Raw genomic sequence first — 51059 nt, forward strand, 5'->3', positions numbered from 1 at the left:
TCCTGTGCCGATAATCCCGAGCGTTTTGCCGCTGACGCCGACGTGGTGGCGTTGTGTCAGTTCCTGCCCGAGCGCTATACCGACCTGACTACTGGCCGGCCCGGGCAGGAACTGACACAACGCCACCACGTCGGCGTAGCTGCGTTCGCTTAGCCAATGTCGGCGCGTGACAAATTCAGCGCGGAAGTAGCCAAGGTGCGCGATAGGACCACCGAACGAGGTCAACCCCAAACGCAGGAAGATCAGGAATACCGTCCAGGCACGGTCACGCGCGTCCGCCTCGATTTCGCTTCCAGTCGAAAACATCCTCTACTCCTCCGAGGGATACCGCAAGAACTATAATCGAAACTCGATATCGAATTTCGATTATAGCAAGCAGCTTGTGGGCGTAGGGCGATCGTCAATGTGAGCTATACCCTAGCCTGATGTCAGGGCAGCCCTGTCAGAAACGTCCAGAATCCGTCTAAGCGCTAGCCTGAGCGAGTGGAAAATGCAATTTCGAACGATCCGGCGTGCGCAAAGTCCAGTTAAGAGCATCCTTGACCAGGTAAGAGAGCTTGGCTCTCCTACCTTTCAGTTTCCGATTGATGCGCTCAGAATCAGCCTCCGGAATATCCGTCGTTCAACGTCTTCAGGAACGCGATGATGTCTTTGATATCGTTTTGTGTCATCGCCGGCCGGTCACCGAACTTGCGATCAAAGGGCGCGTCCTTGTCGTCGATATTCGCGTGGAACTTTGGAGGAAGATCGTCGTACTTCTGTACCTTCCCATCCGGCCCCTTGGGATAGAACTTTGCGGGGTTGGTGTTGCGTTCGTTATAAAACGCCATGACATCATTCAACGAGCTATAGATGCCGTTGTGAAAGAATGCGTGACGCGTCGCGGAATTGCGGAGAGTCGGAGTCAGAAACATACCGCAATACTGCGTTTGGTCTTTCAAATCATCGCGGAATGGACCACACACACCCATGTCAAAGAAAGCAGGGTTGTGATTCACAACGAGCTTCAAATTGCGCGGCACGCCCAGCGCTTCATATTGATAATCGGTGAACATGGGCGGCAATCCGTCAGCACCTGGCTTTGACAGGTGGCATCCGGCACAGTTTGCCTTGTCTGGATCGTTGAATAATCGCAGACCATGAAGCTCAGCCCGGCTCAGACGTGCTTTTCCCTCCAGCCACAAGTCGTACTTGCTTGAGTATGGATGAAAAGACTGGTCTTCGACTTGATATCGCGCTACTGCAAACATCGCCTCCGAAACCGCGAGCTGTTTGTTTTTAAAGATGTTTGGACCGAAGAGCTTTACGAAGTCATCATTGTAGGATGTCTTCTGAAGCTTCTCGAGCACGTCGTCCATGGTGCCGTTGGCCATCTCAACGGCATTGAGCAGTGGGCCGGACGCTTGGGCCTGAAGCGTATCCACACGGCCATCCAAGAAAAGACCGCCTTGCGGCACCATTGCAGGGGCTGCGGGGGCCGTGCCAGCATTTTTCTGAGCTCGTTGCGTTCCCGCTGCCTGGCTAGCGAGTTGAGCCAAGTCCGGTGGGGCGTCTGCGTCGCCCGCATCAGGACCAATGCTGAAATTTGGCTGGCGATACAGATACATCAAAGACGGTGGCGGCCTGTAGCCCTCTAGCGTCAGATGAGCACCACCCAGTTGTACCGACCGATCGTTCGACGGGCCATAGGCATTTTGTGGGCTATGGCAAGATGCACACGACTGTTTTCCCGATGCCGATAGCGTCTCATCGAAAAAGATTTTTTGTCCAAGCAAAGCGACCGCACTTAGCTTGACCGTCGGGGGCCGCTGCAGTGCTATGGGTTCAGGATTGGCGCCAGTTATAGATTCAACGACGTTTCCGATATAGGCAGGAAACTGGGCCGGATACATCAGTGCCCAAACGCCAATCACAAATAAGGCAGCTACAAGCACGGCGATGCATCGCATCGCCAGTTTTAATGACGATCGGCCTCGCTCGTTATCGGTAGGTACGTTCGTCGGCGTGGCAGCAGGTTTCAACATAAACGATGAGTGAACCGCAAAAAGATAAAAGTTGCCACCGCGCGGACGGTGGCAACTTTAGGGATGGTGGATCGCTACTGGGAGATGCTCCAAGTAGCAGCGCAACGACTAGATTGTCGGTACAGAAGCCACAGCCGACCCAAGGTTCGGATCGAGGAACAGCGTCGGATTGTTACCCTTGCCATTGAAATCGAACATCGAATTGATGGTGCCAGCGCTTGCATCAAACGACCCACCACCGATTCGCGTGCCGTTCAGCCAGTTGTCTTCGATAAACCGAACAACAGAAGCCTGACTGATCGGTGTGTGATCAACATAATTGACCTTAGCCCAGGGCGAAATCACGAGGAACGGAATCCGTGTTCCGGGACCGCAACGCCCATTCACTGCTGCGCCGTTCACACCAAGCGGCGTCGGACCAGTACCGCATTTTCCCGCGCCGTTTAATTGGTCGGCTTGTGCATCGAACGACGACGAGGTCGGGTTCGCGTACGCATGGTCATACCAGCCATCCGAATCGTCCCAAGCAACAATCACAGCGGTGCTGTTCCAGTCCGGTTGTTGCTGAAGGAAGTTGACGACCTTGGACGTGAAGGCTTGCTCATCCAAGGGATCGGAGTACCCTGCGTGTCCATCCTGAAACGCCGGCGCTTTGATGAAGCTGACCGAAGGATAGTTACCAGCCTTGACTGCTGCGAAGAAGTCATCTGTGTCGTATTGATGATTCGCCGGTTCAGCCGTTTTGCCATCAGCTTCCAGAGATAGCCCGATGACAGCGGTGGAACTCGGCCGCAGATGTTGCGGATTTGCTGTCGACGCATAGTACTGGAACCAGTTGTGATGCGGGATGTAGTCGGCCGTAGCCTGACCAACCGCCGGCGCTACCGTGCTTCGCTTACATCCGGTGGTTCCGTTGCTGTTGACAGTTGCAAGGTTGAAACCGCCCATGAACCCGCCCCAGGAGATGGTTTTGGCATTCAGCAGGTCACCGATGTTCTTTCCGGACATCATTGCTTGGTCGGTGGTGCTGGAGCACAGATCGGCACCTGGATCGACGTCGTTGATCATCGAGAAACCGCCTTGACCGTCGGCTACGTAGTAAGACCCCGATGCGGTAGTCAAGTTAAACGCCGGCTTGCTCGTCTTCACGATCTGCATACCGTTGTTTTGTCCCGAGATCACTTCCAACGCGCCAGGCGTAGAAGGTCCGAACGTGTCGGTATAGGCGTTGTCGCTCATCGCGAACTTCTGTGCATAGTTCCAGAGCGCTGTGACCGTGTTACCGTCGAAATACCCCATCACCTGCCCGGCAGTACCGAATGCGCCAGCACCACCACTCGAGCCCTTACCCGTAAATTTAGGGAATAGGTCGGCCGCACCGTTGTTGTAAGCCTGTTGCTCGGCGGTGTATGCGTGGTTTTGATCCGCCGTTGCCGCCTGCGTACGATCCAATCTAAACGGGTTCGAGGCTGCTGCTCCGTTTGCTTTGTTCGTGAAGTTAGGATTTGCGGTCAGCAGCGAGCCAGAGAGGCCATTCACAGTGGGTGTTCCAGCAGCGGGCGTGAACGCGGGCTCGCCGGCTGGGTTTGCTGCATTCGGGTATGTTGCAAAATAGTGGTCGAACGAAACGTTTTCGTTGTATATAACCACGACGTGCTTGATCGGGGTAGCCGTTGCGAGACGATTCTGAATCGATTGCGACGAATTGTTGCTGTCGCTACCGCCGCCGCATGCGTACAAGCCAAAGGCGAGGGCTGCAGCGCCAGCGCAGGCTGTTAATGATCGACGAAACATGGTGAAACTCCAGATGTCATGCGCTATTAGTATCGAGCTGCTCAGTTCGAGCGGATCGGTGTTGTGGTTCTCAAAGCCACGCGGATTTGACCACCATGACGTGAACGCCTGAAGTCGGTTCTCTTTCGCAACCATTACGCGCAATAACATCTAGTAAGAAACCGGAAGATTTGGCCGATGAGGCTGAGAACTGGAACGAGACGATAGGCGAAGTTCAAAGTTTTGAGCGGTAGGGTTCGCTGTGGCGTAACCTGCGAGGCTCAACTAGCGTTGCGCAGTCTCTGCATAAAGCTAGTGCTCTTGAAAACCAAAATGCCCGAAAACGTACTGTTGATAGAAAATGAGCCGTCGATCGCCGGGTCAATGTGGCGAAACTTAACCGAGTTGGGACTTTCCGTTTCCGTCGCTGAGAGCGCGGAACGCGCCCGCGAGATGATCTCGGCCGTGCTTCCTGACCTTATCTTGCTCAACTGGACGCTGCCTGGAGAGCCGGCCGGTAGCTTCGCTACCCAATTGCGTGCGAACGCCAGTACGCAACACGTTCCGCTTATTATGGTTGGCGCTTACGAGGAAAGACGTCGAAACATCATTAACGCGCGAATCACACCGGACGCGCATATTCCGAGGCCACTTGATCGCGATGATCTGGTCGCGCGAGTCAGAGCAGTCTTGCGCCTAAGGCAGTTCCCCCGACTTATTGACGAGCCGGTCATGATCGATGGGTTGCGCGTAGATCCGGCCACGCGTAGGGTGACCCATGAGCAGGATTCAGTTCAAACGCAGCTGGCTGTAGGACCAACCGAATTTCGGATTTTGTATTTCCTCATGACCAATCCTGGCCGCGTATTCGATCGGGCCCAGATAATGGCGGCCATATGGAATGATCCGCAAACGAGAAAAGAAAGGTCGATCGATGGCTACGTCAAGAGGCTGCGCACTGCGCTGGCACCGCAACACTACGACCAGCAAATCGAAGCAGTGAGAGGTTTCGGATATAGATTTTCGGTCAATCAGTCGCTCGACACTTGAGGGATGAGCGTTGTTTTTGATTGAAGCGCACCCAAAACGACGATCAGGTTTAGCAACGATATCTGATCGCCTCGCCACGCACACTGTCCCGAATATATATCGTCGCTGCGAACTGTTCGGTCAGAGAGAATTGAGAAAACCTAGAAGGTCATCTCCAGCCGCAAACCGCCTGTTCGTCCCGACAACGAAATTCGCCTTTGTCAGTGCTTCCTCCTTCATTGTCAGCGTCGCGTGGATGTAAATCTGGGTAGTTTGCACGGACTCGTGGCCGAGCCAAAGCGCGATTACAGAGCTGTCAACGCCAGCCTGCAGAAGATCCATGGCCGTCGAATGCCGAAGAGAGTGCATTGTCACCCGCTTCTTCAGCAACGTTTCGCAACTCTTGCCAGCGTCCCTTGTGGATTTCATGACGATCCCGCGCACGCCATGTACCGTCAGCCGTGTTCCTTTGATACTGGGAAATAAAACGGCATTCTCACCGTCCTCTGGCAGCTCCTTGCACCATTCGGATAACAACAGGCTTGTCGATTTGAGAACAGGAACACTGCGATGCTTTCTTCCTTTTCCCGTAACTTCCACATGCGACCCCGCCATCGATACTGCTATATCTTGTCGGCGCAAAGATGTCATTTCAGACAGACGAAGTCCAGTTTGAAGGGCCAAAAGCAAAAATAGATAGTTGCGACGGCCGTACCATGTCCTTCGGTCTGCTGTTTCAAGGATGGCTTCTTGCTCACGGCGCGTTAAATAACAAACCTCAGTTCTGACAAGCCTCTTGCTAGGGATAGCAAGTATTTGCTCGAATTGTTGAAGGCACTCTGGAACCTGATAAGAAGCGTATTTCACAAAAGAGTGTATTGTCGTGAGCCGCAAGTTTCGGCTACGAACGGACAGCTCGCGCGATTTCTCAAGATCGTCTAAGAACTGAAAAACAGTAGTTGCGGTGATGTCGGAGAAACGGATCTTAGAGGGCGTTCGGCCAGTCAGCGATACGAGAAATCGCACGTATTGTCTAAGTCCGTCCCTATACGCGGCTACGGTATTTGGGCTTGCGCCACGATCGCCCATAAGCCGTCGTACAAAGAACTGTTGCAGGATTGCTGGAAATTCCGGAGCTTTCATGGTCATGCTGCCCCCCACGCCCGCTCTGCTTTGTCCAGGCTGACCCGCATCAGTTCAGGGCAAAGGCTGAGGTACCAGTATGTATGCTCGTATCCAACATGCCCGAGGTAGGTTGCAAGAAGGGGCAAGCAAATCATCGGATCTCGGCCGCTGTCATACCAGCGCACCAAGGCATCGACAGCAAAAGTATGTCGAAGGTCGTGAATTCTTGGCCCAGTTTTAGCGCCGACACCGCGGATACCGATGCTTCGTGAGAGCTTATAAAACGTTACGTGAATGTCCTTATCCGACAGTCGGCCACCGCAACTTGTTGGAAAGAGAAACGGTGGCTGCTGGCGCCCTGCAAAAGCTTCGGCGTGTAAGGCTAGGTATTCACGCAGTACGTCCGCAGTTGACCCGGATATTGGAAGGATGCGCGGCTTACCAAACTTTCCAAATCGCACCGTCAAAAGCTTTTGCTGTATGTTGATATCGTTCAATCGAAGACTCATCGCTTCGCTCAATCGCATTCCTGTCACGTATATCAGTCCGAACAGGCAGTAATAAGACCATCTGCGGAGGACGCCGGTTCGCGGGTGAACCGGCATCTCGAGCGTTGCTTTGAGTAACAGCTGGATTTCAACATGGCGATAGATGTATGGGCGAGGACGTTGCCACCTGAATGGAATGAGATCGGGGCTTGGCACCTCCGTCCGACTGTCGAATGCGGACAGATACTTTGCAAACTGACGCGCGTAAGAAAGCCGTAGACACTGACCTACTCTTCCGTTGGCAGACAATGCCCATTCCAGAGCGTCTTGACACGTGATGAAATCCTTAGAGTGCGAGGCAAGCACTTGGACAAATTTGGGGAGCGCGCGTCTCTGCTGAAGCAACGAATAACCTAAATTGCGCCGCAGCTCGAAGTAATCCTCTAGAGAGGTCTTAAGTGAGGACATGGTGTTCGGTCGGCCAGGGGACTGCAAGTTCTCTCAACGACAAGAAATCTACTTTTGCGTAGATGTGCGTTGCACCCGTCGACTGATGGCCGAGAATGTGGCCGATGTCGGCCAAGCTTGATCCGCGCTTCAGCATTTCCATTGCGAGTCCATGTCTAAATTGGTGAGCGCCATAGCCCGCCGAGCACGCCCTCGTGCCTGTCAGGGCCTTGCGTACAATATCGCCGATAGCGGCAGCACCATGTAGACCAAAGTGAGGTCCTGCTATCCGGAGAAAGACGGTTCTTGTAGTGGTCACTGGCCGGCTGTGAACAAGGTAGTCAGCAATAGCTTCCCCTACATCAGCAACCAAGGGCAATCGTGCGCTCGGACTCTTCCTCCGGCGGATCAGGATGCTTCCGCTGTGCCAGTCAATATCGTCAAGCTCAAGTGCTGAAACCTCACCTGCCCGCAAACCGAGACGCCACAAAAGCAACAAAATCGCGAAGTCGCGCTTGCCGTTTGCCGTCGTGCGATCCACATGATTGATTACCTCCTCCGCTACGTCGTAGGCTAATGCCTTAGGCAGGGATGACTGAGACCAATGCGCGGCTACCGGAACAGACACAGAAAAATTTATATCGGTCTTGCCAGTTGCTCGCAGATAATTACAGAATGAGCGGAGAGAGTTCGTCATCATTTTGCATTGGGACGATGATGAGCTTTTGGCTTCCATCTGATAAAATTTAACCACGTCGGCGCCGCAAATTGTATTCATATCCGGCGCTGCATCTTTAAATTTCCAACGCATGAAATCACCGCCAGTGCGTAAGTATTGGCGGATAGTTGACTCACTGAGTCCGCGCCGCTCTTGCATGTAGTGGTTCCACTCCGCGAGCTGCGCCTGCAATGGCGACATAACAAGTGCTGGCATGAACGGCCGATCGAGGAGATGTAATTCCCTGAGAAATTCAACCAGGTGTTGTATCGCCAGGTGTTCGATTGGCCAGACAGCGTGGTATCGCTTTCTCGACCGCATGTATAAATTTACGATCGTATTGTCGACGCATTCGATGCCAAGACCATGGCCGCCGAGCCATTCGCTAAAACGAGCGATAACCGATACATGCGCGTTGACTGATATAGGAGCATATCCACGCTTGAGCGCCCAATCGACGTAGTCAATGAGCAAATCGCTTAACGGTCCGACCACTTCCGGCGGGATCTTAACTGCACGGTACACCCTGAAAGGCATCGTAGCCTCCCAAACAACGCGATATACGTTTCAGTTTATGTCGCCTACTTACGAAGCATAGGGAGGGAAAATACTGATCGCCCCCGTTTGCAGCGACATAATTTGCGTGCCAACCTAATACATCGAGTCCTGGCGCCAAGAGCTGGCAAAACCCATGATGTTGCACGACAGGCAGATCGACCTTCGGGTGGGGAAAGCTTTCGATGCAAACATCCCAGAGAAGTCGCTGGATGATGTGCAACGGCGCCTTGCGATGCTGGGCCAGCACGGTCGGTTCGATGAGTTGGGTGCCGGTGGTCTATCCGTTTCTCTGCACGGTGATGTCGACCTGCTCATTGCGTTATATGGCGAAGGCGGCCCATTCAGCTTATGGCGTGTGCTTACCGTCGGCGATTGCGGATCGGTGCCGGTTACGGCTCCTGTCCCGCGGTTGCTGCCGGCCGCTCAGGTCATGCGCCAGATGCCAGATGTCAGGTGTCATGCGATTGATGATGAAAACCGGGTGGTGTCGTTCGACGGAAAACCTTGGCATCACGCTGGCTGGCAATACAACGCTGTCGGGTCATTCATTACCGACCTCGCGTATGACCTCGATATGGCTCATCCCGGCTTCGCCAAGCGCGCCATCCCAGAATATCGGGACATGCTGCGCAAGGCTTCACCGCTGCCGCGCGACACTGCGCTAACCATTTCGCGTGCGCCTGTGGGTGTGAGCAAGTGGGCGGTGGCATCGGCAGATGAGCTTGCTCAAGGCATCGGCATCGTTGCATCGGGTCAAGATGCTCCGCAGGAGTACCGCTGTCTGTTCGGCGAACTCCTTCCAGATACCGAGGCCAATTTGCTCTATAAATTAGGGCATCTTGAACGCTCGCAGGTCACGTGGGATGTTCCCTTGGACCAATCGACCAACGAGCCGCTGCGTGAGGCGTGCAACGAACAGTATTCCCTCTCGCTGTTTTAACTCTTTCGACAAACCGCTCCCATTTGGAGCGGTTTTTTTTCGTCAGTGGCGCGCAACACCGTCCTTTATGAGGGGCCGATATCAGTTCGTGAGCGTCTCGAGTAGCCGCATAAGGTGCGTGGTCGCATGTCCCTTCTGGCAGTACGCGTCGATCTCTTCGTTGACCAGGCGTTGGCGAACATCTTTTTCGTCCAGGGCGGTGAACGCAATGATCACAGTTTCGACTGTCCGGGCATCCGCGCGTATCGCTAATGCCGCCTGTAATCCATTGCAGTCAGGCATAGATATGTCCATCACGATGATTTGCGGCAACCATTCGCTCGCGACGATGATCGCTTCGCGCCCACCGAGGGCAATACGGCAGTCGGCGTTGTGAAAAGACATCATGGCCGCGAGCGCTTCTACGCCATTGCGGTTGTCGTCCACGAGGAGAATGCGTATTTTTTGCCCGTCAGGATGGGCGCGCCTGGCAGTCCAGGTATGAGCGAACCGGTTCATAAGATACTGCATGTGCGACCCCGCAGAAATTACCCATAACGTTGGCCTCGCCGCCTTTCGTGCAGACGCGATGCTTATCAAACTTGTAGCAACGAGAGGGCCTAAAGACCGTCCCAGGCTCAAAACGCGAAAGACGTTTGCGTCAGAGGTGCGGGGACACACACAGATACAACGGAAGGGCGACGCAAAGTGCTTGGATGAGCGGTTGGCGACACGGGTCGTGCCGCAAGCAACTCGTCGTAACGTGCGATGACAGCTTCAGGACTCGTGTGCTCGACAGCGAACCTCAGTATCCCAGCGACTCGCCGGCGCACGCTTGCGAGGAGAGTGGCTTCAGCCGTTGTGGGGCGCGCCGTCGGCCATCCGGCCGAAAACAGCAGGTGCGAGGGAAGCTCAGCTTCGATCGCTTGACGCCGCTCTGCTGCCGCCTTGGCACGAACGACGGCCTTTGCGAGCGAATCAGATAACAGGTCGGGGGCAACGTCGGCGAGCCACCGTTGCCCTTGAAAAGCGAAGCTTGAGGTGGCCTCTAGTTCCACCATGGCGCGATAGATGTCGTGGTTGTCCGCACAGCCGGCCGCGGCGCGTAGATCATCAAGCGAACTCATGATGCAGTACGCGCATGAGACTCGCGAGGCAATCGTACTTGATATATGCCTCGTGAAGCGCGAGCTTGGCATCAGCGATCTCGGCGAATACATCCTCAATCGTCCAGTCGATGATCGCGTTCCACGTAATGCCTTGCAGACCTCGACGTGTGAGCGCAGCCGCTGCAGCGGCCGGAGGCATCTTGCTTCGAGCCGTGCTTTCTTGGCGGCGCACCCCGGTAACGTTCACGATGTTATGCGCAGGGTAGCGTTTTTTTAGCGCGCTAAAAATTACACTGAATTTTAATTCGCTCGTGCAGAAACGCATGCTGGGCGTGCTCCACGGCAAGATCAGCTTCACACACGACAGACTGCGATAACGCTCGACGTTGTTCTCCCAGCGTTTTTGCCATCGAGCAAGCATGTCTCCCGCTTGCCGACGAACGGTGAGCAGCTCCCATCCGAGTTTTGCCGCGAGGCGCTCGCACGCCGGTCCACTATCTTTCCATTCCACGCGTCCCAAGTCCGCATGGATGAGCACGCGGGGTCCGGTATGTCCGATTCGATCGAGGTGTGCTGCAACTGCCAACGCGCACGCTACGCTGTCCTTCCCGCCGCTTACTGAAACCGCGACTGCTGAGTTTGACGCGAGCAAGATATTGACCTCGTCAGAGGTGCTGACGTGTCGCTGCGAGTTTTTCCGCAACGAAGGGGCGATATGAAGGCGGCTTACATCGATGAGCTCATACATAGCGAAGATGGGATTGAGGGTGACAATCAATCTTCGCAGTTGAGCCGAGAAGTCAAGCTGCGGACGTCAGTTGAATTGTGGCTGTCTGCTCCTGACCCCTCAGGCTGCGATGAGCGCAGGTGAGGTTGTTTGTGCGAGACCTTCGGAACGGGCCGCCAGCGCATGTGCTTCAAACGCGCGCGCAAGCGCGGCCACCCGATTTTGCTGGGAAGCTAACAACATGTACTTGTCCCCCAGCTCGGAGGCGCGAGTGACCCAATAGGACGCATCAAGGCATCCGGATTGGGCGAGTGCGTCAAGGTGAAGCGCGGCATTGAGAACGGCTTCGAGATGGCGGATTTCTCTATCTGCCAAATGAGCGCTCTGCTTTTTATTGATCGTGACGGTGTTCGCAACTTGAAAAGCTCGCCCCATTTCCATCCTCTCAGCGTTTTATTGTGACCGCAGAACAAGGCAAATAGCATGCCGAATTCGAGGGTAAATACCTAAATTAGCATTCAAAATAGGGTTTAGCCAACATTTTGCCCAATTTTTGTCCAATTTTAACGTTTGCGGATTTATACTATTTTTTCTCTTAGGCTCAGCAGGCCGCCCCTCGGCCAAACTGGGCGCTTAAGCCGACGTGTAAAAACGTCGGTTTTTTTTCGATCTGACTTGCGTTGGATCAAAAGGCATAGCGATTTCGCGACCTTTACGCGCGCTGTGCGACGTGCGCCCCGTTAAAGTAGCTTCATTCCCCGCGCTTCTAGCGCATCGACACAAGACGCTCGGCATGCTGGGCTCTTGCATTTCCTCTCTCTCAGTCTGGTCCTCCTCGGTCCAGTCTTTATGGCGGCCACACTGTTGGTCGCCTTTTTTTCTTCCCAATGGGAGCTTCTCCCATCTCGGGACAGCTCCCTTTATTTATTGGAGTTGTTCTCATGATCTCAACTGCAAAACATGCTCTCGACAGCCTTCGCTGGTACGCCAGACAGGACGCCGAAGCGTGGAAGATGTTGATTTTTCTATCCACCGTCTTACTCGTTGCTGCCGGTATCGCGTCGGTTAGCACCTAAGTCGCTGCGTTTGCTGTCGTTGTAAAAATCCGCTTCATGCCGGCAAAACGTCGGCCAATACATTCATACCCCAACGGGAGCCACCTCCCAACGGGGCGGCTCCCTCATTTCCAAGGAGCTTCAACCATGTCTGCAAACGCAACTACTCCGATCCTCAAGGTTTCGTCGTTGAACGGTTTCACCGCCGGTATACGTGTTTCTGGGCAGGATGTAGAAGCCAGTCCACCGCAGCTTCACGGCGGAACGATAAGTTCGGTGTGGAGCGATGGCTCGGCAATCGTTAAGTGGGATCCGGGCTTTTCTCTAGTAGCAGAAGGACATCTCGTTCAAAACGGGCGCGTCAATCTGCATCATCTCCAACGGATGTCGTAGTCGAGATTCCCGTTGTAGCGGCATGCCCTTCAAGGGACGGCGTACTTTCCCAAATTGTTTTCTTCCGCTAGGCGACCATCCCTAGCGGATGGTTGCGTTTCTTTCCCTGAGGCAACCATGTTGAAACTTCTGTTTTCGTCCCTTTTTCTTTGCATCTTGACCGGCTGCGCATCGGCTGATTTCGGCTCGCCCAATACCTATCAGCGTTACGACGTGCAGCGTATTGGCCAGATGGAACAGGCAACGGTCATCCGCGTGCGGCCGATCACCATCGAAAGCAACTCCGACTCGTCGGGTTTGTCGTCGATCGTGAGTTCGGTCGCAGGTGCATTCCTCGGCTCCCAGGTGATCGGGAACGGACGCGGCCGCTATATCTCAGGTGCACTGTCAGGTTCGGCTACGGGCGTCATTGCCCAGCGCGTGAGCTCGATGATGTCGCGTCACAGCGGTCTCGAAGTGTTTCTGCTTCGCGCCAACGGCCAAACCGTTGTTGTGAGTCAGGTCGATGACCAACAGTTCGCCCCGGGCGAGCATGTCTATTTGATTAACAGCGGCTCCGGTTATCGGATCACGCATTAATCCAGCGCGTCTTCTCTTCACTCAATCCCTGTCTTAGGAACTCAAGATGAACACTTACGAACTTGCTGGACACGGTTGCACAACGGGTTGGGACGCAAAGACCAACGACGTGAATGGCGAGAATATGTACAGGATGCGCCCGATCGAGGTTGCCGCACAGGCCGCAAATGTGACGGAATTCCGGGCGATCATGCTTGATCCAGCATTTCAACCGAATGGCGCACGTGTTCGCTATTTCGCGGACGTCGGGCGTCTCTCGACTGACATGGATGCAGAGGCGCGGTATGCGCGCTTGCGTCCCGAACTGAAGCTGTACGAAGAACGTTTTTCCCAAGTAGCTTAGTCAACGGCGGCGTCATTCGACGCCGCTTCAATTCCTTCCCTTGCGGGCAGTTCCCGCAAGGGACCTGCCTCGCTTTTTTTTGTGAGGTAGCGCATGAAATTCCCCCGTTTGTTTTATTCGGACCGTACAGCAGCGAGCGCTGGAACGACCGCGGCTCTCCAACGGCACGCCGCGCGAGTCCTGCGGCGGGTTGCGCACGATTTGCACTTGCGCAGCCATGAAATTGTTGTCCAGTCCGGCCGCCGTACTCGGTCTGGTCGCGTTTCGCTTCGCACAGAGACGTTGTTTCTCGATGTGCTCGACAAGCCGTGCAAGCAGGGCGTCGCTTTTTCATTCCGCACGCGCCGGGACCGAAAGGACCTGACAGGTGGAGGCGAAAACTACGTTGCGCTCGAGCAGCTTGAAACGAGCACGGGTTATCAAGCGTTTCTTGACGGTCTACGGCTGGCCGGCGGGATCAACACATCGTCGGGAGCCCGTAAATGAAGCTCGCAACGGTGAAGGTTGAATACACCTGCGGATTGACCCTCACAGACCGGGTTGCGCTGGACGATACGACTGGAGAAATGCTTTTGCCGCCTAGACTTGTCGCGGTAATGGCGAAAATGGAAGCGTCGGAATGCTCACCGGCGTTCAGTGTGCGGCACGAAGCCTATATATTGCCCGTGCACGGTGGACCTAACGGTACTTACAAGGCTCAAATGCCTGTAAACGCTCCGTTTGGATTTCGCCGGTTTCTTCATCCGATTGCATTGCCGACGAAAGACCAGCGTCAGCAGAATGGTCGATTTATGCAGACGCTTTCGGCAGCCTCTATCGTCGGCGCGGTCGGCTATGCTCATTCCGCGGTGCGGTGGGATTTACCAACGTTGCTGAATACGGCCTCGCTTGCCCTCCTTGGAGTAGTATTGTGGTACGCAGGTCTTTTAGCCATGAAAGGAGATTAACGTGGGTGCGACGATTTTCACATTTGTGCTTGGCGTGTCCATTGCTGCTTTCTTAGCGTGGTCAAACCATAATGGGCAGAAGCATGATCGCGAACGCGATTGGCATTGAGTAATTAATGTAGCGGGGCGAAAGCCACGCAAAAGAACGAAGCCGCATCCCCTGACGGGATGCGGTTTTTTTTGTGTGCGCGCCGGATGGCGGGCAATCCAATTGACGCGCTTCGGCGCGTTTTTTTCGTTTACGGAGAAATCACGATGCAACTCGGACAAGCTGTTTTTGGACAGAAAGATCTCGCGGCGCGGGCAGTTGCAGCCAGCGCCGACGCGATCGCAGTGGTCCCAAGCGCAAAAATCGATACGGACGGTAAGACGGTCAATCAAGTATACGGCGCGCTTTGGGCATGTCTCTCTCGCACCGAACTGGAGCCGGAATGGCTCTCGTTGGCAAACACCCGAGACCATCCCGACGAATATGCATACGGTGCGCGGCACGCCAGGATGTGGCCGTCACAGTTCATGTTCGACCGGCTTTCGGTGTCTGTTTGTATCGGCAACTCGGAGGGCTGGATCATTCACGTGGACTGGGTGACGCGGCCTGAGGCCGAGGATTTCGAGCGCCGCTACGCGATGATGCCCTTGCTTCGCGCAAAGGTGTTTAACCGCAACCAGGCGTGGGATTTGGCACGACTCATCGCCCAGAAACTCGACGTCGCTTAATTACCCTTCGCAGTTCTTCTTCCTTGCGCCGACTGGCGCTTCACCCTGACGGGCATCGACCCGGCTGGGGACGATTGCCCGTTTTTTTATGAGGCAATCATGTTTCATCTTTCGACCACCAAGTTCTCCCGCTCCGTTGCGACGTTGCTTGAAGTACTCCAACTGTTTCACAGCGACTCCCACTTCCGGGGCATCGAAGCTGCCGACGTTAGTCTGAGTCATGCCGGGCATCCCATGTGCGTGACGAAGTTCGACAGCAAACTGACTGTGCGCATGTCGGGATCGATGCCTGATTTGTTCCTAGCCATGCTTGACGAGATCGACGGCGCGTATTTTCGTCCGAATGGTAAGCGCCTCGAGCCGTGGCAGATTCGCCGCGCACATTGGCAATTGCTGTTTTCCGCGTTCGAATTGTCTACGCGTCCCTTGTACCTGTTCACCTCTGAGCAGGTTATCGCCTTCGCCAACAATGGGTCGGCAAGCCTGTTTCAGCTCTGTGAGGCAGAAGCGCGCGCCCGGTTTGGATTCGGCGCGGGCGGTCCTGCGATCTCATTTGGTTCAGGACAGGTCAACGGGCGACACGAGGTGCATCTCGCCTATGCGCTTGCCGCTGGTGCTTCGGTTCCGGAGGCGGTGCTTGACGACTATGCAGCGCTTGCCGAGCCGTTCGGCAATGACATTCGATGGGCAAGGACGCTCCTTACCGTGCCGGAATTGCGCGGCGTTATGCCGGTCTCCAAGCTTCGAGTGCTTATCAGCGTGATGACGCACTCGCGGCAGTCGATATCATCAACGAATGCGGCAGTGCTGGCCATGGTCGCACGGTTGCTCCCCAATGAGCCAACCCACGCGGAGGTCGATGACCTGCTTTGTCGCCACGGTCTGCTGGACGCGCGTGCGCTACCGGAGACTTACTTCGAGCCGGTGGTTATTGGCTCGCCGGTTTCGCCGTTTGCAACCGTCCTTCGGCGCGTCATGGCCGATGAGCGGAAGGCTTCGACGCTTGAGCGCCTGGAGAAGAAGCGGGCAGCGCGTGAAATCAGCCAGCGCGAATACGACTTGCATCGACATCTTGCGGCGCTGGATCACGGCCGCACCACGTTCGAGTTTGCCAATCGCATGGCGCTCGCCATTCAGAACGCCGATCTGCACCTGTTGATCGATGTCTTGGACCGTCCCGACGATGCGAATCGCTGGACGAAAAAGGCAGTCCGTGAGTTCTACGGGGTAAAGCTCAACGGAGTGACCGCCAAGGCCCGCCGGCGAGCAATTTTCGCCCTCGCAGGTTTGGACGAAGCTCAGCAACTGGAATGGGAGCAACGCGCTGCCGCAAATCGGAAAGCCGAAGCGGTTGCGCGTGACGCCGAACGTGCAAAAGAACGGGCGCAGTCCGCGCGATACCGATACGGTCATAAAGTGATTACCGGCGCTCAACACGTCGAGCAATCGATCGCAAGCGGCTTTAGCATGATCACGAGCAATCGATATGGAGCAAGTCTGCGCTATAGCTTGGTCGCCCCTGCTCACGACAGTGCCGAAAGCAGGACACTTCGCGCGTCTGACGGCACGCTTGCGTATGCGCAGTATCTTCTTTCGCAAGGCCAACAGGCTGAGCACTCAACGCAATCCTCTTGACCCCACACCCGGCGCTTGCGTCGGGTTTTTTTTGCTCTTTCGAAGTCAGCATCCAACGAAAGCGGGTATGAAAACGCGACGTTTCGAAGCGTTTGCGGCGCCCGGTGTGCCTACACTTCATCCATCAACCGCGTCCTAGACGCATCGACCATCCGCGCCACGCTCACGCGTTGGCCGGCTTCATCTACCCCACAGGGACCACGTCCCTTTGGGCGATGGCTTTGTGGGGTTTTTCTTTTTCAGGGAAAGCCACCATGCAAGTCACGTCCTCGCTACTGTTCGAACTGCTCTCGCTGTATGTCCCCAAGCGCCTTCCTGTGCTGATCACTGGGCGCCCGGGCATCGGCAAAAGCGACATTGTGGAACAGGTCGCGCAAGCCACCGACCACGAACTGCTTATCAGTCACCCGGTTGTTGAAGATCCGACGGATTCAAAGGGTCTGCCGTTTCCATCTCGCGATGGTCAGACGGCTCAGTTTCTGCCCTTCGGAGATCTCGAGCGCGCCTTGTCCGCAAGACGCCCGTTGATCTGGTTTCTCGATGACCTGGGGCAAGCCTCACCGGCTGTTCAGGCGGCCAAGATGCAACTCCTGCTTGCCAGACGCATTGGTGAGCACGTGTTGCCGTCCAACGTCACCTTTCTCGCTGCAACCAACCGCCGTACCGACAACGCCGGCGTGACGGGGATTCTTGATCCCGTCATATCCCGCTTTGCAACGGTTGTCGAGCTTACGCCGACGATTGATGACTGGACGGCTTGGGCGGTCAGGTCAGGGATTGCGCCTGCGCTGATCGCATTCCTGCGGTTTCGTCCCGATCTGCTCTCGGTTCAAAAAACCAATCGAGACATCGAAAATACGCCGAGCCCGCGCAGTTGGGGTTTCGTCGCGAAGACGATAGACGTGGTGCCGAAGGCGCTCGAATTGATCTCTCACGCGGGTTCGGTGGGTGAGGGCGCGGCGTCGGAGTTCGTCGCCTTTCTGCAGATCTTCCGCGAGCTTCCATCGCCGGATGCGATTCTGCTCAATCCAGACGGGGCACCAATTCCCGAGAACGCCGCTGCGCTGTATGCGACGGCTGCCGCTCTGGCCGCGTATGCGACGGAGGCGAATTTTGATCGCGTGATGGTCTACGTCGATCGAATGATCGCCGGCGGTCTTCGCGAATACAGCGCCTTGCTGGTCCGCGATGCACTGCGTCGTACGCCGACCATCGCCAACTCCTATGCGTTCATCAACGCGCAGGGTGGCGAGGTCGGCAAGATTATCCGCGGCGAATAATCAGGGCAATCAAGCTCTGTAATTCGGTCGTCGCAGCTTCCCCATTTCTCCTTTTGCTTCCGAGGCACGGCGCGCTGCACTGGCGCGTTCGCCTCGATTCTCGTTGTTCCTTTCTCGCTTCACCCAAACCCATTTTTATATCTGGAGTTTTATATGAACACGTCTATTCAATCGAAAGTCATGCTGTGCTCGGTCACGATTTCCACGTGGGTCGCTCGCCGCTTCGACGGCAAGGTCACCGAGGAAGTCGAGAAGTCGCACCAGGCCAAAGGGATCGGCCGCTTTAACAAGCGCCTGCTGCCCGAGTACGCGCCGAGTTTCGCCGAAGTCCTGACGCTGGCAAGCCGCATCAGATCGTATTTCTACGACCACACGTTGAAGTACGACCAGTTGGGCGTGCGGCTCTTGCCGACGATGGTCTACATGGAATTTGCCGAGAAGATGCGTTCGTTGAAAGACGAATTCGACTTGGCGGTATCCATCTTCCAAACCGACTACCTGGACCTGAAAGAGCGTGCGCGCATCGAACTCAATGGGCTGTTCAACGAGGCGGACTATCCGACCCTTGCTGAGCTGAACACAAAGTTCGGCGTCAAGATGGCCGTGCTGCCTTTTCCCGATGCCAGCCAGTTCGGTGTTGAGTTGCCGGATGACGTGCTGACCACGCTTAAAACAGAGCTGGATCAACACGTTCTTGCCTCGATCTCCACGGCGAACGATGACCTGGTTGGCCGTCTGTACGAAGCGGTATCGCAGATGGCATCGCGCCTGTATGCGAGCGGCAATGTGCGTTTGGACGTGGCCAACAACGTGCGCGAGCTGTGCGCGCTCTTGCCCAAGCTCAACTTCTCGAACGATCCGAAGCTCACACACATCCTCGAGCAGGCCAAGACGCATCTGGCTGTGCACACGGGATCGGATCTGAAAGAATCGTCGGTCCTGCGTTCTCAGGTGGCCAGTAAGGCGCACGAGATCGAAGGATTGATGGCGGCGTTTATGGGTATGTCACCGTCGGCGCCGATTCCGGAAGTCGAGCACTCTTCAGCCATGCAGTTGCGCCTTGTGGCCTGATGGGAGAGACGACATGCAATCGATCATCGCAAAACGCATCGTTGCGACGTTTCACCCGCAGGCATGGGTCAACAACCATGCAGTTGACGTGGATGCTCAAGGCGAATGCCAGTTCGACGTGACCGAATATGTTTCGGCCCTCGGCGAAGAGAAGGCTTCAGCGATAAAAGATTACTCCGACTCGTCGGACGACCTTGTGTCGTTTGCACAGGCTCCAGAATGGGCTAAAAACTGGCCCGGTCCGTTCTTCGTAACGGTGGAGCAATCGATTGACGAGTACTTCAAGTTCGCTGACGTCGCGTGGGATTGGCTATGAGCATCGATCCTCGCATAACAAAACAACGCACTGAGCTTGTGCTTTCGCAGCCGTTTTTCGGGGCGCTGGTGCTGCGGTTGACGGTGGTCGAGGATCGTACCTGCGAGACGTTCTGGGTGGATGGGGAATCCTTGGGCTACAACCCGGATTACCTTGCTACCTTGAACGACCTCGAAGTCCGAGGCGTTCTCGCGCACGAAGTTCTCCACGTGGCCAACGGCCATTGCTGGCGGATGGATGCGCGCGACCCCGGGCGCTGGAACGATGCCGCGGACTACGCCATTAATCCGATCGTGATCGACGCCGGCATGGTGTTGCCAAAGGGCGTTTGTCTGGATGCGCGCTATACGGGCAAGTCGGCCGAGGAGATCTATGGCCAGCTAACCGAGGAAGCGCGCAAGGAGGCGAAGCGAGCGCAAAGCAATGCCGACAGCAAGCGTCTGCCGTCTATGTCGGGCAAGCCGGAACGTCAGGATCAAGGGAACGATCGTGATAAACCGGCGAATCCGGCTCAAGCTGCAGAACCACACGGGGCGGCAAGCAGTGGTGAGCCTAAGCCTGCGTCCTTCGGTGAAGTCCGCCCATATCAGGGCAAAGACAAACCAACGAAGGAAGCGGAGTGGAAGGTTGCCGTCATTCAAGCCGCGAAAGCGGCGCAGATGTACGGCAAGCTTCCAGGTTCACTTCAGGCGATGGTTTCTGAAGCCGTGCGACCGGTGGTCGATTGGCGGGCTGTGTTGCAACGCTTTGCTCAACAGGCAACGCCAAGCGACTACAGCTTTGCCATGCCCAACCGCCGGTATCTGCATCTTGGGTTTTATTTGCCCTCGCTGCATACGCCGGCGGTCGCCGATGCGGTGTTCGTACGGGATTCCAGTGGCTCGGTCACGGCTGAGACGCAGGCGCAGTTCAATGCGGAGATCCTGTCGACGTTTTATTCGTTGCAACCGGCGCGCTTGATCGTGATGGATTGCGATACGCGCGTCACGCAGGTCCAGATTTTTGAGCGAGGCGACTCGCCTGAGATCAAACCGGTGCGGGGCGGCGGTGGAACGGCTTTCATTGAGCCATTTGAAAAGGTGCTGACCGAAGGAATCAACCCGGCGTTTCTGGTCTACCTGACAGATATGGAGGGGCGGTTTCCGACGCAGGTGCCGTATTTTCCGGTGCTTTGGGCGTCGACCACGCCGCTTTCACGGGCGAGGAAAGCGCCGTTCGGAGAAACGATGGAAGTAATTTGTTGAACCGGCGCAAGCTGGTCATTTGTGTTTAAGACAAAACCCGGCTGCGTGCCGGGTTTTGTCGTTTACGCACCCCCTAAGCACGCTTCCTCTGCGGCAGCGGCTCAGGCTCGCCCGCTTTCAGTCTTTCTAGACGTGCGCTCGCGTTCGCCAGCACGCCGAAGGGTGCGCTATAGAGTTGCACGTCATGCATCGCAAGCACTGCGGCGATGGACATAGAACTGTCCGCGTCGACACGCCAGCGACCGGCGTCCCGTCCCTCGCAAAAAGCACTATTCAGCGCAGCTTCCGCGTCGAGCCACGTTGCGCGCGCGATTTGCCCATATCCCGCTTCGGCGACGAAAGAAGTAAGAATGAGCACCTCGGTGAGCGACTGGACGCCGGCGAGCCAGCCACGAGCGTCTATAAGCGCCTGTAGTGCGCAATGCGCGTGTAGCGACAAGAGGTCGGCTTCTCGTTTGGGTAGCGGAACAAGTGAAAGTTTCGCGAGGCGAGCGCGTGTTGCTTGCGGGCTGCGATTGAAGGGAAGGGTACGGGCCATCGATAGGAAAAAAGGGTTGTGTCCACCGGTTAACGAACGGCGAGCGTTTATTCTGAAGGGGCGCGGTTCAGGCGCGAATTCTCGAACTGTTCGATCACGTGAACCGCTGCGCGACATTGGTCGGCACTGAGCTGATGGATGTTGCACGCTTTTTCGTCGATCTGCAGGGCACTCGCGAGCCATCGGTAGCCTTTGGCGCGAGCCTCGAAGATTGATGATGCATCGCGCCGTGCTTTAGCTGCGGCCATTGGCTCGAGCGCTGCATGCAATTTGGCCTTCAATTCCCGAAGTTCACCATTTGCAAGCCGCCCGAGCGGCACGTTTCGGGTGCTGCGTGAATAAATTCCTATCCACGCTTGGCAAGGCTCACACAACCAGAGTGCCCCGTGATCCTCGCGGTATGGATAGGCGATATCGCCGGCGTGGGCTAGTACCGCGGCCGCGCCGCAGTAGTCGCAACGAGGTTGGGGAAGCGGTTGAACAGGGCGGGCAACACGCATGACAGGTCCATGACTTTGGGCGTCCTTATACGGAGTACAAGGGCTTTGAATGACCGAGTTCGAGGATGTAACGGCATTCGAACCAGAATCGCTGGATTTTAGTCTATTCGCGGAAGAGAAATAGCCGACCATACGGGTAGATCCAAGCACCTAGCTGAATAGAAAGCGCTGTGGAAGCTGGAAAGAGGGGTCTTTTTGCGTGTCTTTCTGAAGGTGCCCTTATACGCCGTATAACCCCCCTCTTCATTTTCCCTTGTTGAGCACTTTTCGACCGGCACATCGCTTCGCCAGACGTATTGTCCTTTTTCATGCGCGCATGTTTAGGCTCGGCGTCGATCCGCGGAAAGCCGCTCGATTTCGCTCGTCTTTCGATGACTCTTCGCATGTGCGGCACTGAACAATAGTCGGATGTTAGATCGCCGCAAAAGGCACGCATGTCCGACTTTGCCGACACCCACTTACTCAAACTGCGCCCGCTCGAATCCGAAGCGGTGAACATGTTTTTCGAAGCGCTTTCGCCCCTGCGAGAGCAGCTCGACGCGCCCGACCTAGCCGAAATCATGGTCAATGACGTGCACAACGTCTGGGTCGAGCACCGCGGCGTCATGTCGAAGGTCAATGTCGATCTTCGCCCGGCACATCTGGAAGCCGCAATTCATTCGCTGGCATCCTCGGTAGACAAATCGGCACGCGCAGGGAGCGACAAAGGCATCATCAATGCCGGCCACAAAAACCTGCGCATTGCCGCAGTGATGAACCCGACGGCCATCGACGGCCACGCACTAAGTATCCGCAAACACCGCGAATCAAAGCTCTCGCTGTCCGACTACGTTGCGATGGGCGCTTTCGCGGCCGCCAATGCCCGGCCGGAAATCGCGGAAGCGATCGTCTTCGATGACGGCATCGAGAACGAAGCATTGATGCGCGCGCTGGTCTCGCTGGTCCAGTCACGGAAGAATGTGCTTGTCGCTGGGGGCACGTCGGCGGGAAAAACGACCTTTTTGAACGCGATGATCGAGGCAATTCCAGCTGATCAGCGCGTGATCACCATCGAAGACACGATGGAACTGAAGGTACATGTTCCCAACCGGGTGCGTCTGCTCTCGAACGCAGATACCAACGTCACCACTCAGTTGCTCGTGGCGCTCTGCCTGCGCTTTCGACCCGACCGCATCATCGTCGGCGAAGTACGGGGCGGCGAAGCGTACGACCTGCTCCAAGCGCTGAACACTGGCCACGACGGGGGTCTTGCATCTATCCATTCGAATAACGCTCGCACGGCACTCAGCCGCCTCGAGAGCCTCGCCATGCTCGGAATTCCGCCGGGCTCCCGCTGGGAGCTAGAAGACATGCGCAAGAACATCGCTGATTGCTTTAACTACGTGGTGCATTTCAAACGCACGGGCGAAATGCGCCACGTCTCCGAAATCCTCGAAATCCGGGGCTTTCGCAATAACGACTACGACCTCAAACGCGTTTTTTAATCGGGAGCATCACATGAAACACAAGTTTTTCAGTTCCGCCGCTGCAGTCGCACGAAAGTTCAAGCCTGGCAAGCCACTCCTTGTAGGCGCTGCCTTGAGCCTGGTTTCGGCCGCTGCCATGGCTGCTGGCGACTTCTCGTCGCTGACGGGTCTCACCGACATCATCTGCACGATCAGTAATTTGATCAGCGGACCGTACTTGTACGGCATCGGCATCGTGCTGATCACGATCGGTGGTGTGGCAGTGGCGAATTCCGAAAGCAACATCGCCAAGACCTTCTCCGTGGTGCTGGTGGGCCTCGGTATCGCATCGGTTGCCGTGCCGATCATGCGCGACCACTTCCACCTTGCCCAAGTCTGCTGATATGCGCCAGCACAAGGTCAGCCGTGGTTTATCGCTGCCGCGCCAGATGGGTGGGGCCGATCGCGGCCTTGCCATTTTCAATGGCACCCTGACGGCGCTCCTGTGCTACACGAGTTGGAGCGTTTCCTTTCTGGTGGTGGGCGTACTAGTGCACATTTTCCTGCGCTGGAAAAGCTCGACCGACCCATGGTGGCGCATCGTCATGCTCGTCTACAACCGCTATCCGGACGTCTACGAGCCGGGGCCCAATGCCAAGTTCAGCGCGCGTTTTAAGCGCCCCTACGGCTTCGATCAGGACCTCTCATGCTGAAATCCATGTTCACCAAGCGGTCGGTGCAGGAGATCGCGCCATGGATGACCATGATCACGCCAGAGATCGTGCTGGATAAGGACGGGTCGCTGCTGACCGTGTTCGAGTTCGAGGGGATCGATGCCGACACGCCAAACCCGGGGGACATCACCGCCGCGCGCGAAAACCTCGACCACGCGTGCCGCAACTTCGACCACCGGATCACGGCATGGTGGCGGATGTCGCATCGTCGGGTGAAGGGGGAAATGTCGGGCGAATTCGCGTCCAAAGCGGACGCTCGTATCGACGCCATCAACCGCGCGAACATAGGCAGCGGCAGGTACTTCCGCAATTCACACTCGCTCGCGCTCGCGTTCACGCCGGAAACGGGCATATCCCGGATCTTCGACAAGGTCGGCTATCACATGACCGTGGGCGGTAAGAATCTGGCGGTGGCCATGTTCGAGGCCGCGAAAGACCTGGTGCTCGCGCGTAGCGCCTTCGTTTTCGACCTGACGAAAATCCAGAACGAGATCAAGCGCTTTGAAGCTGTGATCGACGGCTTTGCTGGCGGCGTCACGCGGCTCAAGATGAAGCGCCTGCAACTGCAGAATGCGCTGTCGTTCCTGCACCAGCGCGCCAATCCGAGCACGCCGAAGCGCCGCGTGCGATATCCGGTCACGATGCTCGACACGCATCTTACGGAAACGGAGATCACGATCGGCGCGTCCGAACTCATGTTTGAGTCGGCCCACGGCAAGGTCTACGCGCGCATCATCGGCGTAAAGGAATGGATGGGCTTTCAGGAAGCCGCGCTCGACGTGCTGGCGCAAGTCGACGCGGAACTGGACGTGTGCGTCATGTTCCGCTTTCTGGATACGTCGCGCGCGAGCGCCTACATCAAAAAGATTCGCGGTTTCTACAAGGTCGCCGCTTTCAACCCGATCGCAATCTTGAAGCAGTGGGCAACGAAAGAAGAGCAAAAGAACGACGAAGGCCGCGAGATGCTCGCGAAGGAAGCGGGCGAGGCGCTGGCCAAACTCGACGCAGAAGGGCAGCAGTACGGGTTCGCGAATATTTCGGTGGTCGTCTACGGAAGCACGCCCGAGGAGTGCGAAGACGCGACGCGCCAAGTTGTGGGCGTAATTGGCAACGCAGGTTTCGGTGTGATTCAGGAACGTACAAACCTGTTTGCCGCGTGGAGCGCGACCTTGCCCGGTCGATGGGACCAGCAGAAACGCTTGCAATTCGTCGAAACGCCGGCGGTTTCCGATATCGCGCCACTCACGAGCGTGGGCGAGGGCTCGACAGTCAACGAGTGGCTAACGCAGCAATCGGGCACGAAAACCGGCCCCCTCACTTGCCTGCCCACGCGGCATCGCACGTTGCAACACGTAGACCTGCATCACCCGGGCGGCAAGGCGCACGGACTTATTGTGGGACCGATCGGAGCGGGTAAGTCGGTCATTCTTAACTATTTCATGTCGCAGACCGGGCGCCACAACGCGCGTCGGATTCGCTTTGACAAGGATCGATCTACCCGCATCCCGACGCTTCTTGGTGGCGGCCGATTCATTGATGCCACTGGCCGATTTGAAGCTGCAACGTCGGTCAATCCCTTGTCGCTCCTCTCCGATCCGAAACATTGGCCGTATGTGGCCGAGTGGGTGAAGCTTGTCATCGAGGGCGAAGATTTTACGTGCACGCCAACGCAGGAAACGGAGATCTTCGAGCGCATCAAGACGCTGGCCGAAGCGTACTCGCCCGACAAGTGGCGCCTCTCAGGCTTGATCACCCTTTTGCCCGCTGAATTGCGCGAACGGCTACAGGTGTGGACAGAGGGCCAGAAAAACGGCCGTTTTTTCGATCATGTCGAGGACGGCTTTGCGCTGTCTGACGATCTCTCCATCGAGATGGGGGATTTGTTCCAGAACTATCCCGTGGCGGCCGCGCTCTTCATGGATTACGCCTTTTATCGTATCGCTCAGATCCTAGACGGCAAACGCTACACCGTCATCGAGATCGAGGAGGCAGGCTTCTTCTTTACTTATCCGAAGTTCTACGCCCGTCTGGAAATCTGGGCGGTCACGATTCGTAAGCTCAACGCGGCACTACTCATGGCAACACAGTCTCTCGGACAACTGGCACGAGTCGCCAACTTCGAGATTCTGAAAGAAAACATCCCCAACCTGATCTACCTGCCCAATAGCGACGCGCTCAACAACAAGGGCTTGTACCGCGATGTCTTCGGGCTGACGGATCACCAGATTCAGATGATCGCGAATGCGGTCCCCAACCGGGACTACCTGTGGGTCACGGCGACCCAGACGCGGATGCTGCAGGCAACGTTCTCGAAAGAATCGCTCGCGTATCTGCGCTCGGACGGCCGGGCACAGGCCATTTTGGACAAGCACGTCAACTCTGGTGTGGATAACTGGCAGGACGCGTACGTGCGTGATGTGCTCGCAAACGCTTAAAACCATCAACGAAAGGACAATTGATCATGTTGAAGAAAACGGTTGGTAGGCTCGCTGCAATTTGCGTGATGACGTTGCTACCGTTAAGTGCCGCCCACGCCTTGGGCATCGTGTTCGATCCGACAAATTTTGCGAAGAACACGATTACGGCGGCCGAAGCGGTCAAGTCTGAGGTGTACCAGAATACAAACTTGATCTATCAGTATCAGATGATGCTGAACCAGCTCAAGCAGGCAACCAATCTGAATCCCGCAGCAATGCTCTCGCAGGCGCAGACGATTGCGGGCGACATTAGCGGCTTGAGTAAATACACCGATGGCCTGAAGTCCCTTTACGGTGGCCTGCAAAGCAACGCGCAATATTTGACAAAAGTTGTCTCGCTTGTGACCCAGTCCGGCAAGACGCCGCAACAATGGCTGAGCGACCAGAACACGCTGCTGCAAAACAACGACACGACCGCAAAACAACTGTTTCAGCAGGGTAACGACGTCATATCGCACGTTGGTGCTTTGGCCAAACGCCGCCAAGAAATACAGGATCAGTTGAATTTATCGCCGACGCAGCAAGCGACCGCGGAACTTACGACGCACATGCTCGATATCGTGTCCAGCCAGAACGGTGACATGTTGACCATGATGGCGGCCAAGCAGCAAAGCGAGGCTGTGGATACGCAGGCCAAGGTCGCTGACGCGACCGCATCCAACGCGGCGCGGGCAACGTTGCAGTCCAAACAGGATCAGGAGCGCGCTGCCTATCAGAGCTCGATCGCAACCTCGACAGTATTGGGTCAATGATGATGAATATCCTCTTCGAGACATGTTGGCGCAGACTGAAAAGTGCTGCGATCACACTGGTGTTGTTAGCAGCTTTCGGATCTCAAATGGCTCACGCGCAGTTGGTAACACCGGCCGACACGCCTGGGGCGACTCAAACCACTGGAGATTCGGCGAACGCACTCGCGAGCATCTCGAAGCCCGGTGACCTTGGCCAAGGCACGGGCGACGCGGTCACACAAATCGCGAGCTTGTTAGTCAATCTGATTCCGAATGCGGTCACACTGAGCCAGAAAGTCTTGCCCGAGGCGAACAAATTTGCGTGGGCGCTCAGCGTGATAACGATCGTTCTTGCAGGCGTTCGCTTTGCCGGAACGCATCATCCGGTATCGGCTTGGATCGCAGTGTTCGAGGAGATCGCTGTGCTTGGCATCTTCCTCGCGCTGTATCTTGGGTACGCGACGTCGGCAACGGGATTTTGGACGTGGTTCCAAAACCTCGCGACTGCGATCAATGGCTCTAGCCCGGATGTGGCGGGTCAAATGGCACGCCTTGGCGGGACAATATTCGACGGAATGAAAGAGAGCTACGGTGTCTGGGGCACGCTGACTCATCCGGCTCAGGCATTGGGCGATGCGGTGGTCTTGCTGCTTGCATTTATTGTGATGACAGTCGCTGCGATCTTCTACGCGTACTTCACGGCAGTGGGCCAGATTCAGGCCGCAATCGGAATTGTCGTTGGGCCAATCGCGTTGGCATTAGGCTGTTCCTCGTACACCCGTGGTTATTTCCAAAAGTGGCTCGACTGGATGATCAGTGCCGGGATGTACATCGTCGTCGTGTCGATTTTGATGGGCTTGGTTAATACAGCGGTTTCCTCGGCATTTTCGAAGGCGGGCGCAGTGGGCGCGCATACCACCCTGAACGGGGGATATGTGTTTGATCTTTCAGTCTTCATGCTATTGCTTTCTTTAGAAATTCCGAAGCTTGCCGGTATCTTTGGCGGCGGAGCGGGCGCAAGCGGCACGGGCGGGGTGCGCATGGCTACCAAGGTTGCGACCGGTGGGCTTTTCTAATATGTCTGAAATCCACAAACCTATTGACGCTGGCGCACTGCTCAAGCTCTACGAGAAGCGCATCGAGTTAGTTCGACAGTGTGCGAATGAAAGCACGCAGGCCGAGTTCGAGCGCAAGTGGCTTTCTGTGCTGACGCGCTGCGCACTGTGGTTTTCATCAATGCCGCTCACACCAGAGCTTCATCGTGAGCCGGGCGGGGCGTTCAGGGCAACCGTTGAATCGACTTTCTACGCGATGCGGCTCGCCGGCGGGCAGAAATTTGCGGCCGACCTGACCTCAGAGAAGCGCAGGCGGCTTGAGCCCCAATACAACTTCGCCGTGTTCCTGGCCGCAGCCTGCTCGTCACTCGACGAGCCGTGCCGTCACTTTGAATTCACGCGGCTTGTGGACCTCACGCGTTGGAATCCTGCCGCGCATGGAGCGTTCGGGACCTGGGTTGGTAATGGCGGATACACCATTGAGCGCCGAACGGCACCTTTGAAAAGCGAACGGATGCGCACGGCAATGTTCGCGCAGACCGTTATTACGGCGGAACTGCTTTCAGGACTCGACACGGCGGTGCTCGCCGATCTTTTTGGCGCCATCAATCCTGAACGTTCTCCCCAAGGGTTTGAGGCGTTGGTGCACAAGGTGGTGCGTCAAGCCATGGATGTGGCGGTCGACTTCGAGCGCAAGGCGCAACGCGGCGTGTTTGCACCTGTCAAATTCGATGTCCCTTCCGCCGTTCACGTCGCCCTTGAGATTCAACCGCAGCCGGTCGCGCCAAGTGTTTCGCCCGCGTCCGCGCCGGGCGTAGCCGCTGCCGCTCCTGCCGCTCCCGTAGTTCCCGTAGTTCCCGTCGATGGTGCTAAGCCACTTCCGATCTCGCCCAGCGCCGCAAAACCGGTGTCGTGGGTAGATGCGAGCGCGGCATCCCCCGACATTGCGGCGGCGCCTCCAACGGGGCCCCGTCCGGATGCGATAACGCCGCAGTTCTCGCAATCCTTGCTTGACGCATTGGAGCGCAGTGAAGCGTTGGCAGCGTCGCCGAGTACGGGTGAGACTCGTTCCGAGGCGGGCAATCCCGTCGCCGTGGATCCCGTGGCGGTGACGGTGCCGGCTCCCAAAACAGGTCGCGGCGGACCCACTGACAAGGAACTCGACGAGTTGTTCGGTTCCGGGTCCGTGATGATGCGCGAGTTTTTCCGGGCACTGGCGGACGATGTCGCAACGGGCAAAGCGAAGGTTGCCTGGGAAGAAAAGGGGTTGACGGTTCAAAAACGGCTGATTGGTGCGTACGGCATGACAAGCGACGCGCTGGTTGAGCAACTGAGAAAACGTAGCTTGCTCATGCGGGCGCACGGAAACGACATCTGCATCGTGGAACGAGCGGGGCGGATCATCATGGAGCGTCCAGCCATATGAACTACATCAACCACTTTCGACCAATCTATGAAGTGCGACCGGCCGTGGTATGGGCCGTGGCGATTGTCGGCATTCTTCTGTCAGGCATGCCGTATAGCTGGGCATTCGCTCTGTTCGGCCTGGCGCTGCTGATGATGCGAGGCGTGCAGATCTGGCGCGCGTTGAGTTTTCGCATGGCGATCTCGACCAAGTGGCTGAGCAAGATACACATATCCAAGCTGCTCGCTACGCAGAGAAACATGCGCGAGCGCGAGGATTCGATGTATCTCGGCACCGGCTTTGAATGGACGCAGAAGCATACGCAGATCGCTCACGATATTCTGCGCATGCCGACCACTGATATTCCTTCGTTACCGCGCTGGTTGAACAAGACGGAGTTGGGCCGCGCGGTCGAAGCGCGCATTGAGTCGGTGTTCGCGCCGGCAGACAGCGTGCGCGATCGCATGCCTCAGGGATCTTCCTGGATTCACGGGATGGAACCCAAAAAGGTTCGCGTGCCGTTTCACTACAAGGCGATGGGTGGCCATACGCTCGTCGGTGGCACGACCGGTTCTGGCAAGACTCGTACTTACGAGGTCATCTCCACGCAGGTGATCCACAATCCCAAGGATGTGCTGATCATCGTGGATCCGAAGAACGATGACGACTGGAAGAAGCGCGTTGAGAAGGAGTGCAAGCGCGCCGGCCGGAAATTCCTTTATTTCAATCAGGCGAAACCGGCAGAGTCGATCCGCCTTAACCCGCTGGAGAATTGGTCGCAGCCGTCGGAAATTCCCTCGCGAATCGCTCAGTTGATGGAAGAGGGGCCGTTTCGGGACTTCGCGTTCTTGTTTATCGACCGCGCCGTCAAGGGTGAACTGTACGTTGGCGACAAGCCGAATCTGCGGTCCATCCTCAAATACGCGCAATCCGGCATTGGCACGCTGTTAGACCGCTGCTTACGCCGCTTCTTCGTTGAGCACGGCCTGCCCGATTGGGAAACGCTGGTCGTAAGCTCGACCGTTCAGCAAGCAACGAAGGGCAAGAATGATGTTTCCTTGGTTGACGGAATGGCCAAGCTTTACATCGACCGGTTTGCCTCGGTGGACCGCGGGCATGAAACGCTCGATGGTCTAATCGCGACGCACACTCATGACCGCGAGCACTATATGCGGATTATCGCCTCGGCACTACCACTTCTCCAGATGCTTGCCACGGGCGAAACCGGGTTGATGCTCGCGCCAAAAGCCGACGATTTTGACGACGAGCGCGAAATATGGGATATCGACAAAATCATCAAGCAAAAAGCCGTGCTGTATATGGGTCTCGATTCCCTTTCGAATAACATTGTGCAGAAGGCGATCGCCTCAATGGCATTGTCGGACGTTGCGGCGGTTTGCGGCTCGATCTATAACTTCTACGCCGAGAAGCCCGACGTCGTCCTGATCATCGACGAGATCGCAGAAGCCATCAACGAACAGGTGATTCAGATCCTGAACAAGGGTCGCGGAGCTGGGTTTAAGGCGTTTGTCGCGTTCCAGGCGCGCGCCGACCTTGAAGCGAAGCTCGGAAACGCTGCAAAAATGCTGCAGGTTTTGGGTAACCTGAATAACCAAATAATCCTTAGGCTTGAAGACAGCGACACGGCTAAGTGGTTTTCGGACAAGGTCGGTGAAACGGCGATCCGCGTGGTCAATATTTCGAACAGCACGAACACCACGACCGAGTCGCACGCCATGGAGTTCAGTGGCTCGCAGTCACGCACCCTTCAACTCGAAAAGGCGCCACTTATCCCAATGCGCTTAATTCACAGTTTGCCGAATCTGCAGTACTTTATGCGCATCTCGGGCGGTGCGGTGTATCAAGGTCGTATTCCCATCATCGAAGGCTAATAAAAAAGACCATGTCTGTCGCATTCAAAAACATCATTCGCGACCACAAGCTGTCGCACAAGCTCATCCCGGTTTTTAATGTGGCACCCGAACTTGAGCTCGCGTGTTCCCGCGTGGTCGACTTCGTTGGCGAGCGGTTCCGCGGTGACAAAGGGCCGCTGGCTGCCGAAATGATTGATTCCGCATTGAGCGGCTTCAAACGCGCCAAGCGTAGCGGCGATCAGCATATCGCCTTCATGCAAGGTCTCTTCGAGCCCGCAAAGGCGCTATACGCGCGTCGCTATGTCGCCAAGCGCGGAGAAAAGCTGAGCGTTTGGTCGCCGATGCTCGAGCCGATTCCGCTGTTCGAAGAACGCCACGCAAATTGTGAGTTCGAGACCATCGACGAACGGTGTCCCGAACAAATTACGGAGCGCACAGCAGCGTTTCAACTCGCTTCGCGCGTGCTGCAAGGCGAAGCTTTCCGCGTTTATTTCGAGGAATATGATGTCGCTCACCGTTTCGATCATAGCGAAGTTGTCGGGCGTTGATGAACGCACCGCGCGGCGGGCGCTGGATACTGTCGCCGCATTTGACGAACCCGGGGCCATGCCACCGGCGGAGTTTTCGGTCGGTGCCCCTGCCCGATGCTATGCGCTCGCGACGATTGCAGACCGACGGCCTGGTTTCTTCTGGCTGGGTCTGTTTGCCCTTGTCTCGGTTCCGGCACTGATCCTTTTGCAGATTTTCCATCATGGCTAGTCGCTTCGGCTCGCACCTCAAAGTTTGGTTTCTGCTCGTGCCGGTGCTCGCCATCGCGGTGATGCCGGCCATTCCAGAACGCTCGCTATTCGAGATCCCCGAGGCGGAAACGGCTTCGTTGGTCGCATCGATAGGTGTCGATCGCGCAGACGAGGCTACGCGCTCGGCTAACGCACTATTCAGGCGGTCGTTTGTCGAAAACGGCTTGCTGCGCAGGACGCTCGCCGCCTCGGGACCGGTTGGCGGCATGACGGACGGCGGATTTTCAACCTTCGCTCATACGTGGACGGAGAATTTTTGGCTGCTTGTCTATCGCATGATGTATCGGGCGATGGTCATGAAGCTTTGGATCGTGGGAACGGCTCTTTTCGCTATAGCCATGTTCTTCGACGGAACCGCCCGGCGCAAAATAAAAGCATCTGCGGCAGGCTTCGTGAGTCCTTTGTCGTTTCATCTGGCTGGGCATGGTCTTCTAATGGTTCTCGGAACGCTTTTCGGTGTTCTTGTTGTCCCGATTCCCGTGATTGCTGCATATTGGCTGGTCGTTGCAGCATTGCTAGGCGGCTTGCTTTGGAAGGCAGCCGAGTCGTTCCAATCTGCCAGATAGAAAGGGTTTTGTATAGATTAGCGCGAAAAGACGTACGAAAACCGTGAGCTTTCTTCAGGAGGGGTTATACGCCGTATAACCCCTCCTGTTTTTTGGGGGTTGCCGATTAGCCCAGTGAGTACAAGTTGTTGGTTTTGCAACTTGGCACTTCTCCCGCCCGATGCAGGGCCAACCGAACAAAGCCGTACGAAATAGCGCGTGTTTTCAATGCTGCTATCCCCGACGTCCCGTAACAATGGCAATCACGGGCAGCGCTCTGCGCGCCTTGTTTTCCAACGACAAACGGGCACATGCCCGCCAGGAGAGGCCGAATGAGCACTGTTGCAGAAACGCTAGTCGATAAGAATGCCGCCAATAACGGCGCGGTTTTGGAACCCGTTTTGTTAGCAAGCGTTCCGACGCCCGCCACCGTCAGTGACGGCGCCGATGACGGCGAGCTGGAGCTTGAGCTGACCCAAATGGAGGCCGACGCCGACCGGTTGCAAAAGGAAGGCGTGATTTCCCAAGACGACGCGACCATGAAACGCGCCGAAGTCGCCAAGACCCGCAAGCTGTTTCGTGACCTGCCCGGCGAAGAACGCATCGCCATCATCAAGCGCCGCCGCGAAATCGGCCGTCAACTTCTTGATCGCCAGTTGTCTGGTGCCGCCGTCGTATCGGCGCATGTACGCCTGAACCACACACGGCTGAAGCCGCTTTTCGAACAGTGGTGGCCGTACCTGAACCGCATGAGCATCAACATGCAGCGATTCGGCAATTCCACATTTGGCAGCGAAAACAAAGAAACCGTGAATGGTTTCTTCGACAAGCAGCTTAAGTCGCTCGAAGAATACGTCGAAGAACAGCACCGTGTTGCCGAAGGCTATCGTGTATCGAAGGAAGCCGAGCTTCGCGCGGCCAACGATTTTGTGTTCGAGCCGACCATTCCGATGCCGGCGCTGGAGATCGAGGTCGAAGCCTACTCGCGGTTTTCGATGCGTATCCTGAGCGCGCTGATGAAGTTCGACAAAGCCATGGATCATTACGACTTCATGGTGTGGAACGGTATTCGCGATCAGTCGGACGTCGACGACGAAACCGTGCGGTTCCTGAAGAAGTTCAACCCGTTGGGCTTGCGTGGCTACATGACGCACCTCCGCCTGATGACGACAGTGCGCGGCTTGTAAGGGTATCGCGATGCTGGACGAACTGAACCCCCAGCAACGGGAAGTCGCCCAGTTGCGCCAGAACTGCGTGGCGATCGCTTGTCCTGGCGCGGGCAAAACCAAAACGATCGCGACCAAGGCGGCGCTCCTGCTTCAGGAAGACGCTGTGATGGTCGGCGCGGTGACTTTTTCTAAAGATGCCGCGCTCGAGCTGCGCGACCGCATCCTGGCTACCGCCGGCAAGGCGGTTAAGAAACGCTTGAGAGCTGGAACCTTCCACTCACTTGCATATAAGCAGTTGCAGCGGCCGGGCAGCCGGCCACTCGACATCGCGTCCGACGGCGACCGGCTTGGATTGCTCATCCTGGTGATGCAGGAGATAGGGCGGGAAGGAAAGGCAGAAGACGTCATCCCAACGATCGAAAAGATCAAGACGAACTTCGGCAAATTCGATCCGCAAAGCGAAGACGGGCAACTGTACGCGGCCTACCAAGACGCTTTGGCGAGAAACGGCAAGATCGATTTTCAGGACATGCTGCGTCTGGCAGTCGAGGGCATGGAAAACGGAACAATCCTTCCGTATCCCTTCACTTTTCTCCTCGTTGACGAGTTTCAGGATACCGATCCCCTTCAATACCGCTGGATCGAGCTACATGCGAAGGCCGGTTCGATTGTGACGGTCGTTGGCGACGACGATCAAAGCATCTACGCGTTTCGCGAAGCGCTGGGCTACCGGGGGATGGAAGCATTCATCAAGCAGTTCGACGCTAAACCGGTGGTGCTTGGGAGCAACTATCGGTGTCGCTCCGAAATCTTGACGGCCGCCGATCGCCTTATCCGTAACAACGTCGATCGCATCTCAAAGGTTTTGCGCGCCGAGAAGGGTGTAGGCGGCCGGGTGGCGGCGTCGCGGCACGCAGACGAGTATGAAGAGGCCGTTGCCGCCGTCGAGACACTCGGACCGTTGCTTACTGCGAAACAGTCCTGCGCGATTCTCGCTCGAACAAACCGGATTCTCGATCCACTTGAGGCTGTTTGTCGGTCGCATGGTGTGAAGTATTACCGTGCGTCGGGATCTTCGGTGCTCAGTCGGCCGGAAGGCGCGCTCATGTGCAATTTGCTCGAGATCGTTGAGCGGGTGAAGGAAACCGGACTGGATTCGGTGCTGGCTCACCTCGGCTTGCGCGCCGAGCAACTGCGGGCGCTTCACGCGGACATGGGTGCCGAACTTCAGCAGCGCAGCAGGGCCGATCTGGTTGATTTGGGTTTGCCCGAAGACGTAGCAACGAACTATCGAGAATTCATGAAGCGGCTTGCCGAATGGCGCGGGCTCTGCGATCGGAAGTTCTACTCGTTGACGCTCTCCGGGGTCAGCGAGTGGATGTTGAAGTACGCAAAAAAAGAGCAAGCGATTCGTGCGATTCAATCGACGTACGACGTTCTTTCAAGGCTCTCGGGAACGTTCGCCGAACGGCTGCTGTTCATGCGTCAGGAGAACAACCAGGCCAAGCCCGGCGCATTGATTCTCACGACCATGCACAGCGCCAAAGGGCTGGAATGGGATCACGTGTGGATCGCACGCTCCGAAGAGACGATCGTGCCGGATGCCAAATCGACTGAACCCGAGGAGCGGAGGCTATTTTATGTAGCGATGACCCGCGCGCGCGAGTCGTTGATGATTTCCGGCACGGCCAAAAATTTTGCGTCCAGGTTTGTGACCGAAGCGCAAATCGAGGCGACCGCTGATGCGGCGCTTGCTGCATAGCAAGTTCAATATGCGAAGTGCTACACAAAACAGGAAATAACGTTGAAACAGAAACTGATTTTTGGACAGAAGGCGATCGGCGCCGCTTTAGTCGTGGTGGCAGGAGCAACTTCCATTGGCTCCGCAATCGCCCTCACATCCCTCGCCACGAGCTCCGCCGCCACCTTAGCGATTGTTGGCGAGGCGGCCAACGCCGCGAAAGATATGCGGACGTTGCAGATAGTAGAGCGGTTGACCGGGGACGAGCAGGAAACTGTTCACACGCAGTATGGGTTCCGTTCGCTTAACGAGCTGAATCAAAAGATGGAAAAGCGGCGCATAGCGTTCCAGCAGCAAAGAGAGAACGTAGTGCGCGCTCAATCCGCGTCGCGGTCATCCTTTGCGTTCCTTGTAGCTGCCCTTGTCGCCCTATCGCTCCTGTCTACGAGGGCCGCAGGCCTCTTGTTCAAGAATGCAAACACGCGACGTTCTTTAGCCGCATAAACCGGCGAAAACGCACGAGCGAATGCATTCGAAATTTTTAGTCAATCGACTCGATCCAGCAATCGCTAAAACAAAAATCACAGATAAAAAAACTACTCCTAATCGCGTTTTCCTTTTGCTACGTGACGCTCGCCTGCGCGCAGTCTATAGCTGTGCAGGACACAACGGTTTCCGAGACAGCTAGGCCCAGAATCACGGCCGCCGACGGTCAGAGCATCGGTCTCGTGAATACGGTTGGCACCGTATCTACCGCTAAAGTGTCCGCGCGGGATGCATGCCCTTCGAACGGCTTTTTGACCGAAGGCACTGCCGGGACCGCTTTGCTTACTTGCGTCAATGGCCACTGGCGTGACTTCAAGAACCTTGAGCAGGCTGTGGTGCAGATGACTATCGACGGCTCGCGCGAGAACGCTCGGCCCCGGCACATTCAATACCAGTTTGACACCCATGTTGGCATCCCGACCCTTCATACAACCGAGGAAGCCGCGGTTCAGGTGCATCGGACGGAATCAGGGTTTGCCGTCCCGAGTAAGACCGCCGACAGCCTCTATGTGGATACCAACGTACTGACTTTTAACTCGGACAACACTGTCCACGTACTAATCGAGCTGTCTTCGGTTGATGCCGGTCACGAGTGGAGCAAACGTGTCGACATGACCGTGCCGGTGGGCGTGAGGACGATGATCGCGAAGGATGCATTTGGTGACGAGTACGCCATCCGCGTCACCAAACGGGCGTCTTAGGCGCCAATGAAATAGGCCCGGCATGCCGGGCCTTCAAACCAAGATGGGAACCCCCGTTACCGCCTTGATGGTATTTCTCTCGTGACTGACCCGTTGCCTCTGTGTATTGGATTTATCGTCGGGCGTTTGTTGTCGGTCAGCAAGTGCATGGTAGTTGACGCGAAATCGGCGCTGTGTGGGGAGCCCCACATTCGACTTACTTTTCGTTACATGTGTTGCTAAATGTGTACGCCGCAGACGCGCGTTAATAAAGGCGTACGCGGCATGCTAAGCACACAAGGCGAAACCGATACAGGACACGGAAAAAAGCCCAGGCATTTGCGCTGGGCAATCCACCGGCGACTAAGCCGATGGGGGAGGTCCTGGAAAAGCAAAATGGCTGCAGTCGGTATCGAAAGCAGCCATTTTTTTCGGTCGAAGCCGGACTGCGCAGTCGCCTTAATGGGCGCGGTAGACCGGATCCATGGCAGTGGCACCGGTGTGAGCAGGGGCGTGATAGCTGCCCGAGGCAGAACCGTCAGCAACGCCACCATAGCTCGATTGGTCGTTTTGGGCGGCCACCTTGGCTTCCGCTGCCTGTACTTGAACCGGATAGCTCGTGCGGTCGCCCGTGCCCGGGTTATATCCGTACATGGACTCCCGCCTATGAGCAAGATCGGTTTGCATTTTGAGGGTCACGACTGCGTCCGTACATTCGGCTTCTGATGTGCTTACTGCCGCACGAGCCATCATGGAAATCTGCGCGCTTGCTCCTCATCGGCCTTGTGGCTTCGTACTGCAGCCGTCGGATATATCAGGATCTGCAAGCGCCGGTCCGACCGGTTCGCCATGCTTGCCGCTTCTTGCGCAATCGCGAAAGAAATGAAGCAGTACTCGATATCTGAAGCCTGTTATGCAGCCCTGAAACAGCCGTTGCCCGTCAATATGGCCCAAGCGATGCGCGCCGTCTTGTTCGCCAGGGCGATCGCGGCGATGCTCACGTGACGGCGTTGCATAACGGATTTGATCCACTGGCTGTGACGGTCATTGCGCCGACTCACGAAGTGCATTACCGCGCGGGCACCCTGTACAAGCAAAGTTCTCAGATAAGTGTCGCCGCGCTTTGTGATACCGCCTAATCTCGTTTTGCCTCCACTCGATCTTTGCATCGGCGTTAGCCCCAGCCAGGCTGCGAACTGTCTCCCGTTCCTGAACTGCGATGGATCGCCCACACTGCTCACGAGCGCAGTCGCAATAACCGGCCCAATTCCCGGAACTGTAGCGAGCCGCTGGCAGGCTTCATTGCTTTTGAATATCTCCGCTATCTCGGTGGCAAGTTCGTCGAGCCATTGCTGCAATGCCTTCAGTTGCTCAAGGTACATTGATCCAAGCCGTCTTAGCAAAGTGGTGATGCCGGAATCGGGGTCGTTGACCAGCGCCACCACCCCCTTTCTTAACTGCGGAAGACCAATCGGGAAGATCACACCCTCTTCGGCAAACATGCTTCGGATCTGATTGGACTTGGCAGTACGCTCCAGGATGAGTCGTTGGCGCATGCGATGCACCGATTGCAGCGACTGCTGTTCCGCACTTTTTATCGCGACAAAGTGGATGCCCGGACGAGTTACTGCTGCACAGATCGCAGCCGCGTCATTCGCATCGTTTTTTCCGCCGATGAGGAATGGCTTTACGTACTGCGTTGGTAGCAACCGGACCGTATGACCTAAGGCAGTCAATTCACGAGCCCAAAAATGCGATCCGTGGCAGGCTTCGATGCCAACCAGACCAGATTCGAGTTTTGCGAAAAACTTCAGCACGTCACTTCGGCGAAGCTTTCGCTGAATGACCACTTTCCCGTGGCGATCAACACCGTGGATCTGAAACACGTTTTTTGCGATATCTAGACCGATGGTAAGCGTAGGCATTGACGTTCTCCCAGGAGTTGGTGCGGTCAGTGTCGCCCCGGAGGGGGCGGGAGTCCATACCATCAGCCTTTTCCAACTGCACCAGCTCCGACTTCACTTGAGCGCGGGTAACAGGTGCCTGGCTAGATTGAGCGAACGACGACACAGCCGGAAATGCCAGTGCTGCAGCCACGATGAGCGTTGAGAGTTTCATGATGCTTACCTCCGAATCTTGTTTTTGCGCAAACACCCGTTTGCGTTTCCGTGATTCGAGTGTAGGTAAACGTCTGCTTAAGATTAACCGCGAAGATGACAAAGGATTATTGGCATTTACGTGTTAACCCTAACAGCCAAATGAGTCTGCTGTCGTGAGCCGAGCAGAACAGAACGAGCATGGTGCTGGAAGCAACGCGGATAAAAAAAACGCCGGGAAGACCCGGCGTTTTTCACGAGCAGATGCGCTTACGGAGTGCGCTTCTGGGCATCCTTCACGTCTTCCTTCAGATCGCCATATTGTTTCTGTGCCTCGCCGGCACCCTGCTGTAGCTGGCCTTTCGCCTTTTGGCTGGGATCGTCCGTGGCGTTGCCCACAGCCTCATTGACCTTGCCCTTCACCTTCTCTGCAGTGCCCTTCACTTGGTCCTTATTCATAGCAAACCTCCGTTTCGGTTATGCGCCTGAATTTGGCAGCGAAGACTAAGATGCAAAAAGCGATCCCGACGAACCGGATACACGAGACAAAAAAAACCCGCTCAGGTGGCGGGCTTAATCCATATCAGTGGAGACATGGAGGAGACAAAATAAGTATAAACCCTAGTCCGCTAAGTGCAAGCTTTTTTCCAGAAGTGCGGCCAGGAATGCATCAGGCAATACAAACGGGCTGCGGTGCGCAATCGTGTCAGGCATTGCATGGCGATTAATAAACCGACCATCAGATAGCATGCAAAAGCACAAATCCCCGAACGCCGCTTCCTGCGCTGCGGCTTCCCAAGTATCGCTTCGGTAGTCGGTTTCGGCTTTTGTAGTCATCGTAATTGCGACCAGGTGTGAGAGGGCGCGATCCACGGCATAGGTTTCAGTCGGATCGTCGCCCACGCGGGCTTACTGGTCCGTTCGACAAGGCACGGTTCAGAACGCTGCGGTGCGGTGGAGCTCAGTCACATTCGAATCGCCTTTTTCTGAAGCAGCGACGATTGGGGCGGCCGGCGTAGGTGCCGAGGCTTCTTCGTCCAGCGTTGCGTCGCTTGCGGGAGCCACGTCGATCGTCAACATTCGAGCAACGCGCTTAAGCGTGCCGTTGAGCGATGCGTTCGGCCCTAAGCGTATCGTGCCGCTATACAAAATGTCGCCGGATACATGTCCGTTGACTTCGAGCGAATCGCGGGCGTGGACATTGCCGTCGACACGCCCGTCGATGCGTACGTGCTCGCCTTGCGTGCTGCCCTTGACCAGGCCGCCTTCGCCGATATGCAGCAAGCCGCGCGTCGAGATCATGCTGCCCGCGCATAAGCCAAAGCAACTGACGCCATGATCGACGATCATGTCGCCGTTGATCGCACAGCCGGAGGCGATGAGGGTGATGTTAATTTCGTTTTTCATGTCCAAGCTTCCTAGAACATCTGTACTTCGTTCGATCCTGTCCGGGCCGCTGGAGCGGATGGCGTGACAGCGCGCGTTGACGTAGTCGGTTCAGCGACGCTTTCCTGTTCGACGCGCGGCTTCGAGATCCGACGACGGGACTGATGCGTCTGTTTCGTTGCGGTTGCGGCCGATGCGGTGCTGACAACCGGAGTCGCCTCGCTCGCCGTAACCGGCGCGACGCTGACCGATTGCTGAGGCACTTGTTGCACGACGACAGGTTCCACTGGCTTGATAGCGGCAGCGGGCGCTGGTGAAACCGCGAGCGCGTTTATCGTTGCACTGGGGATGGAGTTCGGGGCAACAGTAGGTGCGATGCTGCTGCGCGGCGTGCTTCGGTGGATGGGGGAGAGCGCGGCGCGTTCGGACTCGGCTGTGAATTGTGCGGGTGCCGAGGGCGCTGCCTGAGTCGGCGTGCTGCTCGCCTTGAGCGATTTTCGGAATTGTTCAGCTGTCAGCCCTAACATCGAGGCGCCTGCGAGGTCACTCGAAGTGAGTCCGGGTGCATTCATCACGGGTTGCGCCGGTGCCGCATCGATCTCCCTGACTTGGTTTGCATCGGCCCTGGACTTGTTGGTCGACTGTGCCGTCTGTGTATTCGCAGGCGCGGTCGCTGTGACCGGCATTGACCTTTGCGCGGTGCTTAGTCCTTTGTAAATCGAGGCAGCACCCATGCCGGCCATTGCCACAACGACCGCTGCGGCCGCTGCGAGAACGCTCAAACGCACAATGGGTCCAGTTTGGGCCCACCGCCGGCGCATGGTCGGGGCGACTTCATTGCCGCCAGCATTGGCCGGTGCTGGAAGCGCTGCGATTTGTCGCGGCAAATCAATGGTCGTCATGTCGGGTGCGAATTGCGCGTGAAGCCGTTGGATATCGCGTAAATCCATAGAGGACCTCGTTTTCGTTGTCTAGGTTTGAGCGTACCGCCCGCGTGGCGCTGTCAATCCAGCGCCGGCGTCTCAGTCGGCAAGCCTAACTAGCTTTATCCGGATCGGGCAGCAGGACGCCTTCGGGCGCGTATCGATCGTTATCCGGTATACAGATGAAGGGAAACTGGTGAAGCCGCGCCTCGGCAGCCGCCAACGCTGATTGGCGTTGATGTGCTGACACGACGCCAAGGAACAGGCCCTCGAGGGTTCTGAGAAAGATCACGTCGTATATAGAGAGCAAGCGCACAAGCCGTCCAGATAGAGCGTTTTTCATTTCGACGGTAACGCTTTTGGGCTTCATGCCGAGGTTGCGCCGAGGCAATTTGTTGGTCTGCGCCAACGCCCGTTTAAACCACTCGTCGGCGACTCGAAATTCTTCCTCGATCGCAATCCGCTTACCGCCCCTCGCCACGGACATCTTGGCGGAACAGAAGTAATAGTGGGCGCGGAGGAACTCCCGCGCGAACTTTGAATAGTACTGAAGCTCGGTCTGAGCATGGGTGTCGGGAATGATGCGCGCAATCCGGTCGTCGCTCGTGAGCCTGGCGAGAGGCTTGAGGCCCGACTCGATTTCGGCATTCGGCGAAGCTGCGGGGATCGCGGGGACCTTATCCTCGGGCGTTTCCTGTGGAACAGCTGACATGGTTTTCTCGGTCTGTATGTGCTCTCTCAGACATAGATTCTCGATCAATGAAAACCGGTCGTACCGTCGAAAGACATATCAAATTCGTGACCTTTCGAGTCCACAGCGCATCCATTTCCCGGAATACTTCAATCCATACCCCGCGTCCTTGACGCATCGACCTCGACTCCTATCCCGGAGTCCATCTTTTTTCTCCAAAGCCGTGCTTCTGAGCATGCTCCGACCAGTTAGCTACTGGTGTGGATATCTTCTTGTGCTGAGTGCCTAGCTAAACACTCCCCAATTTCAGCCGTGATACTCGTACCGTCTGGCTCGCATTCATTTGGCGACCGGGTACATCGTTCGAACCCAGTTTTTCGGGTGTTCTCTCTCCAGAGCCTGTTCTGGGTAGAACGATCGAAGTTGGCTGATCCGTGATTCCTGCGGCGGAATGTATTTTCCGAAAAGGGCTGTTGCGCGGCGTGACCATGCTGCGCGAGGACGACTTTACGTCCTCTGATAGAGCCTTCACTGGCTCCCTGTGCGCCACGTCCCCAGAAGGGACGTGGCGTGTAGGTCTCATTTCCCAATTTCTCAAAGCTCGCTCCCTCACCGGAGCGGGCTTTTTTTTCGCCTATCGGTTTCCGATGGGCTTTCTCTGGAGGTGTTTATGTTGCTGCAAGACCGCCTCAATCAGCGCATTGCGAACGCGATCAAAGACAAGATCGAATTCGAACGTGCTGAATGGGACACAACCTCGAATGCGTGGCGCACACGCTGTGAAGTGGCTCGAGTCGCAAGCTTCAGCGATGCCGAGCGTTCCGTATTTATCCATCAAGTGACCGAACGCAGAGGAGTTGCGGCCGCCGTCGAGATCCAATCTCAGGCGACCAAACTGCGCACCGCGGCCATCTTCTTTCTCGCGAGTTCAAAATCATGAATGCAGTCGTATCGATGCTGGACCTCACGCCGCGCAGTCTGGTCGAGGAGCGGGCGCTCCGGCCTCCAACCATGGGCAAGATTCGCCCAGGTATCAAAGTTCTTACGCGCGCAATGCAGGCGAATCAACAAGCCGTTGATCTGTACAACACGATGGCGGCCGCCGGCGACTCATACGAGACGATCGGCAAAACCCTCGAGAGCAAACTGAAGCTCAGAAACGCGTTGGTGCCGAAGAACGTTCCGTACTTCGTGTGCAGGCGTTCAGACTTCTCCAACCCGGCGACGGCAGACGAGATCCTCCGGATGTATGGCGAGGATCGGGGCGATGGCATGAAGCTCTATCGATTTCCGGTGATGTTTGCCTTCGACGATTGGCTTCGAAACGTCCCCAACGAAATGGCGGTGTACACGACGACGAGCCGCCAGTTCTTCTCGCAGTATGGCCCGGACGGCGTGCGCTACTGCAAGACCTACGCGCCAGTCGAACGCGATGAGCGAGCCACACGCGTCAGAAGGTCTTTCGGCGGCAGACTCATTGTTCACCGCCAGGATGACGACATACCCGATGGCAAGTGCGATCCGCATGCATGCCCGCAGTATCAGGCGCGCAAATGCAATCTATCTGCGTCGTTTCTGTTCGTGATCCCGGAAATCAAGGGTCTCGGGCTGATCGAGCTGCCCACCAACTCCATCTACGTTCTTCAGAAAGCGTACGGCGCCATGCAGACGGTAGCGCTTGCGCGCGGCCGGTTGACGGGCACGCGGTTCTGGCTTTCAAAGCGTGAATTCGACATCACGCGAATCGACGAGAACGGCCAGGCGGTCCGTCAGAAGCAGATGCTGACGGTGCTCGACGCGGATATCGACTTGGGCGCGTTGTTGGATGGCGCAGACGGCGCCGTACCGGCGTTGGAAGCCGCGAATCAGGCTGTCGCGCTGATCGAGGCCTCGGGCGAGACGCATGTGATCGATCAGCGTGCGGACACGACATCTGAATCGACCGGACAGGCAACCGCCGATTCCGTTGACTACGAGCCACATCCGAATGAAACGCTCGAAGACAAGCGCGATCGCATGACGGATCTATTGCATCGCTTGGGCCTTCATCTGGAGGAACGGCAGCAAGACGTCAGAATCCTTGGCCAGTACCGGTACGGCAGGGGTTGGACGAACAAGCTCGATCAAGTTGACGCGATGAACCGGTTCTTGGCCAGCGCACTTGCTGACAGGACCGAACTCGAAGCCGAAATTGCGAGCGCCGTGCAATCGACCACCTTCGTGTAAGGACCGCAATGGCACGACTCTACGACGCTACCTGGGATGAAACGTAAGTCCTTGCACGCACAGCCACCGTGTCGGAGGATTATTTTCATAGCGACAACGGGTATGACGCAATCCATATTCAACGCATTGGCGCTCTGCGGGTCGGAGAGCAGGTTGAACTCGATGGCGGTCATCACCTGGTGAAGCGAATCCAGTAGTTCCCGCTAACCTCAAGTGCCGGCCCTTCGGGGCTGGTTCACCTTCTTCAAATTTCGAGAGCCGAGAGCCCTTCAGCAAACACGCGTTGCTAAAGAGTTTTCGACCGCGCTTCCCTGCGCATCGAATCCGTCCGCTTCGGCGGCCCATTTTCTTTTTTTTGAAGGACTCTTCGATGCGTGAGATTGGCAACTTCACGTTGTTCTTCGGCGCTGACGATGCACTGAGCAACTGGCATCCCTGTCAGTTCGTTTATCGCGGGTTTGAATTTCAGAGCGTCGAGCAGTTCATGATGTTCTCGAAAGCCAAGTTATTTGAGGATGACACATCGGCCAACGCCATACTGGCCGCCCGCCAACCAAAAGAGCAAAAAGCGTTGGGCCGACAGGTCAAAGGCTTTGATAACCAAACGTGGCTAAGCAAGCGCGAATCAATTGTCTACGTAGGTTGTCGCGAAAAATTCTCGCAGAACCCACGGTTACAAACACTGCTATTGGCGACCGCATCGACGGAACTTGTCGAAGCGAGCCCCTACGATCTGATCTGGGGCGTCGGACTCGGCGAGCGCGACCCGTTAATTCTTGACAGGTCCAACTGGCGTGGAACGAACCTTCTTGGCATTGCGCTCATGAAGGTGCGCGACACGCTTCAAAGCACGTAACTTCGAATTTTTCTCGCCATTCGGCGACAACAATGAAGCTGCCCACGGGACACCGAGGCAGCTTTTTTCATTTAAGGAGGCGACATGAAAATCGCTCATTTTTCTGACTTGCATTACGCACCGGGCAACCTGGAGGAAGCGGACCGCTGCTTCGGGTTCGCTGTATCCACAGCGATCGAGCGACAGTCAGGTTTTGCCGTGATTTCAGGCGACGCGACGGACCATCGGCTTGATGCGCATGCGCCATCGCTTAACCGGCTTGCGCAGCAGATCCACCGGCTCGCTTTTTCAATGCCGGTTTTGATGCTGCAAGGGACGTTCTCTCACGAGCCACCTGGGACGCTGAAGAACTTTGCGTTGATGGGCGACCGGTATCCCGTGTTCATCGCTGATCGCGTGCAGCAAGTAAGCTGGTTCGAGGGGCAATTCTTCGCGTCGGCCGGGCCGGTATTTAACGCCGACGAGCTGAGTGACGTTCTTGAAATCGGCGCGGATGTTGTGTTCACGTGTTTGCCCACGATCAACAAAGGGCAACTCGCGGCCGCGGTGGGCGCGAAGGATGCGGCGACTGCGCTTGGCGACGTGCTGAGTGACTATCTCGCGGCAGCCGGCAAGGTCAACCGTGAGCTGCGCGCGGCTGGTATCCGAACGGTCGGTGTGTCGCATGGCACGGTCAACGGCTGCACGACTGAGCATGGCGTCACGATGGCTGGTTTCGATCACGAGTTCTCCCTCGGTGCGTTGTTTGACGCCGAATGCGATGCTTTCATGCTGGGACATATTCATAAACACCAGCAATGGGAGCGTGCAGGGCGGGTGGTGGCGTATCCGGGATCAATCGGGCGCTTCCATTATGGCGAAGAGGGCGACAAGGGCTATCTGCTGTGGGAGGTCTCTGCCGGCAACGCGAGAGCGGAGCTGGTCGCAACCCCCGCGCGGGAGACGGTCTGTATTGATTTCGATGGGCCGCCTGACATGGCCCGGCTTGCCGAGATCGCGGCGAGTTCAACGGACAAGTTTGTTCGTGTTCGTTGGCAGGTCGATGAGGAGCATCGCCAATCGGTTGATCGTGAGGCGATCGCGGCGCTTTTTTCCAGGGCATCGGAGCTAAAGGTCGAAGCGCGCATTCTTCCGGTTACACGCAGCCGCGCTCAGGGGATCAGCCTTGAGGCAACAGTCGAGCGAAAGCTCGAGCGGTGGTGCCAGTTGACGGAGGTCGGTGCGGCGCCGTTGCTCGAGCGGTTTCAGTTGCTCGAGGCGAACGACGCGGAATCGATAGCGGCAAGCATTCTAGCCCGTATCGACTCCCTTGAATCTTCTCAGCCTAGTCAGGTGTTTTCTGCTCCTGCAAGCGATGAACGCGAGACGCTTGTCGAAACGATTGAATCTCCGGACGCAACCGTCCAGATCGTTTCGTCACCGGCCTCGTGGCTCGAGGATGATCTTTTTGCAGCGTGAGCTGCCAATCCAGTGAGAGAGGCCATTACGGCTCTCTCGCTCGTGAACACGAGCCGTGTTCCGATAGCCCGCGAGGTTATCGAAACAAGGTTTCACCGCGTCCTGGACGCATCGATGTAAGCAACACCCTTTCTCAGCAGTTTCATTTTTCTTCACCCTGGCGGGGAGCGATCCCTAACGGGCGCACTCCGTCTTTCTTCCTTAACGGAGTGCAATCATGTTTGGCCTTTATCCTGCCGGATCCGATTGGATTCGTACCTTTGCGTCCGAGCACCGTCCCGCGCGCGAAATTCAAAAGTCGCTCGTCGACCACGCCGGCTTCACTGCGGCGATTTTTCATCAGCCGTTCGGCGAACACCGCGGCGCTGTCATTGCGCAGTCCGGAAAAGTCCTTGTGATGTCTGCAACTGCCCCTGGCATTTGCAACATCGCTGTGACGCCAACGGTAGAGCTGCAGCACCTTCTCTGGTCGTACCGTGAAGGCTACGCAACGCAGTGGTCCGCAATGGAGATTCGCACCCTGACCGGTCACTCGGGCTGGGATGAGCTTCTCATTAGCGCCCGACGCGAGTTTGCGAAGGTCTGCGAACTCGTTGGCGCCGCAATCGATGGCACGTTAAGCGCGCCTCGCTTGCCAGAACCTGTTGCCGTATCCGCCGTTGGGACCGTACATGACGCGTTTCCGGACGATGACAACGACGGGTTCTATGCGCAATGGGTTGAAATGTCGCAACAAGCATCGGAGTTGCCGCCATGCGCCCACTGAAACTTACGCTGGAAGGGTTTTACGGTGTGCGAGATGGTATGCATCGCGACAGTCTCACGCTTGATCTGGAAAGGTTGCCGGAAGGCCTGATTGCGTTGACCGGACCCAACGGGGCCGGGAAAACGACGATTATGGACAACCTGCATCCGTATCCGATCATGCCGTCGCATGCGTCGAAGATGTCGGTCGATGCATTCTCGTATTGGGACCATATCTGTGCACCCACCGCGCTCAAGGAACTCGAATGGGAACACGATGGCATCCGCTATCGGTCTTCGTTTTCATTTCGGAAGCCCGGAAAGACTGGCAAGGCCGAGTACTACCTGGCTTATCGGTCGATGGATGGCACGTGGCACCCGGTGTCCTTACCGGATGGCACCGTCTCGGACGGCAAGGCGGATACCTATAACCGCTGCGTCGAAGCAATCAATGGCTCACTCGAAACGTTCTTCACAAGTGTATTTTCGGCTCAAAACCGTCGACCACTTGCGACCTACGGATCGGGGGAAATCAAGACGTTGCTGGCCGAACTGCTCGGGATCGAGAATCTGAAGGCGTTGTCAGCGAAAGCTGCCGAGGTTGCGAAGATTTTGGGCCGTGCGCTCGACGCCACCAACGCTGAGATTTCGGCTTTGGTGCTTAAACGTGAACGTGTGTCGGATGCTCAGCGTTTGGCGGACCGGGACTTTGAAGCACTTCGATCTACCCGCGCGGACCGTGATAAAGCGGTGGCCGTCACAACAAGCCTGACTCAGCAGCGCGCGACGCTCGCCGTCAAGCAAAGTGAGTCGGCCGCAATTGAGGCTCGGCTTCGCCAACTCGGCGTGCGACGGGACGAGTTGAACGGTGCTTTAAAAACTCTGACTGACGACGACACGGCCGCAAAGACGCGTACGCAGCAACGCACGTCGGCGCTAAACCGGTCGGTCGCGACCCATCAAGCGACGTTGACCCAACGAGAAGCGATTCTTGGAGCTGCAGCGCAGCGTGATGAGGCGCAACTTTTTATCGGCCGGGAGGCCGCTCGAGTCGAGCCTTTGCAAATCGATATTGCAGCGCTGCAGGCGAAGCAGGTTCAGCACGCAGAGTTGCAGGGCAAGTTGCAGGGTCTTGAGAAGGAAGGGCCGACCAAAGCGGCTCATTTTGAAAACCTCAGGCAGCAAGCTTCGGTGGTCGACTCGGTTCCCTGTGCTGGCCACGAGATGCACACAAGATGTCCGCTGTTGTCGCAGGCACGTGAGGCGAAGGTACAGGCAGAGGTTCAGCGGATCTCAGTGGCCCAACTACGAACGACTTATTCGGAAACGAGGAAGTTGGCCGTGGAACTGTCGCCGGCGCTCGAGCAGCTTGCTGCAAAGCGTGCTGAGCTGAAAGCGCTGAACGATGCGGTTAGCGTGGCGCGTCAGAAGCTCGAAAGAGCGACTGAGCTTGCTGCTAAGAAACCGTTGCTGGAGGCTGCAACCAATGGCCTCGAGGCGGCGCAAACGGAACTCAAGGCTTTGGCCGAAGAGGAACGGGCACGCCTGCTTCGTGTCGAGGCTGATAAGTCTCGCTTGATGGCGCAGCTGACGGAGATCACTGAGGAGGTTACCCGCCTTGGTGCAGTCGATGTGACTGCTGCAATCGCTGATATCGACCGTCAACTATCGGTTAATCGCGAAGGTGTTGTGGCGTTGGAAGCCCGAATCGAAGCTCTCATCCGATCGCAAACGACGTTGCAGGCTGAATGCGAAAGGCTGAAGACGGAGTTGATCCCGTTCGTCGCAACAGAAGTCCGAGCTAGTCGGCTTTCCAGTGAGATTGCACATTGGAAGCTGCTGGCAAAAGGTCTTGGCAACGATGGTGTTATTGCTCTGACGATCGACGACGCAGGGCCGGCGCTGACGCATACCGTGAACGAGCTGCTGTTGGCTTGTTACGGCAGGCGCTTCACGGTCGAGATTCGTACACAACGAGCGTTGGCCAGCGGTGAAATGCGCGAGGGGTTTCAAATCCTTGTGCACGACGCCGACAACGACAGCACCAAGTTGGTCGAGGTGATGTCGGGTGGCCAGAAGGTATGGATTAACGAGTGTTTGACGCGTGGCATTGCGTTATACCTCGCCCAAAACACCGGGCAGCCGTACCAAACCCTCTTTAGCGATGAATCGGACGGCCCGCTTGATCCGCAACGAAAAGTGCAGTTCATGCGCATGAAGCGTGAAGTGTTGCAACAGGGCGGGTACCAGCGGGAGTTCTTCATCTCGCAAACACCCGATCTTGTCGCGGAGGCTGACGCGATCATCGACGTCCAGGCGCTTGCAGCCTGATCCATTTTTAACCCTCGCGGGGAGCTTCCCCGCGAGGGGTGTTCCTCGTCTTCCTTTAGGAGCACCCGCATGCAATCCCTCGAAGGCGGCCGCAAGCCGGAGCCGTCACTTTCAACTGAAAAGGCTTCCGCCACCGAAACACCTTGTGTACGTGAGTACCGTTTGAACGGCTCTCTCCTGCGGGACGTGATGGTGCAAGGCCAATGGCTCACGGTCGGCGTGTTGCCGTTGCATAACTAACCGTCGGCGCATCGACGGCATAACCCTCTGGCGCTCACTGAAGCGCCATTTTTTATTGGTGAAATCATGGCAAATCTCTTGATGCTGCTCTTGGCTGTATCCAGTGGTCCCTCGCATTCGGGTCCGCCGAAAGCGCCGCATCCACCTGTTGTTTCGCCGCACTCGGACGTACGCGCGGCGGCACCGCTTCGACATACGCTGGAGCGTGCACATTCATTGAACATCCCGCGATTACGTCGCTGCTGAAAGCTGCCGAGGCCCCGTGATCCGTTTGGACGCGGGGCTTCGGCAGTAAACCTTCCACGTAAAGGAGTCTATATGAAGAGTTTTCGTTCGTTCTGCGTTGCTATCGCGCTTGCAGCCTGTGCGGTCTTTCCGGCTTCTGCGTTCGCGGGCGATGCGGACGTGCAGGTCGCGTTTTCTCCCGATGGCGGTGGCGAGGCACTTGTCCTTTCAACGATTCAAAGTGCGCGGCAATCAATTCGGTTACTTGCCTATTCGTTTACGGCAGCGCCCGTGGTTCGAGCACTTATCGCGGCTAAACGGCGAGGGGTCGATGTGGCCGTCACGGTCGACTATCGAAACAACATTCAGGAGGATCGCAGTGGGAAGGCGCGTGCTGCGCTTGGAGCGCTGGTCAACGCCGGCATTCCCGTCACGGTGGTGAGCGCATACCCCTTGCAGCACAGCAAATTTCTAGCTGTGGACAGCGCGGTAATTCAGACAGGCTCGTATAACTACAGTCAGCAGGCAGCTTTGTACAACTCGGAAAACGTGATTGTGCTTCGCGGTCGGCCAGACATTGTGCGTGCGTATCTCTCGAACTGGAACGACGTAACAGCAAGAGGTCAGCGGTATAGCGTTCAATAAATCAGCCGTACACCTATTTTACCCAGCGGGTTCGCAGCCCGCTCGGGCTGCTCCGCATCATTTTTGGAGCAACAATGGCTTACTCGTGCAGTGATTTCACCGATGACGTGCTCAACACGCTGATCAGCTTAGGTCTCGTGGACCGAGATGCAATCGCAGACAACGACCCTCAGGCGCAGGCGGAAGTCGCGCTGAAGGCGATCGCCGAGCTGGCTCGTAGGTCTGCAGACGCAGATCGCATTCTTGACGGAGCGGGCAAGGATGTTCCGCGGGGACTGTCACTGCCGTGACCACCGAACACTCTATTTCGCAGTGGCTTGGGCCTTACGCACGTGGTGAAAAGGCGGGTTGGTCGCAAAATCACATGGCGTACGCTGAGTACTATGGAGTTGATGGCTCGGCCGACGATGGCGAGTGTGAAGAACGCATCGCGATGCATCGGCCGCCTATGGTGGGCTATGCGAGCCGTACGGGGACCAGACGGAACCTGGCTGCTTTGCG

Annotated in this window: 55 protein-coding genes and 2 pseudogenes; 38 read left to right on the top strand and 19 right to left on the bottom strand. The window is 56.6% G+C overall.

Features of this window, described 5'->3' with window-relative positions:
* From ACRXB1_RS00925 to ACRXB1_RS00935, 3 genes are all read right to left on the bottom strand, one after another.
* Positions 1-306: chromate transporter (locus tag ACRXB1_RS00925; RefSeq protein WP_449490777.1), on the bottom strand; the 306-nt coding region annotated here is incomplete at its 3' end.
* 293 nt (positions 307-599) lie between these two features.
* Positions 600-2024, bottom strand: coding sequence for a cytochrome-c peroxidase (locus ACRXB1_RS00930; RefSeq protein WP_449490778.1), 1425 nt, complete (start codon positions 2022-2024; stop codon positions 600-602).
* 108 nt (positions 2025-2132) lie between these two features.
* Positions 2133-3818 (bottom strand): phospholipase C, encoded by a 1686-nt coding sequence (locus ACRXB1_RS00935; RefSeq protein WP_449490815.1) that lies wholly within the window; start codon positions 3816-3818, stop codon positions 2133-2135.
* A gap of 312 nt (positions 3819-4130) precedes the next feature.
* Between ACRXB1_RS00935 and ACRXB1_RS00940 the strand changes: the two genes are divergently transcribed.
* The gene (locus ACRXB1_RS00940; RefSeq protein ID WP_449490779.1) at positions 4131-4847 is read left to right on the top strand and encodes a winged helix-turn-helix domain-containing protein; all 717 of its coding nucleotides are present in this window, start codon (positions 4131-4133) and stop codon (positions 4845-4847) included.
* 120 nt (positions 4848-4967) lie between these two features.
* Here ACRXB1_RS00940 and ACRXB1_RS00945 read toward each other — a convergent pair whose 3' ends face one another.
* From ACRXB1_RS00945 to ACRXB1_RS00955, 3 genes are read right to left on the bottom strand one after another with little or no spacing between them, the layout of a single operon-like run.
* Positions 4968-5975, bottom strand: coding sequence for a tyrosine-type recombinase/integrase (locus ACRXB1_RS00945; RefSeq protein WP_449490780.1), 1008 nt, complete (start codon positions 5973-5975; stop codon positions 4968-4970).
* Positions 5972-6907 (bottom strand): tyrosine-type recombinase/integrase, encoded by a 936-nt coding sequence (locus ACRXB1_RS00950; RefSeq protein WP_449490781.1) that lies wholly within the window; start codon positions 6905-6907, stop codon positions 5972-5974. The genes ACRXB1_RS00945 and ACRXB1_RS00950 overlap by 4 nt, the downstream gene beginning before the upstream one ends.
* Entirely contained in the window at positions 6894-8141 is a 1248-nt protein-coding gene (locus tag ACRXB1_RS00955) for a tyrosine-type recombinase/integrase (RefSeq protein ID WP_449490782.1), read from the bottom strand. The genes ACRXB1_RS00950 and ACRXB1_RS00955 overlap by 14 nt, the downstream gene beginning before the upstream one ends.
* Positions 8142-8295: 154 nt before the next feature.
* On the opposite strand from ACRXB1_RS00955, the gene ACRXB1_RS00960 reads away from it, so the two are divergent.
* Positions 8296-9102, top strand: coding sequence for a hypothetical protein (locus ACRXB1_RS00960; RefSeq protein ID WP_449490783.1), 807 nt, complete (start codon positions 8296-8298; stop codon positions 9100-9102).
* Between the two features lie 81 nt (positions 9103-9183).
* Here ACRXB1_RS00960 and ACRXB1_RS00965 read toward each other — a convergent pair whose 3' ends face one another.
* From ACRXB1_RS00965 to ACRXB1_RS00975, 3 genes are all read right to left on the bottom strand, one after another.
* Positions 9184-9528, bottom strand: a complete 345-nt coding sequence (locus ACRXB1_RS00965; RefSeq protein ID WP_449490784.1) for a response regulator — start codon at positions 9526-9528, stop codon at positions 9184-9186.
* A gap of 666 nt (positions 9529-10194) precedes the next feature.
* Entirely contained in the window at positions 10195-10938 is a 744-nt protein-coding gene (locus tag ACRXB1_RS00970; RefSeq protein ID WP_449490785.1) for a phosphoadenosine phosphosulfate reductase domain-containing protein, read from the bottom strand.
* 99 nt (positions 10939-11037) lie between these two features.
* Positions 11038-11352 carry a hypothetical protein gene (locus ACRXB1_RS00975; RefSeq protein WP_449490786.1) on the bottom strand — a complete coding sequence of 105 codons (315 nt, stop codon included), beginning with the start codon at positions 11350-11352 and terminating at the stop codon, positions 11038-11040.
* Between the two features lie 767 nt (positions 11353-12119).
* On the opposite strand from ACRXB1_RS00975, the gene ACRXB1_RS00980 reads away from it, so the two are divergent.
* The 11 genes from ACRXB1_RS00980 (at position 12120) to ACRXB1_RS01030 (ending at position 20497) form a co-directional block, all read left to right on the top strand.
* The gene (locus ACRXB1_RS00980; RefSeq protein WP_162916200.1) at positions 12120-12365 is read left to right on the top strand and encodes a hypothetical protein; all 246 of its coding nucleotides are present in this window, start codon (positions 12120-12122) and stop codon (positions 12363-12365) included.
* Between the two features lie 117 nt (positions 12366-12482).
* Positions 12483-12944, top strand: a complete 462-nt coding sequence (locus ACRXB1_RS00985; protein WP_062174962.1) for an outer membrane lipoprotein — start codon at positions 12483-12485, stop codon at positions 12942-12944.
* Positions 12945-12990: 46 nt separating this feature from the next.
* Positions 12991-13287 carry a hypothetical protein gene (locus ACRXB1_RS00990; protein ID WP_062174963.1) on the top strand — a complete coding sequence of 99 codons (297 nt, stop codon included), beginning with the start codon at positions 12991-12993 and terminating at the stop codon, positions 13285-13287.
* Between the two features lie 207 nt (positions 13288-13494).
* Positions 13495-13773, top strand: a complete 279-nt coding sequence (locus tag ACRXB1_RS00995; protein ID WP_449490787.1) for a hypothetical protein — start codon at positions 13495-13497, stop codon at positions 13771-13773.
* Positions 13770-14234 carry a hypothetical protein gene (locus ACRXB1_RS01000; RefSeq protein ID WP_449490788.1) on the top strand — a complete coding sequence of 155 codons (465 nt, stop codon included), beginning with the start codon at positions 13770-13772 and terminating at the stop codon, positions 14232-14234. The genes ACRXB1_RS00995 and ACRXB1_RS01000 overlap by 4 nt, the downstream gene beginning before the upstream one ends.
* A 255-nt stretch (positions 14235-14489) precedes the next feature.
* Positions 14490-14951 carry a hypothetical protein gene (locus ACRXB1_RS01005; RefSeq protein ID WP_449490789.1) on the top strand — a complete coding sequence of 154 codons (462 nt, stop codon included), beginning with the start codon at positions 14490-14492 and terminating at the stop codon, positions 14949-14951.
* A gap of 99 nt (positions 14952-15050) precedes the next feature.
* Complete coding sequence (locus tag ACRXB1_RS01010) at positions 15051-16586, top strand: hypothetical protein (RefSeq protein ID WP_449490790.1); 1536 nt, start codon at positions 15051-15053, stop codon at positions 16584-16586.
* Positions 16587-16840: 254 nt separating this feature from the next.
* On the top strand, positions 16841-17866 hold the full coding sequence (locus ACRXB1_RS01015) for an ATP-binding protein (RefSeq protein WP_449490791.1): 1026 nt from the start codon (positions 16841-16843) through the stop codon (positions 17864-17866).
* 153 nt (positions 17867-18019) lie between these two features.
* On the top strand, positions 18020-18937 hold the full coding sequence (locus tag ACRXB1_RS01020) for a hypothetical protein (RefSeq protein ID WP_449490792.1): 918 nt from the start codon (positions 18020-18022) through the stop codon (positions 18935-18937).
* A gap of 13 nt (positions 18938-18950) precedes the next feature.
* The gene (locus tag ACRXB1_RS01025) at positions 18951-19253 is read left to right on the top strand and encodes a hypothetical protein (protein WP_062174970.1); all 303 of its coding nucleotides are present in this window, start codon (positions 18951-18953) and stop codon (positions 19251-19253) included.
* A 2-nt stretch (positions 19254-19255) separates the two neighbouring features.
* Positions 19256-20497 (top strand): vWA domain-containing protein, encoded by a 1242-nt coding sequence (locus ACRXB1_RS01030; RefSeq protein WP_449490816.1) that lies wholly within the window; start codon positions 19256-19258, stop codon positions 20495-20497.
* 73 nt (positions 20498-20570) lie between these two features.
* Here ACRXB1_RS01030 and ACRXB1_RS01035 read toward each other — a convergent pair whose 3' ends face one another.
* Both ACRXB1_RS01035 and ACRXB1_RS01040 read right to left on the bottom strand, forming a co-directional pair.
* On the bottom strand, positions 20571-20936 hold the full coding sequence (locus ACRXB1_RS01035) for a hypothetical protein (protein WP_062174971.1): 366 nt from the start codon (positions 20934-20936) through the stop codon (positions 20571-20573).
* A 146-nt stretch (positions 20937-21082) separates the two neighbouring features.
* Positions 21083-21535, bottom strand: coding sequence for a zinc-finger-containing protein (locus tag ACRXB1_RS01040; protein ID WP_062174972.1), 453 nt, complete (start codon positions 21533-21535; stop codon positions 21083-21085).
* A gap of 434 nt (positions 21536-21969) precedes the next feature.
* Here ACRXB1_RS01040 and ACRXB1_RS01045 point away from each other — a divergent pair, with 434 nt between their 5' ends.
* The 15 genes from ACRXB1_RS01045 (at position 21970) to ACRXB1_RS01115 (ending at position 36758) form a co-directional block, all read left to right on the top strand.
* Positions 21970-23019 carry a CpaF family protein gene (locus ACRXB1_RS01045; protein WP_062174973.1) on the top strand — a complete coding sequence of 350 codons (1050 nt, stop codon included), beginning with the start codon at positions 21970-21972 and terminating at the stop codon, positions 23017-23019.
* Positions 23020-23032: 13 nt separating this feature from the next.
* Positions 23033-23383, top strand: a complete 351-nt coding sequence (locus ACRXB1_RS01050; protein WP_062174974.1) for a TrbC/VirB2 family protein — start codon at positions 23033-23035, stop codon at positions 23381-23383.
* Positions 23384-23429: 46 nt separating this feature from the next.
* Positions 23430-23693 carry a conjugal transfer protein gene (locus ACRXB1_RS01055; protein WP_062175079.1) on the top strand — a complete coding sequence of 88 codons (264 nt, stop codon included), beginning with the start codon at positions 23430-23432 and terminating at the stop codon, positions 23691-23693.
* Positions 23687-26149 (top strand): VirB4 family type IV secretion system protein, encoded by a 2463-nt coding sequence (locus ACRXB1_RS01060; protein ID WP_449490793.1) that lies wholly within the window; start codon positions 23687-23689, stop codon positions 26147-26149. The genes ACRXB1_RS01055 and ACRXB1_RS01060 overlap by 7 nt, the downstream gene beginning before the upstream one ends.
* 26 nt (positions 26150-26175) lie before the next feature.
* Positions 26176-26943, top strand: a complete 768-nt coding sequence (locus tag ACRXB1_RS01065; RefSeq protein WP_449490794.1) for a type VI secretion protein — start codon at positions 26176-26178, stop codon at positions 26941-26943.
* A complete protein-coding gene (locus tag ACRXB1_RS01070; RefSeq protein ID WP_062174976.1) occupies positions 26940-27998 on the top strand; it encodes a type IV secretion system protein in 1059 nt (352 codons plus the stop codon). Before ACRXB1_RS01065 ends, ACRXB1_RS01070 begins: the two co-directional genes overlap by 4 nt.
* Positions 27922-29403, top strand: a complete 1482-nt coding sequence (locus tag ACRXB1_RS01075) for a TraI domain-containing protein (RefSeq protein WP_449490795.1) — start codon at positions 27922-27924, stop codon at positions 29401-29403. Before ACRXB1_RS01070 ends, ACRXB1_RS01075 begins: the two co-directional genes overlap by 77 nt.
* Positions 29400-31274 carry a conjugative transfer system coupling protein TraD gene (gene traD, locus ACRXB1_RS01080; protein WP_062174978.1) on the top strand — a complete coding sequence of 625 codons (1875 nt, stop codon included), beginning with the start codon at positions 29400-29402 and terminating at the stop codon, positions 31272-31274. Before ACRXB1_RS01075 ends, traD begins: the two co-directional genes overlap by 4 nt.
* An 11-nt stretch (positions 31275-31285) precedes the next feature.
* Positions 31286-31804 carry a hypothetical protein gene (locus ACRXB1_RS01085; protein ID WP_062174979.1) on the top strand — a complete coding sequence of 173 codons (519 nt, stop codon included), beginning with the start codon at positions 31286-31288 and terminating at the stop codon, positions 31802-31804.
* Positions 31758-32015, top strand: a complete 258-nt coding sequence (locus ACRXB1_RS01090) for a hypothetical protein (protein WP_449490796.1) — start codon at positions 31758-31760, stop codon at positions 32013-32015. Before ACRXB1_RS01085 ends, ACRXB1_RS01090 begins: the two co-directional genes overlap by 47 nt.
* Entirely contained in the window at positions 32008-32622 is a 615-nt protein-coding gene (locus tag ACRXB1_RS01095; RefSeq protein ID WP_062174981.1) for a DUF4400 domain-containing protein, read from the top strand. Before ACRXB1_RS01090 ends, ACRXB1_RS01095 begins: the two co-directional genes overlap by 8 nt.
* Positions 32623-32933: 311 nt before the next feature.
* Positions 32934-33788 (top strand): hypothetical protein, encoded by an 855-nt coding sequence (locus ACRXB1_RS01100; RefSeq protein WP_062174982.1) that lies wholly within the window; start codon positions 32934-32936, stop codon positions 33786-33788.
* Positions 33789-33798: 10 nt separating this feature from the next.
* Positions 33799-35532, top strand: coding sequence for an ATP-dependent helicase (locus tag ACRXB1_RS01105; protein ID WP_449490797.1), 1734 nt, complete (start codon positions 33799-33801; stop codon positions 35530-35532).
* A 42-nt stretch (positions 35533-35574) separates the two neighbouring features.
* Positions 35575-36015, top strand: a complete 441-nt coding sequence (locus ACRXB1_RS01110; RefSeq protein WP_449490798.1) for a hypothetical protein — start codon at positions 35575-35577, stop codon at positions 36013-36015.
* Between the two features lie 293 nt (positions 36016-36308).
* Positions 36309-36758: a hypothetical protein gene (locus ACRXB1_RS01115; RefSeq protein ID WP_449490799.1), complete on the top strand. Its 450-nt coding sequence runs from the start codon at positions 36309-36311 to the stop codon at positions 36756-36758.
* Positions 36759-37196: 438 nt separating this feature from the next.
* On the opposite strand, the gene ACRXB1_RS01120 is transcribed toward ACRXB1_RS01115, so the two are convergent.
* The 7 genes and pseudogenes from ACRXB1_RS01120 to ACRXB1_RS01150 form a co-directional block, all read right to left on the bottom strand.
* Positions 37197-37436: a hypothetical protein gene (locus tag ACRXB1_RS01120; protein WP_449490800.1), complete on the bottom strand. Its 240-nt coding sequence runs from the start codon at positions 37434-37436 to the stop codon at positions 37197-37199.
* Between the two features lie 212 nt (positions 37437-37648).
* Positions 37649-38662, bottom strand: coding sequence for an IS110 family transposase (locus ACRXB1_RS01125; RefSeq protein WP_449490801.1), 1014 nt, complete (start codon positions 38660-38662; stop codon positions 37649-37651).
* Positions 38663-38725: 63 nt separating this feature from the next.
* A pseudogene (locus tag ACRXB1_RS01130) lies at positions 38726-38855 on the bottom strand (DUF4148 domain-containing protein); the annotation flags it as partial.
* Positions 38856-39103: 248 nt separating this feature from the next.
* Positions 39104-39292 carry a CsbD family protein gene (locus ACRXB1_RS01135; protein ID WP_062174986.1) on the bottom strand — a complete coding sequence of 63 codons (189 nt, stop codon included), beginning with the start codon at positions 39290-39292 and terminating at the stop codon, positions 39104-39106.
* 162 nt (positions 39293-39454) lie between these two features.
* Positions 39455-39736, bottom strand: a complete 282-nt coding sequence (locus ACRXB1_RS01140) for a hypothetical protein (protein ID WP_449490802.1) — start codon at positions 39734-39736, stop codon at positions 39455-39457.
* A 33-nt stretch (positions 39737-39769) separates the two neighbouring features.
* The gene (locus tag ACRXB1_RS01145; protein WP_449490803.1) at positions 39770-40240 is read right to left on the bottom strand and encodes a bactofilin family protein; all 471 of its coding nucleotides are present in this window, start codon (positions 40238-40240) and stop codon (positions 39770-39772) included.
* A 1014-nt stretch (positions 40241-41254) separates the two neighbouring features.
* On the bottom strand, positions 41255-41854 hold the full coding sequence (locus tag ACRXB1_RS01150) for a DUF1845 domain-containing protein (RefSeq protein ID WP_449490804.1): 600 nt from the start codon (positions 41852-41854) through the stop codon (positions 41255-41257).
* Between the two features lie 649 nt (positions 41855-42503).
* Between ACRXB1_RS01150 and ACRXB1_RS01155 the strand changes: the two genes are divergently transcribed.
* The 4 genes from ACRXB1_RS01155 (at position 42504) to ACRXB1_RS01170 (ending at position 46373) form a co-directional block, all read left to right on the top strand.
* Positions 42504-42773 carry a DUF7696 family protein gene (locus ACRXB1_RS01155; protein WP_449490805.1) on the top strand — a complete coding sequence of 90 codons (270 nt, stop codon included), beginning with the start codon at positions 42504-42506 and terminating at the stop codon, positions 42771-42773.
* Complete coding sequence (locus ACRXB1_RS01160; protein WP_449490806.1) at positions 42770-44059, top strand: recombination directionality factor; 1290 nt, start codon at positions 42770-42772, stop codon at positions 44057-44059. Before ACRXB1_RS01155 ends, ACRXB1_RS01160 begins: the two co-directional genes overlap by 4 nt.
* Positions 44060-44429: 370 nt before the next feature.
* On the top strand, positions 44430-44915 hold the full coding sequence (locus ACRXB1_RS01165; protein ID WP_449490807.1) for an NADAR family protein: 486 nt from the start codon (positions 44430-44432) through the stop codon (positions 44913-44915).
* An 84-nt stretch (positions 44916-44999) separates the two neighbouring features.
* Positions 45000-46373: a metallophosphoesterase family protein gene (locus ACRXB1_RS01170; protein WP_449490808.1), complete on the top strand. Its 1374-nt coding sequence runs from the start codon at positions 45000-45002 to the stop codon at positions 46371-46373.
* 142 nt (positions 46374-46515) lie between these two features.
* Here the strand turns inward: ACRXB1_RS01170 and ACRXB1_RS01175 are convergent, their stop codons facing one another.
* Positions 46516-46833 carry a hypothetical protein gene (locus tag ACRXB1_RS01175; protein WP_449490809.1) on the bottom strand — a complete coding sequence of 106 codons (318 nt, stop codon included), beginning with the start codon at positions 46831-46833 and terminating at the stop codon, positions 46516-46518.
* A gap of 45 nt (positions 46834-46878) precedes the next feature.
* Here ACRXB1_RS01175 and ACRXB1_RS01180 point away from each other — a divergent pair, with 45 nt between their 5' ends.
* The 6 genes and pseudogenes from ACRXB1_RS01180 to ACRXB1_RS01205 form a co-directional block, all read left to right on the top strand.
* Positions 46879-47139 carry a hypothetical protein gene (locus tag ACRXB1_RS01180; RefSeq protein WP_449490810.1) on the top strand — a complete coding sequence of 87 codons (261 nt, stop codon included), beginning with the start codon at positions 46879-46881 and terminating at the stop codon, positions 47137-47139.
* Positions 47127-49448: an SMC family ATPase gene (locus ACRXB1_RS01185; RefSeq protein WP_449490811.1), complete on the top strand. Its 2322-nt coding sequence runs from the start codon at positions 47127-47129 to the stop codon at positions 49446-49448. Before ACRXB1_RS01180 ends, ACRXB1_RS01185 begins: the two co-directional genes overlap by 13 nt.
* 69 nt (positions 49449-49517) lie before the next feature.
* On the top strand, positions 49518-49688 hold the full coding sequence (locus ACRXB1_RS01190) for a hypothetical protein (protein WP_449490812.1): 171 nt from the start codon (positions 49518-49520) through the stop codon (positions 49686-49688).
* A 318-nt stretch (positions 49689-50006) separates the two neighbouring features.
* Positions 50007-50558: a phospholipase D family nuclease gene (locus tag ACRXB1_RS01195; RefSeq protein ID WP_449490813.1), complete on the top strand. Its 552-nt coding sequence runs from the start codon at positions 50007-50009 to the stop codon at positions 50556-50558.
* Positions 50559-50632: 74 nt separating this feature from the next.
* A complete protein-coding gene (locus ACRXB1_RS01200; protein ID WP_449490814.1) occupies positions 50633-50848 on the top strand; it encodes a hypothetical protein in 216 nt (71 codons plus the stop codon).
* Positions 50845-51059, top strand: a pseudogene (locus ACRXB1_RS01205) (hypothetical protein); the annotation flags it as partial. The gene ACRXB1_RS01200 and the pseudogene ACRXB1_RS01205, both read left to right, overlap by 4 nt.

It is taken from the genome of Caballeronia sp. M23-90, from assembly GCF_053574605.1.

What these genes read in the sequence shown, in the direction of transcription:
- ACRXB1_RS00930 (WP_449490778.1), bottom strand. Translation starts at nt 2,024, where the DNA reads ATGTTGAAACCTGCTGCCACGCCGACGAACGTACCTACCGATAACGAG.
- ACRXB1_RS00935 (WP_449490815.1), bottom strand. Translation starts at nt 3,818, where the DNA reads ATGTTTCGTCGATCATTAACAGCCTGCGCTGGCGCTGCAGCCCTCGCC.
- ACRXB1_RS00940 (WP_449490779.1), top strand. Translation starts at nt 4,131, where the DNA reads ATGCCCGAAAACGTACTGTTGATAGAAAATGAGCCGTCGATCGCCGGG.
- ACRXB1_RS00945 (WP_449490780.1), bottom strand. Translation starts at nt 5,975, where the DNA reads ATGACCATGAAAGCTCCGGAATTTCCAGCAATCCTGCAACAGTTCTTT.
- ACRXB1_RS00950 (WP_449490781.1), bottom strand. Translation starts at nt 6,907, where the DNA reads ATGTCCTCACTTAAGACCTCTCTAGAGGATTACTTCGAGCTGCGGCGC.
- ACRXB1_RS00955 (WP_449490782.1), bottom strand. Translation starts at nt 8,141, where the DNA reads ATGCCTTTCAGGGTGTACCGTGCAGTTAAGATCCCGCCGGAAGTGGTC.
- ACRXB1_RS00960 (WP_449490783.1), top strand. Translation starts at nt 8,296, where the DNA reads ATGATGTTGCACGACAGGCAGATCGACCTTCGGGTGGGGAAAGCTTTC.
- ACRXB1_RS00970 (WP_449490785.1), bottom strand. Translation starts at nt 10,938, where the DNA reads ATGTATGAGCTCATCGATGTAAGCCGCCTTCATATCGCCCCTTCGTTG.
- ACRXB1_RS00975 (WP_449490786.1), bottom strand. Translation starts at nt 11,352, where the DNA reads ATGGGGCGAGCTTTTCAAGTTGCGAACACCGTCACGATCAATAAAAAG.
- ACRXB1_RS00980 (WP_162916200.1), top strand. Translation starts at nt 12,120, where the DNA reads ATGTCTGCAAACGCAACTACTCCGATCCTCAAGGTTTCGTCGTTGAAC.
- ACRXB1_RS00985 (WP_062174962.1), top strand. Translation starts at nt 12,483, where the DNA reads ATGTTGAAACTTCTGTTTTCGTCCCTTTTTCTTTGCATCTTGACCGGC.
- ACRXB1_RS00990 (WP_062174963.1), top strand. Translation starts at nt 12,991, where the DNA reads ATGAACACTTACGAACTTGCTGGACACGGTTGCACAACGGGTTGGGAC.
- ACRXB1_RS01000 (WP_449490788.1), top strand. Translation starts at nt 13,770, where the DNA reads ATGAAGCTCGCAACGGTGAAGGTTGAATACACCTGCGGATTGACCCTC.
- ACRXB1_RS01005 (WP_449490789.1), top strand. Translation starts at nt 14,490, where the DNA reads ATGCAACTCGGACAAGCTGTTTTTGGACAGAAAGATCTCGCGGCGCGG.
- ACRXB1_RS01010 (WP_449490790.1), top strand. Translation starts at nt 15,051, where the DNA reads ATGTTTCATCTTTCGACCACCAAGTTCTCCCGCTCCGTTGCGACGTTG.
- ACRXB1_RS01015 (WP_449490791.1), top strand. Translation starts at nt 16,841, where the DNA reads ATGCAAGTCACGTCCTCGCTACTGTTCGAACTGCTCTCGCTGTATGTC.
- ACRXB1_RS01020 (WP_449490792.1), top strand. Translation starts at nt 18,020, where the DNA reads ATGAACACGTCTATTCAATCGAAAGTCATGCTGTGCTCGGTCACGATT.
- ACRXB1_RS01025 (WP_062174970.1), top strand. Translation starts at nt 18,951, where the DNA reads ATGCAATCGATCATCGCAAAACGCATCGTTGCGACGTTTCACCCGCAG.
- ACRXB1_RS01040 (WP_062174972.1), bottom strand. Translation starts at nt 21,535, where the DNA reads ATGCGTGTTGCCCGCCCTGTTCAACCGCTTCCCCAACCTCGTTGCGAC.
- ACRXB1_RS01045 (WP_062174973.1), top strand. Translation starts at nt 21,970, where the DNA reads ATGTCCGACTTTGCCGACACCCACTTACTCAAACTGCGCCCGCTCGAA.
- ACRXB1_RS01050 (WP_062174974.1), top strand. Translation starts at nt 23,033, where the DNA reads ATGAAACACAAGTTTTTCAGTTCCGCCGCTGCAGTCGCACGAAAGTTC.
- ACRXB1_RS01055 (WP_062175079.1), top strand. Translation starts at nt 23,430, where the DNA reads ATGGGTGGGGCCGATCGCGGCCTTGCCATTTTCAATGGCACCCTGACG.
- ACRXB1_RS01060 (WP_449490793.1), top strand. Translation starts at nt 23,687, where the DNA reads ATGCTGAAATCCATGTTCACCAAGCGGTCGGTGCAGGAGATCGCGCCA.
- ACRXB1_RS01065 (WP_449490794.1), top strand. Translation starts at nt 26,176, where the DNA reads ATGTTGAAGAAAACGGTTGGTAGGCTCGCTGCAATTTGCGTGATGACG.
- ACRXB1_RS01070 (WP_062174976.1), top strand. Translation starts at nt 26,940, where the DNA reads ATGATGATGAATATCCTCTTCGAGACATGTTGGCGCAGACTGAAAAGT.
- traD (WP_062174978.1), top strand. Translation starts at nt 29,400, where the DNA reads ATGAACTACATCAACCACTTTCGACCAATCTATGAAGTGCGACCGGCC.
- ACRXB1_RS01085 (WP_062174979.1), top strand. Translation starts at nt 31,286, where the DNA reads ATGTCTGTCGCATTCAAAAACATCATTCGCGACCACAAGCTGTCGCAC.
- ACRXB1_RS01090 (WP_449490796.1), top strand. Translation starts at nt 31,758, where the DNA reads ATGATGTCGCTCACCGTTTCGATCATAGCGAAGTTGTCGGGCGTTGAT.
- ACRXB1_RS01095 (WP_062174981.1), top strand. Translation starts at nt 32,008, where the DNA reads ATGGCTAGTCGCTTCGGCTCGCACCTCAAAGTTTGGTTTCTGCTCGTG.
- ACRXB1_RS01100 (WP_062174982.1), top strand. Translation starts at nt 32,934, where the DNA reads ATGAGCACTGTTGCAGAAACGCTAGTCGATAAGAATGCCGCCAATAAC.
- ACRXB1_RS01105 (WP_449490797.1), top strand. Translation starts at nt 33,799, where the DNA reads ATGCTGGACGAACTGAACCCCCAGCAACGGGAAGTCGCCCAGTTGCGC.
- ACRXB1_RS01125 (WP_449490801.1), bottom strand. Translation starts at nt 38,662, where the DNA reads ATGCCTACGCTTACCATCGGTCTAGATATCGCAAAAAACGTGTTTCAG.
- ACRXB1_RS01135 (WP_062174986.1), bottom strand. Translation starts at nt 39,292, where the DNA reads ATGAATAAGGACCAAGTGAAGGGCACTGCAGAGAAGGTGAAGGGCAAG.
- ACRXB1_RS01145 (WP_449490803.1), bottom strand. Translation starts at nt 40,240, where the DNA reads ATGAAAAACGAAATTAACATCACCCTCATCGCCTCCGGCTGTGCGATC.
- ACRXB1_RS01150 (WP_449490804.1), bottom strand. Translation starts at nt 41,854, where the DNA reads ATGTCAGCTGTTCCACAGGAAACGCCCGAGGATAAGGTCCCCGCGATC.
- ACRXB1_RS01155 (WP_449490805.1), top strand. Translation starts at nt 42,504, where the DNA reads ATGTTGCTGCAAGACCGCCTCAATCAGCGCATTGCGAACGCGATCAAA.
- ACRXB1_RS01160 (WP_449490806.1), top strand. Translation starts at nt 42,770, where the DNA reads ATGAATGCAGTCGTATCGATGCTGGACCTCACGCCGCGCAGTCTGGTC.
- ACRXB1_RS01165 (WP_449490807.1), top strand. Translation starts at nt 44,430, where the DNA reads ATGCGTGAGATTGGCAACTTCACGTTGTTCTTCGGCGCTGACGATGCA.
- ACRXB1_RS01170 (WP_449490808.1), top strand. Translation starts at nt 45,000, where the DNA reads ATGAAAATCGCTCATTTTTCTGACTTGCATTACGCACCGGGCAACCTG.
- ACRXB1_RS01180 (WP_449490810.1), top strand. Translation starts at nt 46,879, where the DNA reads ATGGAGATTCGCACCCTGACCGGTCACTCGGGCTGGGATGAGCTTCTC.
- ACRXB1_RS01185 (WP_449490811.1), top strand. Translation starts at nt 47,127, where the DNA reads ATGCGCCCACTGAAACTTACGCTGGAAGGGTTTTACGGTGTGCGAGAT.
- ACRXB1_RS01190 (WP_449490812.1), top strand. Translation starts at nt 49,518, where the DNA reads ATGCAATCCCTCGAAGGCGGCCGCAAGCCGGAGCCGTCACTTTCAACT.
- ACRXB1_RS01195 (WP_449490813.1), top strand. Translation starts at nt 50,007, where the DNA reads ATGAAGAGTTTTCGTTCGTTCTGCGTTGCTATCGCGCTTGCAGCCTGT.
- ACRXB1_RS01200 (WP_449490814.1), top strand. Translation starts at nt 50,633, where the DNA reads ATGGCTTACTCGTGCAGTGATTTCACCGATGACGTGCTCAACACGCTG.